Origin of the sequence: Mesorhizobium tianshanense (genome assembly GCF_007830515.1) — a bacterium.
GTDB lineage: Bacteria > Pseudomonadota > Alphaproteobacteria > Rhizobiales > Rhizobiaceae > Mesorhizobium > Mesorhizobium tianshanense.
Genome location: NZ_VLKT01000026.1, coordinates 1 through 55,878, shown reverse-complemented (window position 1 = coordinate 55,878; position 55,878 = coordinate 1). Strand labels below are relative to the sequence as shown.

Here is a 55,878-nt window from a genome sequence, read left to right as displayed (position 1 = left end):
AGCCCCTGTATAGATCACAAAAGCGGCTATAGCGGTAACCATCGGGTGGCGAGCGATGTATTCGTCCCACAGGATCTGCAGCGTCACATGCTTGCGCTTCAGCTCGCGATGCACGCAAGCCCAGTCCGGCTCCACGCTGCGACGGTGCCCTGTCTTACTCGGCGGGGTTCCACGGTAATTTGCCTTCTGCTGCGGCCTATCGAAAAGCGAGCGGACTGGTTTCTACCGATAACCGAACGTCAATCGATCAAGGGGCTCGGCGAGCCGGGCCACTGAACGTCCGCGCTTGCAAACCGGTCCACAATCGCCGGATGCGCTCTACCGGGATTGATGGACGGATTGTCGGCCATGAGAGTGGACACCACTCTTTCTCGTCGGACAGTTCGCCGGCGCTGACCCACCTCGGCGGATAAATGTCTGGTGAAAGGGTTGGCACGGCTGGCTCGATCTATGTGGCAGCGATCCGATTGAAAAGTTGATCCCTGGAACTTACCTGCGGCGTGCGTCGAGCGTTCTCCTCCCATTGCGTTCGACGCGTTCCCCTCTGGAGGTTTTCGACCTTCACATCTCGCCGGGCCTTTGGGTCCGGCCTTTTTTCTGAATGTGATGGCTCGAACGTGAAAACCGGCCGCGCTAGTCCGAAGCACGCCTGTGGCCGGCACCGGCCCGAAATATCGCGAGTCATGAAGCCACCCAGCAGATCGATCTTCAGGGGACCGATCGGACATGGAGGCCAGGCCGCCACGAACTTGCGCAGGACCCGTTCCAGTTCTTCGACGGAAGTGCCGTCTCTCAGCCGAAACGGCGCCTTCAGCGTGGCATGGAAGCCATAGCGGCGAGGTTCTGACGTGAGGGTAGGATCAGCTTTCCCCTCCGCAACGGCGCCACTACCAGGCGCGAAGGCATCCCGGCCCAGCCATGCGCTTGCCGCTACAGTCAGCGGGTGTTCCGCTGCCGGCGTGTAATAGATGTCGTAACGGGGCGAAGAAGAAGGGGCTGACATCGGGCGGCGGCCTCTGCCGCTGTGGCACTGAGCCGGGTCTTACGGAGCGGTTGCTTGCCGACCTCGAACAGCCGGTCGGCGACAGCCTCGCGCACTTCCTCGTCGTGGAAGATGCCGAAGATGGCAGTCCCTCGCGCCTTTGCCTCGTTTATCAGTTCGATGACTGTCTGTCGGTTGGCGGCGTCGAGGGAGGCTGTTGGCTCGTCGAGCAGCAGCACCGGATAATCAACGATGAAACCGCGGGCGATGTTGACGCGCTGCTGTTCGCCGCCCGAGAAGGTGGCGGGCGCCAGTGACCATAGCCGTTCTGGGATACGCAGTCGGGAAAGCAGGGTGCGGGCGGCGGCATGCGCTTCCCCTGAGGCAACGCCGTTCACGATCGCCGGTTCGGCCACGATATCCAGCGTCGGCACCCTTGGAATGACACGCAGGAACTGGCTGACATAGCCGATGGTGCGGCGCCGAATTTCCACCACCTCCCATGGTTCGACCATAAGCAGGTCGATCATGGTGCCGTCGTGCCGAACACGGATCTCGCCGGCGTCGGGCTTGTAGTTCGCATAGAGCGAGCGCAGCAGCGTCGACTTGCCAGCACCGGACGGTCCGTGCAGGCACACGCACTCGCCCGAGGCAACCTTGAGCTCGATGCCGTCGAAGACCGGGATATGAACGCCGCCCTGCGTGTGAAGGACAAAGGTCTTAGAAAGCCCTCTGGCGTGAAGCCGAATATCGCTGGTGTTCATTCTGGCTGGCATTCCTTTTCCGCCTCAGACCTGCAAGACCGACGAGGCGAGCAACTGGGTGTAGGGATGGTGCGGATCGTCGAGCACCTGATCGGTCAAGCCCTGCTCGATGACGCGGCCGCGCTGCATCACCATCAGCCGGTCGGCAAGCAGACGTACCACCGCAAGGTCATGCGTGACGATGATGGCGGCGATGCCGAGTTCGCGGACAAGCCCTCGCAGCAGGTCGAGCAGCCTGGCCTGCACGGAGACATCCAGTCCGCCGGTGGGCTCGTCCATGAAGACGAGACGGGGCTTGGTCACAAGGTTACGTGCAATCTGCAGACGCTGCTGCATGCCGCCCGAGAAGGTTCTCGGCTTGTCGTCGGTGCGGGCGAGATCGATCTCGACCTTTTCCAGCCAGTCCTGCGCCTCAGTCCGGAGGTTGCCGTAGTGACGGGCGCCAATCGCCATCGGCCGCTCGCCGATGTTGCCGCCGGCGCTGACATCCATGCGCAGCCCATCGCGCGGGTTCTGGTGGACGATGCCCCAGTCGGTGCGCGCCAGCCGCCGGCGCTCCGGTTCCGACAGCGACAGGATGTCGACCGGACCGCGGTCGTTCATATCGTAGACGATCGCGCCGGCGTCAGGCGCAAGCCGGCCCGAAAGGCAGGCCAGCAGCGTCGACTTGCCTGACCCACTCTCGCCGACAACGCCAAGCACTTCGCCGGGATAGATCGCGAACGACACATCCACACAACCGACCTGGCCGCCATACGACTTCGAGACGCCCGAAACCTCCAGAAGCGCCTGCCGAGGCGCAAGCTTGCGAAGCGCGGTCATGACGGGATCTCCGTCGCGGCGAGTGCCGTGGGAGGCGCGGAGTCGTCCGCCTCGCCGGCTTGCGCCTGCTCGCGCTGCCGCGTGTTGCAGAAATCCGTGTCGGAGCAGACGAACATGTGTCCGCCGTTATCGTCAGTGATCACCTCGTCGAGGTAGGACGTCGTCGAACCGCAGAGTGCGCAGCACTGCTCCCATTTCTGCACTTCGAAGGGATGATCGTCGAAGTCGAGGCTCCTCACGCTCGTATAGGGCGGCACGGCGTAGATCCGCTTCTCGCGGCCCGCACCGAACAACTGGATCGCCGGGCTGCTCTCCATCTTCGGATTGTCGAACTTCGGAATCGGCGACGGTGACATCAGGTGGCGGGCGTTAACCAGCGTAGGGTAATCGTATGTCTTCGCGATATACCCGAAGCGAGCAATGTCCTCGTAGAGCGCCACTTGCATGGCACCGTACTCGGCATAGCTGTGCATCTTGCGCGTTTCGGTTTCGCGCGGTTCGATCTTGCGCAGCGGTTCCGGTTGGGGAACCTGATACACTATGATCTGACCCTCCTGGAGAGGCGTTTCGGGAATGCGGTGGCGCGTCTGAATGATGTTAGCTTCTTCCGCGCGCTCAGTGGTGGCGACGCCAGTAACGATCTCGAAGAAGCGCCTGATTGAGACCGCGTTGGTCGTATCGTCCGCGCCTTGGTCGATGACCTTCAACGTATCCTCGGGGCCGATGATGCTTGCGGTCACCTGTATGCCGCCGGTTCCCCAACCATAGGCGAGCGGCATTTCGCGACCGCCGAAGGGGACCTGATGGCCGGGAATGGATAGCGCCTTCAGCAGCGTCCGGCGGATGATCCGCTTGGTCTGCTCGTCCAGGTACGCAAAGTTGTAGCCCTGTGCAGGTCGAGTGGAGGCGCGTTTCATTCTGCCGCCGCCCGCGAACAAGCAGCCTCGTATGCGGCGCGGAGCCGTCTTACGAGCTGCACTTCCGCGTGGAAGTCAACGTAGTGTGGAAGCTTGTAGTGGGTGACCATGCCGGTCGCTTCGACGCTGTCAGAATGTGACAACACGAATTCGTCGTCCTGAGCGACGTACCGAACATCCTCGCCAAGTTCACGCGCCCGCATTGCTCGGTCGACAAGAGCCATCGCCAGTGCCTTTCGTTCGCAATGGCCGAACGTCAACCCGTAGCCTCTTGTGAACTTTGGCCCAGCTTCCGTCGTGCCGCGAAACTGATTGATCATCTGGCACTCGGTAACGGTGATCTCACCAATTTCGATCGCGAAACCGAGGTCTTCTGGAACAATGGTGACCGACACCTCACCGAGCCGAAGTTCCCCGACGAAGGGATGAGTGGCCCCATATCCACGTATGGTCGAATAGGCTATTCCCAATAGGAAGCCTTCATCTCCGCGTGCAAGGTTTTGCAGGCGCTGATCGCGCCCGGCAGGTAGCCGCATGGGCGAGCGCGTGAGATCGAAAGCAGCCGTGTCCTCTCTTGACCGCGTCTCCTGTTCGATCAAACCCTCGCCGCCAAGCATTTCGATGACGCCTGGTGCATTGTCGTCCAGCGGCTCTTCAGCGACCGGCGCAACAAAATCGGGGTCGCTTTTCTCTGCGAGGGAAAAGTCAAGCAGGCGATGGGTATAGTCGTAGGTTGGCCCCAGAACTTGACCGCCTGGTATGTCTTTAAAGGTTGCCGAGATGCGCCGTCGGACGGCCATGGTTCCAGTGTCTATCGGTCTGGATATCGCGATGCGCGGCAGTGTGGTGCGAAAGGCGCGCAACAGGAAAATCGCTTCAACTGAATCGCCCTGAGCTTGTTTCAGGGCAAGCGCGGCAAGCTCCCTGTCGTATATGGAGCCTTCGGTCATCACGCGGTCGACCGCGAGCCCGAACTGCTCGCTGATCTGATCAATGTCGAGTTCGGGCACGGCCCGATTGCCGCGCCGTGTCTCCGCGATCAATCGGTGAGAATTGATGATGGCCTGCTCGCCACCCTTGACTGCAACATAGGCCATCTATGCCTCCACACGAACTGATCGTGGCAGTCCGACTATTGCTTCGCCGGAGGCGAAGATGACGTCGGCCCCCAGCGGGTAGAGCTCGGAGTTCATCGCCCATTCCGCCCAGAACCAACGAGGAAGAGTGCTAATTCGCGCGGTGGTCGTCCCGTTAATTCCAGGTCCTGTCCAACGAACCCCCTCCCTGCCAGATAGAGAAGCGACTTGCAGGATCAGCGTCGATGATCGTTCGGGATACTCAACCTCACCTGGATGAAGTTCGTCGAGATGAGGAACCTGGCTCCTACAATCTGCTAGGACGAACCGGGCGTCCTTTGGCGAGGTCACGATGGGGGCTCGGCAATGAAATTGCAGCCAGGCAAGGACATCAGTCGAAGCAAGGTGAGGATCGATCCAGAGCGGCGTCTCGAAATCAGCAAGCGTGAGGCATAGGGTAGCCGTCGCGGCATGCAGGGGCGGCGGTGCATCCCGGAGTCGATTCACCAACTCGATGCGGCCGGGATAGGCGATTGCGTTCATCAGCGCTCGAAACGCCGCCTGACTATCGCAAACGGGATCGTCGAAACAGGGTCTGAGACGCGTTTTAAGGTCTGAGAGTTCTGCCGTCATTTCTGGCTTCCTCGCGCGACCGTGAAGAACTCGACTTTGGTCGAGGCCGCCTTGCGGCTGCGCTGCTCCTGTCGGGCCTTCTGGATTGACCGCAGGGGCTCAATCACGCTGCTGAATAGGCGCCCTCGTCGTTCCGCCTGCTGCAAGAGGGCATCCAAAAGCGCGGCCCGTTCGGCATGATTGTGATCTCTTCCCTTGACGTAGGCATACCCAATCCAGCCGCCGGCGAGACGCAGTGTACAACGCGTCACCGTCATTTCGCCAAGGTTGAAGGCATCGCCGGTGCCGCCTGCTCGACCCTGCACCATGACCAGGCCAGTCTCGGGCTTGTGCAACCATTCGAAGGAGAGCGGCTTGTCTCGAGGCTCCCAAAGGTTGTCTATGTCTTGCGGCTCGGCTCGCGCCAGCACGCTCATCCAATCTGAGCGCTGGCGGTTGGAATCGTGGGGTGTATCGGCGTCCATTGCTTCGGGGCGGCTCTATTTGGCATTTCGCGGCGACGGCGTTGCCGCGTGAGACGCATCGATACGGAGCCCGACACGGTGCAGGTCACCTGGATTGCCGGATCGTGCGGACCTTTTTCGGGAAATCCGCCAACGAATACGGCACCGTTGAATAGAAATGGAATTCACGCAGTCACCAATGGGGTCAGTTTGAGAACACACGCCGCACTCTTTGCGTGGTCGCTGTGACCCGGGAATGACTCGATCTAGACGAATGGACGAGATGTCTGCGCTTTACGTCGGTTTTTCCGCATGCCGAACGGAAATGTAGCCAGCCAATCGCTTTCAGGGCGGAGCAGCGGGCAGGCATCAGAATTTCAGCTGGAGCTCGACCCAAAGGGTTGAAACGCGTGTATGCGAAAGTTGAATCGGCACGTTGTGCTCATCGACGTTGATGTTCGTGACGAAAACGACCGGACGCCCCCCGGGCTGCTCAAGTAGCTCGGCGTCACGCCGCGTTGGCATAATCGCTGAAAATCGACTTTCAGATCGCGTAAAGTCTGGGACACCCTCACACAGTGCCTGGATAGTCGACGAGAGCTTCTCGTATAAAACTCAATTCCATTGAATCGTGGAATGCAGTGAACCCCTCGGGCTGGACCACCAGGATCTGAAAACTGATACGTTCGATGGGCCTTGAACGGAGAAGGCTCATGAAGTCACGAGGTCCATACCGTCGGCACTCGACGCAATTCAAATTACAGCTTTGCCAAGACATCCGCGGCGGCGTCATCGGGCGCCGCGATGCCCAGCGCACGTATAGCGTCTCTGCCAACCTCATCCAGCTTTGGCTGACACAGTTCGATCGGGGCGAACTGAATGACGAGGAGGCTGAGGCCAGCGGTATCGCTGAATACGAGGCTCGGATCGCCGCTCTCGAGCGCAAGGTCGGCCAACTCACGATGGAACTGGACCTTGCCAAAAAAACGCCGCGCCAACCGATCGCCGGCGACAGCGAGAGATCCTTCATCGTCACCGGCCCGCGGCCTGTTCCATCAGACGGGGGTGTCAAGTGATCGATCTGCCGAGAAGCACCTTCTACTACCGCGCGTCGACCAAAACACCCAAACTCTCGGACGTGGACCTCGTCACCCTCATCGAGGATATCCAGGACGAACTGCCCTGCTATGGCTATCGGCGGGTGACCCACGAGTTGCGCAGGCGCGGTCATCTCGTCAACCACAAGCGCGTAGCTCGGGTGATGAGGGCGGCAGGCTTGGGAATCAAGCCGCGGAGGCGCTACGTGCGCACGACCGACAGCAGCCACGATTCGCCGATCTACCCGAACCTCTACCGCAATGTGATCCCGGATCGGCCCAACACGGTCTGGGTTGCCGATTTCACATACATCCGAATTGCCCACCGGCTTCTGCTATCTTGCTGTCATTCTCGATGCCTGCAGTCGCAAGGTCGTCGGCTACGCCTTGTCGCGACGGCTCGACACGCCATTGGCGCTCGCAGCCTTGCGCTCCGCTCTGACAAGCAGGAGACCGTCATCAGGCTGCATCCACCACACCGACCGCGGGTGCCAATATGCGTCCGAGACCTACCGAAGAGCACTCGAAGCGGCCGGCCTGCGCGGCTCCATGAGCGCGATCGGCAATCCCTACCACAATGCGCAGGCCGAGAGCTTCATGAAGACCTTGAAGGTCGAGGACGTCTATGTGGCTGGCTACGACAGCTTTGCCGATGTGGCCGAACGATTGCCGAGGTTCATCGAAGAGATCTACAATTCGAAGAGGCTGCACTCAGCCCTTGGCTATCGAACACCAGAGGAATTTGAAATCCAACTCGCCCAGAAGGCGGCTTAGTTCGATGGCTTGGTGGTCCAGCCCGAGGGGTTCACTGCAGAAGCGGGAAATAATTGGACGCGCGACTGATGCAGGCTTACCCGCGATTCGCGTGAGCGTCTCAATGTGCTGGACAGTCTGACCCGGAACGATCTGTAGCTTGTGGGCGATCGCGCGCGTCGCTTTGCGCTTTGAGGCACCCAGATAGTGTGTCGAGTGCCGCCATCCTGTACATCGCTCAGGGCGGCAGTGAAGCGCGTCCTTCGGCCAATGGGCAACGGCACGACGCGTTCGCGAACGAAACTGCCGCGTCCGTGCTCGATTCGAATTAGATCCCGCTCCCGAAGCGTGTGAAGGGCTCTTCGCACAGTATGGCGATGAACCCGATACTGTTCCGCCAGCTCGCTTTCAGTTGGGAGTTGCGATCCGAGCGGAAACCTACCTTTCAATATATCTTGTTCCAGTTCCAGATAGACTGACTTCCACAAAGTTGTGGCACCGCGCCGCTCTCGTGTGATGATACCGGTCGCGCCCGATGGACCTTTGGTGCTACCGCTCATTTGTCGCGTCAGAGTTGCCGCTTTCCCTTTGCCGTCGACCCCAGCCACGCGGATCGCTTTGTTGACGCGATCGCGCTGGCATGCTCGTAAAATTGGTCCCACATCAAAATTTTAGCTGGAGTTCGACCCAAAGCGTTGAAACACGCGTGTATGAAAGTTGAATCGGAACGCTGTGCTCGTCGACCGTAAGGTTCGTAACGAAGACGACCGGTCGTCCGCGCGGCTGCTCAAGCAGTTCAGCCTCCCGCCGTGTCGGCATGATTGCCGAGATCCGACTTTCGGCACGCGTAAAGTCGGAAACGCCCAATTCTCGCAATGACTGGGTCGCCGACCCTAGCCTCTCATACAGGGCGTCAATCCCACTAAAACGGGGTAGAGGAAAATACTTCGACGCAATCGACACGGGTCTGCCAGCAACGCGCGTGAGGGTCTCGATGTGCTGTACCGTCTGACCCGGAACGATTTGAAGTCTGGCCGCGATCGGGCGTGTCGCTTTGCGCTTTGAGGCACCAAGAAAGTGTCGAGAGCCGCCATCCTGCACATCGCTGAGAGCGGCAGTGAATCGCGTTCTGCGACCATAGGGCAGTGGTATGACTCGTTCTCGGACGAAGCTGCCACGACCGTGCTCAATGCGGATCAGATCCCGCTCTTGAAGCGCCTGCAGAGCCCTTCGCACCGTGTGCCGGTGGACCCGAAATCGGTTGGCGAACTCGCTTTCTGTAGGGAGCTGCGTGCCGGGCGCAAACTCGCCCTTCAATATATCCCTTTCCAGTCCTAGATACACGGACCTCCATAGAGTTGCTGCGGCGCGTCGCTGTCCAGTTTGGCTCAACATCGGTGGGGCGTTCTTGCTCATTTCTCGACCCAGTTCAACTTCCATTCTGGCAGGCAATGCGGCGTCAGTCGCCACGGCTTGGCTCGTCCTCACCCGGCTCATTTGAGCGAATTCCAACGGACTGTCATTCTGAGTGCTCCCGAGAAAAGTTGCGAACCGGCTTTTCGGCCCATCGGAGGTCAGCGGCTTCGTTCCGACAAAATCGCGACCGCGGGGTGGCCCGTCGGATCGTGTATTGGCGCACAGAGTTCTTCATTCGCCGGAAGTTGCACGTCTCGCGCGAGTTTGCCGTCCCTAAATCGCGGTCCCGGCTCGCATAGACCGAGCTTTAGAGTCCGCGCGGACCTCGTAGTCGGAAGGCAACACTAGGGCAATTGGCACGACAGATTCAATGCCAAAGCGTTGGCATGCAGTTTGTGTGAGTCTCACCCTTAACAGAGTGCAGCGAAAACGCTCCTCGAACGGATGAGTTCGCAGGTCATCTAAGGTTCTTCGCTCTGCTGTCACTCGCATAGTGCATTTCGTCGGTGCCTCAGGAAGGCGGCGGCGAGAAGGTCAATGCGCTGATGAGACCCTATAGATTGAGTTCTCAAGCCTTTGGCGCACAGAGCCCGCATCCAGTTGGGTCAGCGCATTTGGAAGGTCGCTCCGCAATCAGTGGTGTGGCATTGAGTGGCATCGTCAAATCCTTCGGCCCTGTCGGTCCTGCGCGACGTCTCACTGGACATTGGCGCCTGGACCAGGCGCCGGCTCGCGGCGCCAGCTCGCGGCGGCAGCCAGGCCGTTTGGACCCCAAGACCGAGCTCAAAGAAAATGAATGAACTTGCACATGCAGCGCTGGAGCGCATTTCGGGCCGCCCAGGCAGAGGCACCAATCTCATCCTGACAAACGCAATGATTGTTGGCGAGGATGATGTATTTCTCGGAACTGTTCACGTCGAGGATGGTCTGATCATAGGTGTAGAGCCGTCCGTATCACGATCGGACAATGCTGTTGACCTCAACGGCGACTTTTTGCTTCCGGGTCTTATTGACGTCCATACGGACAATCTCGAAAAACACACGGTTCCTCGACCAGGCGTCGTGTGGAACGCGATAGAGGCCGTGGTAAACTATGACCGCGGCCTTATCGCCTCAGGGATCACGACAGTCTTCGATTCAATCTGTGCTGGAAACGTCCACACCGACTATCGGCGCGCTCTGCTTGAGCACATGCTCGGCGGCATTCGGACCGCAGAGGCAAATGGCGCTCTGGCAGTCGATCATTTTCTTCATCTTCGATGTGATCTCGAAGATGGGGATCTCATAGGACTTGTGACACCCCACCTGGAAGGCGACAGGTTACGTTTCATCTCCTTCTTGGACGAGAGCGTTGAACGGGATCCCCAGCGATTCCGAAGCATGATGCTAAGGCGCGGCAGAAAAGAAGATGAGGTCGAAGCGCTGGTCATCAAAGGGTCATCGCTGGAGGTTGTCGGCCACAATCGCGAATGGCTTGCTCGCGAGTGCAAGGCACGGAAAATTCCTTTCTCGAGTCACGACGACACGACCAGGGCCCATATTGCCGAGGCTGTCGCGCTCGGCATGACGCTGAGCGAATTCCCCATCACGGAAGAGGCAATGGAGGCAGCCCGCGAGGAGGGCATGCTGGTGATTGCGGGAGCCCCCAACGTGGTGAACGGGCGTTCGCACGCGGGCTATATCTCAATGCGGGAGCGTTGCCTGTCAGGACACGTGCAGATTCTCTGCTCCGACTACGTTCCTTCAAGTCTCCTGTCAGCAGCATTCATCTTGCACAAGCAGGTAGGGTTGCCGCTCGCCACAGCAGTGTCGCTCGTCACTAGTCGCCCAGCCACGGTTTTCGGGTTTGATGACCGTGGCCGGATCGCTTCCGGACTTCGCGCCGACTTGATTCGTGTTGGGCTCGTAGCCAATTCGCCGCTTGTCAAAGCCGTGTGGCGAGCCGGCGTCCGCAAATTTTAACCAAGCTTCCATAGCAAGTTACGAGAGTGCCATATGTTAAAATCGAACCCAAAGGTTGTTCTTGTCGTATTCGACGGCTTAAGGCCAGACGCAATAAACGAGGGTGATACGCCAAATATTTATAGATTTCTTGGTGAAGGCCGCTGGTTCAGGAACGCTCGCTCTGTCTTTCCAAGCCTGACACGGGTCGCATCAGCTTCGATCGCGACTGGAGCATATCCGCGTCAGCACGGGATTGTGGGCAACACATTTCACCATCCGACGTTCGAGCCGCATCGTCCCTTCGATTCCGGCATTCTGGAAGACGTGGTTCGAATGGAAAATGAGGGAGAGCGCCTCGTCTCGGTTCCCACCTTCTCAGAACTCGTGGCCATGGCCGGAAAGCGGATGGCCATCGTGCACGGCGGCGGCATCGGGTCCACGGTCACACTCGCACCGAAGGCCCGCGACAACGGCCACTGGGTCTATTCCGCTCATGGCCGGAACGGCTCCCTTACACCCGAAGTCGTCGCCGAGATGGAGAGGAAATTTGGACCCGCCCCCGATCGCTCGCTGCCTCTTTTCGCAGTCATCGACCGGGTTGCCGGAGTGGCTACGGAGCATGTGCTCCCCGAGGTCAGGCCCGATGTTGCACTGTTCTGGTTTCCGGAACCAGACACTTCAAGCCACTACATCGGCATTTCGGCGCCCGAGACGCTGTCGGTCCTCAAGCGTTGCGACGCGCACTTTGGTCGAATTCTGGACACTCTCGACAGGCTGAAGATTGCGGATGAAACAACTGTGATTTTGCTGTCTGACCACGGCCACATTTCGGTTCCCAAGCAGATAGATCTGTTTGATGTTCTGGCTAAGGCGAATTTTCCCACCGCACTCGAAGCCAACGATGAGTCGTGTCTTCTCGGAATTCGCGGGCGCTATGGTGGTTTGCGGCTCGTTCATAGAGACAATAGGGTGCGATCAGAGGTCGTGCGGTGGCTACAGAACCAGCCATTTGTCGATCACCTCTTTACTGCGGATAGAAACGGTGTGGAGGGAGAGGTTCCTGGGACATTTTCCCTCAAACTCGTGGGATTGGATCACTATCGGTCGCCGGACATTGCCTTCGTACTCAAGTCCTTTTTGGAACCAGACTCTTCCAATAGGAATGGATGGGGTTATTCAGCCGGTGAGGTTCCTGTTTACGGAGGGACTCATGGTGGGCTGCATCCAAACGAGTTGAACATCGTACTAGCCGTGCGTGAGGGACGACGCAGGGACGGCCGGGACATTTCGACGCCAGCAGGCCTTATAGACGTGGCGCCGACCGTTCTCGATTGTCTTGGAATTTCTGCTGCGCCGTCGATGCTAGGCAGCAGCTTGCTTGGCGAATTCGATCGCGAAGCATCTGATGGCAATCGAACGCGGGACTTTGTCGTTGGAACTAAGAGTTTCGAACAAAGCGTTCGAATATGGGAAGAAGGAGGGCGCGTATATATCAAAGACGGGATAGCACAATAGAACGCGTTGGCCGAATGTCGAGCGCGGTGTGAATTCGCAGTTCGAGGCAAATCTAAGATCAGGTCGCAGCTCGACCTAGATCGTCGAGGTCAGAGCATGGGGCGACTTGCCTTCCTGCGTCTGGAACAAGGCGATCATCCACGAAGGTCAGGCCTCCGAATTGGTCGATGGATATGGTCTCCTAGCCGTTTCCCATCCCGGAGACGAAGGAGGCGAAAATGCTGGCGCGTTGACGATAGCGTTTGCACGCGCGGAAGAATGGTCATCGAAATGCCGATCATGTCACAGCTCCGCTAAATTCACCTTTCGTTCTTGTGACCGCTGCCGAGGATCTCGGATAGGTCGACGCGAATTCCCGCTTTGTTGGGATCCTCTGGGTCGGCCTGAGCCTCGCCCTGCGGTTCGGTATCGGTCGCATCACGCTTGGGATCATCCCCCTCTGCCGCGGGCACGGCTACGTTCACGTCGCCGGGATCCGGCTCGCCGAACACCGCCCTGCCCTCGAAGTAACCGCTATGATCGCGTCGTCGAAAGCCTCGTCGACCGCGTTGCCGTACCATTCGTGACGATGCGGTAGACCTTACCGAAGAGCTTCGTTCCGATGCGGATGTTGGCGCAGGCATTAACGAGGTCCGGACGCAGCTCGGACACGTCGGAAATTCCGAGTCCCGACGGGTACCGGGGTGACGCCGACGCGGACGACCGCTCTGCCGACATGCCGTCGGATGAGGGCCATGGCTTCAGCGGAAGTGCTAGGCCGTGGAACCAGCACGACCCGGTCGCCGGATCGCACCGTGACCGCCAGCGGATCAGGCGAACCCGCTTCCGCTATGAATCTCTCGACGATCGCCGGCTTCAGGCCGGGACGGCGCATTGCTGGATGAGGGCGGTGTCGATCATGGGCAGCTCCATGTTCATCGGTTGAAGGCGGTGACGAGCGGCAGCCCAAAGAGCCGAGCCCAGGCGTTCTGGATGGCGACGATGGAAGTTCCGGCGGTCCACCAGCCATTTCCGGGGGCGACAATCGCGTCGGGCGTGTGCAGCATAGACTGCAGGACGGGCCAGACCACGAGTTACTCGTAGCAGATGAGCGGCGCAATCCGCCGGCCGGCGAGTTCGACAACGGGATTGGCGAAGAGATACGCCCGCGCGCCGCCGCCCTGCCCCAGCCTGTGGCGCCAGGCTGCCACATCGAGACAGGGACCGGCATGCGCTCGCGATAGAGGACGTCGGCCTCATGTGCGGATATTTCGATCAGCACATTGTCGTAGCCCTGCGGGCCTACGACGGCTGCGCCCGCGATCACGGTGATGTCAGTGCCGATCAGGGGATCGCGCCAAAGGTGCCCGACGCTGGGCGTCCAGAACCCGAGCGAGCTTTCGGGAAGCACGACGATCCCGTCCCGCCCCGCGGTTCGCATGACCGTGGCGATCAGGTCACGCTGCCGCTCCAAGGTGCCGTCGCGGCCTAGGCTCTGCCCCATCTCTAGGACGGCTCGTCCAAAGCCAGCGTGTGGACGATGAGGAAGCAGAGCGATGCTGCGAGCCATAAAAGCAGGTCGGGCCAGAGATCCGAACTGTAGAAATTTGCCACGCCCTGCGGCAGGCCGCGTGAAGCGGCCAGGAAATTGGCCGCCGAGACGAGCGTCAGGAGGATGCGGCTCCGCGCCATGGCCCAAAAGGGCCGGGAACGTCATCGCCAGCGGCAGGGTCAGCGGATCGCCGCTCCAGGCAGCGGCGCCGACGAGCGCGGCGACCACGATCAGCACCGCTCCGCGCGCCATCTCATGGCTCGAATGTGACGAGCGGGCGGGCGCGGCCAACGACGCCGGAGGTGGGGATCGGCCCGAAATATCTCGAGTCATAGGAACCTGCGAAATCAGAGTGAAGAAAGAGGAAGCCAGCCGGGACCGGCCCGCCTGCGAAGCGCGTGAGCGCTCTGCCCGCGGCGTCCCTTGGCTGAACATCGGAATGGGCGAGCGGCCGGCCATCGATCGAGACATTGGAGCCGATCGCGATCGCCTGCCCTTCGGTCGCAACCACCGTCTTGATCAGCGGACTGAACCATCCCGCGCACAGACCGCGGCCGAGATAGCCGCGTTCCCGCGCCATCCGGAACGCCGGCGTATCCGGCGGGCAGATGAAGACAAGGTCGCCGGCCGCCGCGGGCCGTTCGAGCGGCTCGATGCGCCAAAGGCCGAGCGGATAGCTGCGCGTCAGATTGACACGAAGACCCCCGAGCCAGGCGACGCCTGCGAGCATGACAAGGCCTGCGGCTGCGATCGGGATGATAACTATGGCGCGAGGCCGCCTCATTGCTTGAGCACCGGCGTCTGCCGTTGCGTCTGACGCAGGCTCTCGGTCTGCTTCAGGGTCTCGGCGGTGCGTTCATGAGCAGCGAGCTGCTGCGCGGTCCGCATCACCGGCCAGGCGTCGGCGAGCTTCTGGCGCTCGCCTGCTGCCAGACCCTCGGCGGCCTTGTCGAACAGCCTTCCCGACGGTTCACGTGCGGCATTGGTGAGTAGCATGCGCTCGCCGAACCGTTCCGCGATCGCCTTGTTGAAGCCGTCGATCTCGGCCTTCGCCATCCTGTCGGCGAGGGCATAGCCGAGTGCTGCCGGAAGATCGTTGCGGTCAATCGCATCGCGAACGCGCTCAAGCACTTGGGTAGAGCTGGGCGACAGCGCCGGGATATCGATCGAGACCCGAAGGCGCATCGCCTGCTCCTCGGCTTCGAACTTCTGCACGGCGGTCTCACGCAGGCGCAGATAGCGCTCGATGTCGCGCTTCAGCGCCGGCACATTGAGCTCGGCGATGCGCCTGTCCTCCCGATCGGCCTTGCCGGCAAGAAGGCCCCTCTTGCCCTTGAGCGGTCCGAGCGTCGCCGGCTCCGAAACGAGGCGCTGGAACGCTTCCTTCGCCCTGGCCGGATCGGACAGCACCGCGTCGAAATTCATGGCGCGGAAGGCGGTCTCGGGATCTGCGAACACATAGCGGAAGCGGATCGAGACCTCGTCCCACCGCTTTGTCACGGCCGGATCGGCGCGCAGCTTCTCCTCAACCGCGTCCTGGATCGATTTCGGGAACAGGGTAACGCCGGCGACCATGGGTGCGGCCTCCTTCAGGGTCTGGCTTTGGCGGGTATCGAAAAGGCCGAGGCGTGCCCCGACCTTGCGCAGCCTCTCGGCAATATCCGCAAGGCGCTGCTTCTGCCCCAGTGTCCAGTCCAGCCGGTCGCGGACGAGCGTCCGGGCAACACGGACAATGTGCAGGCCGCGGCTGTTGGCGAAGCGCAGCGCATCGCGGTAGAGGCCACCACGCGCATAGTCGAGCGTGGTCTCCTTGGCGTTCTTGCGCGACAGGATCTTGATCAGGCCGCCATTGATGCCGAAGGAGCGCCGGCCGTAGTAGAGCGCGACGTCCTCCCGATGCCGGGTCATCGCGACATAGGTGAGATGCCGGTCGAGCGACAGCGTGGCCAGCACTTTCACGCGGTCAACGGTCGCGCCCTGCGCCTTATGGACGGTCGTCGCATAGCCGTGGTCGACATTGCGGTAGAAGCGCTGATCGACCGCGACACGATGAAGCTGATCGCCCTCCCCTAACGTGGCAACGAAGTGGCCGGACCGCGCTTCGATCACCTTGCCGATCATGCCGTTCTTCACACCGAGAGAGTTTTCATTACGGAGGAAGACGATCTGATCGCCGACGGCAAAGCGCCGGGCGCCGTCTTCCGTCAGGAAGGCATGTCCCGTTTCCAGAATGCCGCGTTCGATCAGTTTTCCGCGCGCAAGATCATTGAGAGAACGGACGTCGCGACGCAGATGCGCAAGGATCAGTGTCGACTTTCCCGGATCGTAGTCGCGGTTCCAATCATCGATCAGATTGGCGATTGCCTGCGATTTCAGCTCCGCGCCGAGCACCCTGCCCTGACTGCGATATGTGTTGATTGCCTCGGCGATGCGTCCGCGGGCAAGATCGAGCGATGCGTCCCGCATCCATTGCTCGCGCTGGCGATAGATGGTCTCGAGCTCGGCATAGCCTATGCGCTCGACAATCGCGCGGAACGCCGCACCCGCCTCGATCGGCTGCAGCTGATCGGGATCGCCGACAAGCACCAACTTGGCGCCGGCGCGCGACGCCGCCTCAACGAAATGCGCCATCTGTTTTGAGGCGACCATGCCCGCTTCGTCGATAACGAGGACCGTCCTGGCGTCGAGCCGCTCTCGGCCGTTCTTCCATGCGAGCTCCCACGACGCCAAAGTGCGCGAGACGATGCCGGCTTCCTTTTCAAGACCCTCTGCAGCCTTTCCGGCAAGTGCTGCGCCGAGAACACGATAGCCGGCACTTTCCCACACTTCCCGCGCCGCCTTCATCATGGTGGTCTTGCCGGCGCCGGCGCGCCCGACGATCGCAGCACACCTCTCTCCAGACGTCACATGCTCGATGGCGGTTTTCTGCTCTGGAGACAGACGTTCATGACGTGCGAACACCGTGTCCCGGATTTTCGTCCCCACCACGAACCCGGATGCCCTGTCCATACGGATGGCACGATTGGCCATCTCCGCTTCGATCCGGATCAACTCGCGCGTCGTGAACTTCGCCCGCAGAAGTTCGCCGGTTGCGAAGTCGACGCTCTCGTGTTCGAGGCGCAGGCATTCCGGGCTCTGCAGGATCCGCGCCATGAGATGCCGGAAGGTGCCTGCATCGTCGATATAGCGATGCAGGATCTTTGCGATATCGCGCTCGTCGAAGACGCTCTTCTCCGACGAAATTATATCGAGCACGGTGTCCGGCCGGCGCTGGATGCGCCGCGCGTTCTCAAGCCGCCGCTCCTCGAACAGCTCCAGCCGTTCCAGCTCCGGCGCCCTTCCCTCCCGGACGGACTTTCGTTCGATGGCTTTGGTTGCGACGCCAATATGGGCGGCGGGAACGATGTCGATGCCGCGCTCGGCATAAGAGCGTCCATCAACACGGATATCGAGACCTGCGAGCGTCAGATGCTGATTCTGCAGATCGAGCCAGCCCTGCCGCTGTTCGAGGAACTCCGCCTTCTCGCCTGACCACAGCCGGTAGACGATCTTGCCGGCCTTGTTGCGCAATCCCTCGCCGTCGTTGCCGCTGACCGCGACCTTCTTGGCCCCGAACCCGTCCTCGGTCAGCGGCCGCAGCGTCGTCATCAGATGGACATGCGGATTGCCCGGTTCGTCGTGATACACCCAATCCGCAACCTGCCCACGCGTCAGTATTTGTTCCGACACGAACTGCTGCATCAGCGCGATGTTCTGCTCGGCCGAGAGCTCGACCGGCAGGGCGATGATGAACTCTTTGGCAAGCTGGGCGTCCGCGCGCTTCTCGAAACCCTCGACCTTGTTCCAAAAGGCTTCCACAGCCCCCGCCACTGACCGATCGGCAATGAGATTCCGGACCCATTGCGGCGCATCCGGAGGTAGCAGGAATTCCTCATGGATCATGCCGCGCTTGTTCGAATAGTCGACCACGCGGGCCTCGGCCTCATGCTCCATGCGGGCGCAATGGCGGTAGGCGGCCGCCAGCACGGCGCTGCGGCCATCACCGCGTGAGATGAGCTGGGGCGTGAAATGCGTGATGGCCAAGGTTCAGGCGGTCCCAACGAATGAGAAACAGCATGTTCGTCAGCTCGGCCGGCCCAACCGGGGCCGGGAGCAGCACGTCGCGCCAGCGACGTATTACTGCGCCCTTGGAGCCGCTCCTTCGGAACGGCGGGATCATCCCTCAAAGCGTCGGCTTCGCCGACCCGTCATATTTGACGGGTCGCGCTGCGCGCAACCCCGGGCGATTCTCGTCCGATTGAACACGCGATTGGACAGGAAAGGATCAACCGGAATGAAGAAGCCGTCATCGAAGATACGTGAAGAAATCGCCCGCCTGCAGGACCAGCTCAAGCAAGCCGAGACGCGCGAGGCCGAACGCATTGGCCGGATCGCGCTGAAAGCCGGGCTTGGCGAGATCGAGATCGAAGAAACCGCGCTTCAGGCGGCGTTCGAGGAAATCGCCAGGCGCTTTCGCGGAGGCAAGGGCCAGGCGACCGGAAGAAAGAACGCCGGAGACGGCAGGACCGCCGGCGAAACGACCGCGACGGTCGCAACTGGCGCGGCTGCGGGCAGCGGTAGCGAGGCTTGAGAGGATGGTCCGGACCCTATCGACCGATGCCCGAAAGAAGGACACGCGCGAGAAGATCGAGCTCGGCGGCCTGATCGCGAAAGCCGGCTTGCGTTACGAGAAACGAGCCCTGCTGCTCGGCCTGCTGATCGACGCGAGCCACCGCATCAAAGGCGACGATGCGGAGCGCGCGCGCCTGATTGCAATCGGCGCGGAGGCCTTCGGCCGTGACGGCGAATAGAGTTCTCCTTGCCCTGATCCCGGCGACGATGATGGTCGGGGTGACCATCCTCATGCCGGGCATCGAGCACTGGCTCGCTGCCTTCGGGAAGACCGCGCAAGCAAAGCTGATGCTCGGGCGCACCGGCCTCGCATTGCCCTATGTGACGGCGGGCGCGATCGGCGTGATCTTCCTGTTCGCGGCCAACGGCGCCGCGAACATCAAGGCGGCGGGATGGGGCGTTGTTGCCGGCAGCGCCGCGACGATCCTGATCGCCGTGGCGCGCGAGACAGTCCGCCTTGCGGAAATTGCCGGCTATGTCCCAGCGGGCCAATCCGTCTTCGCATATGCGGACCCGGCGACGACGCTCGGCGCCTCCGCCGCGTTCCTCGCCGGCGCGTTTGCGCTGCGCGTTGCCGTGAAGGGCAATGCCGCCTTCGCGAGGCCTGCTCCGCGTCGCGTCCATGGCAAGCGCGCGGTCCATGGGGAGGCCGACTGGATGGGGATGACCGAGGCCGCAAGGATGTTTCCGGATGCGGGCGGCATCGTCATCGGCGAGCGCTATCGTGTCGACCGGGACAGCGTGATGGCTGTGTCGTTCCAGGCCGATGCGCAGGAGACATGGGGTGCTGGCGGCAAGGCTCCGCTGCTTTGCTTCGACGGCTCGTTCGGCTCGTCGCACGGCATCGTCTTCGCCGGATCCGGCGGTTTCAAGACGACGTCGGTGACAATCCCGACCGCGCTCAAATGGGGCGGCGGGCTCATCGTGCTCGATCCGTCGAGCGAGGTCGCGCCGATGGTCGTCGATCACCGGCGCAGGGCCGGCCGGAAGGTGATCGTGCTCGATCCTTCCAGCCCCGCGACCGGCTTCAACGCGCTCGACTGGATCGGCCGTTTCGGGGCTACGCGGGAAGAAGACATCGTCGCGGTCGCGACATGGATCATGACCGACAATGCGCGGGCTGCGTCCCCGCGCGACGACTTCTTCCGCGCCTCGGCCATGCAGCTCCTCACCGCGCTGATCGCCGACGTCTGCCTGTCAGGACATACGGACGAAAAGGACCAGACCCTGCGCCGTGTCCGCGCCAATCTCTCCGAGCCTGAGCCGAAGCTGCGCGAGCGGCTGACGCGGATCTACGAGCAATCGGAATCCACCTTCGTGCGCGAGAATGTCGCGGTCTTCGTCAACATGACGCCGGAGACGTTCAGCGGCGTCTACGCCAATGCGGTGAAGGAGACGCACTGGCTCTCCTATCCGAACTATGCCGCGCTCGTCTCGGGCGACAGCTTCTCGACCGACGAGCTTTCGGGCGGCGGCACGGACATCTTCATCGCCCTGGATCTGAAGGTGCTGGAGGCGCATCCGGGGCTGGCGCGGGTGGTGATCGGCTCCTTCCTCAATGCGATCTATAACCGCAATGGCGAGGTCGCGGCAAAGACCCTGTTCCTGCTCGATGAGGTGGCCCGTCTAGGGTATCTGCGCATCCTCGAAACCGCCCGTGACGCCGGGCGGAAATACGGCATCAGCCTGACGCTGATCTTCCAGTCGATCGGCCAGATGCGCGAGGCCTATGGCGGCCGCGACGCCAGCTCGAAATGGTTCGAGTCCGCATCCTGGATATCGTTTTCAGCGATCAACGATCCGGAAACGGCGGAGTATCTTTCGAAGCGTTGCGGCGACACGACGGTCGAGGTCGACCAGACAAGCCGCTCCTCCGGAATGAAGGGTTCGTCGCGGTCCCGGTCGAAGCAGCTCACGCGTCGTCCGCTGATCCTGCCGCATGAGGTCATGCGCATGCGGGCCGACGAGCAGATCGTGTTCACCGCGGGCAATCCGCCGCTGCGCTGCGGGCGCGCGATCTGGTTTCGCCGCGACGACATGAAGGCCTGCGTCGGAACCAACCGGTTCCATCGGAGCGAAGGCGGTGACAGTGGCTGATTTGCCCAACGCCGATCGGGCTTCCCTCGTCCCGGACCGTCATGCCTGCTGCGAAGAGGATCGTCACGCGAATGCGCCGAAACCGTTTTAATGGGTTCGGTGAGCGCCGCTTTTTCGGCGCGAGTAGAGCTGTCCGCCGTAGGCGGCTCGCCCAACCCTTCCTTCCGCAAGCAAGATCCTTCGCGATGCCTGGAAGCAAATCATAACCCTGACCTGGCTATAATCATGCTCATCCCATAGGGAGGCACACGACCGTTTGAACAACATCATTCGTTTCGGGAACAGCCCGAAGAAGAAGAAGAAGAATCCGGCACATGGGAAGAATTCTCCCGCGCCTATCGGCGGTTCGTTCCGCCGCCGCCGCAACCATCGGAACCGATCCGGCACGACCTGGGCGTGGGCGATCGTCGCCCTGATCGCGGCGAGTCTATATGCCGCCGATCATTATCAGCTCGCCGATCGGCTGACGCTGGCTGTGACCGCACCACGGACGGATACGCTAGGCGCGACATTCCCCTATTGCACGGAAGGCCGCCGCGTGACCTGCGTCGTGGATGGGGACACGTTCTGGCTTTCGGGCGAGAGGATCCGTATCGCCGACATCGACACGCCGGAACTGAGCCCGCCACGCTGCGAGGCGGAGCGGCTCAAGGGCGAGGCCGCCAAGCGCCGGTTGCGGGAGCTACTGAACGCCGGCCCGTTCTCGCTCACGGCCGGCTGGCGCGACGAAGATCAGCATGGACGCAAGCTGCGCACGGTGACACGTGACGGCCGCTCGATCGGCGACACGATGATCGAGGAGGGCTTGGCCCGCCGTTGGGACGGCAAGCGCCGAAGCTGGTGCGGCTGATCCATCAAGATGATGAATCGAGGGCGACAGACCGATTCATGAAAGTCGTTGGACGCCGCTTCCGAAGGAAGCGAAAATCCGGCCATGTCGAATGAGGAAGCAGGCCCGGTTCATCTTCACCGCATCGATCCGACGCAGAACATGCGCCGGTTCTACTCGCTCGCGATCCAGCCGACATTGTTCGGCGGAGCATCGGTCGTCCGCAACTGGGGGCGGATCGGCACTAACGGCCAGTCTATGATGGAAACCTTCGACCAGGCTGAAGAGGCGATGATCGCCATGGCGAGGCTGCAATGGACAAAGCGGCGACGCGGGTACAGGGAATGAGCCGGCGCAGGCCCGTTGGAGGCGATACAGTCCTGGAATCCGCGAATTCAGGGGTTTTCAGTGGATTCACGCAGATGTCAGAGCAGCCAACCCCTTTCAGAGGCAGGGTTTCGTTGTCATAGGTGATTGGGGCTTTCCAACAGAAGGTATTTTTAATGACAACGACCAACGAAATTGCCGACAAGATCGCATCCGAGCAGAGCCTGACCAAGGCTCAGGCCAAGACGATCGTCGAGAGCGTATTCAAGCAGATTGCCGACGCCGCCAAGATTGGCGCGGAGACGTCCATCCCGGGATTTGGAAAATTCAAGGTCAAGGCAACACCGGAACGTGAGGGCCGTAATCCCTCGACGGGCAAGACCATCACGATCGCGGCTTCGAAGAAGGTGAGTTTCACGCCGGCCAAGGCGATCAAGGATGCGCTCAACAGCTAAGCAGCGAGGGACCGATCATGTTCGGCCGCATCCGGCAGACCGAAAAGCACCGCATGCAGCCGATGCGGCACTGAAGAGACGCCTCCCTAGAAGGGAGGTTCGGCGCAAATCTCGCCACAGGCTTCCGCAAGCATCACCTCGCGCTCGGCAAGGGCCAGTTCCAGCTCCGCCTGGATCTCGCGGCGCTCGTCGCGATAGACGGCGTTCCGCAGCTCGGCGCGCAATTCCTCGATATGCTGATCGATCGACATTGGTCGTCTCCTTGATGTTGGTGAAAGACGACATCGGCTGTCATGGCGGATCGGAGGGGTCAGGGATCGCGGAACGCGACCGGCAGAGCCGGCGAGTGGGGGAGCCGAAATGCGCTAGCATTTTGGGGGAACCGCTCGTCCTTGAGGCCTTCGGGCCGACATGGCAGGCTTGGGCGTTCTGAGCAGACCCCCGCTCCACCCCGGTTGGCGCCAGAAAAGCCGGAACCAGGCTCGATGCCTGGTTCCGGCTTTCCGATACCCACGAGGAACCCCGCCTTGCGGCGGGGTCCTCTTCGGGGCGATCAGTCCCGGTTGGGGCGAGACCAGATCAGCTGCAGGCCTTCCTCGCCTTCCACCTCGATCAGAGTGGCGTAGATCGGAGCGGGGAAGCTCGGGTCGTCCAGCTTGACCGAGAGGTAGTCGCGCTCGGTTTCCCTGGAAACCTTCTGCCAGGCCGCACCTAGCTCGACTGCACCCGAGAAGATGCGGAAGTGGGGACCCTTGTCGGAGGGGTTGTCGATGCGGACCAGCTTGGCCTTGACGTTGAGGTTGAGCGTCTTGATCGTGCCCGTAAAACCGTTGCCCGAGGAAGTGAAGGTGCCGATAGTAGCCATGATGTCGTCTCCGTGAGTTTCTCGGACCGCGACCATCGCGACCTCGATGGCGGTCGACAGACCGGAGGCGATCGGCCCGCACCCCGTAGGGGCCGCAACGCAGTGAAGGGCAGCCAGGGCGGGATTTTCTTGCCTCGCGAGGAATGATGGCGAAGCCAGCAGGGGAAGAAAGTCACGACCGGCTGTTGCGGGTTTGAGAACGAGGCGGAGCGCAGCGAAGACGGCCTTCGGTCAGACCAGCCACATCGAGGACGCAGTTGGTTGCGCCCTTCCATGAAACCACCGGCCAGACGACAGGCGACTTCCCCTCGGCATGATGACCGCAACCATGGCAACGGTCAGGCAACATCAAGCCCTGCCGTCCCGTCACGAATCTTGCACTTCAACAGACAGCCTCAGCGGGAAAGAGACGCCCCGCCTCCTCATATCGGTCGAACGACGACGAGCCGACTGGCGAAATTCCAGGAGCCGGGCGGCTGCCACCCAAAGCAGGAACGGCGACTTCACGCTCAGGCCATGCCATTCTCGGGCTGGGTCGCCGGCATGGGCCGGCTGATCAGGCTTCGGCCCCGGGATTGCCCCCCGAACAGGGGCTGACCGGAAGGCGGGCCTTCCGCTGCTGCGCAGCGCCGGAGTGCTGAAGCCAATGATGCTTGCCAGGCCGGACAATCACACGCCGCACATCCCTTCGCATTCGTTTGGCCAGAGGTCGAGCTGGCCGTGGTCGACGGCCGTCGACAAGTCGACTTCGTCGAGGGGAACGCCGGCGCGATGCAGAAAGCCCTCGCCGCAGATACCGCGCAGGCCGAGCGGATCGCCCGGTCAACCTCGACGGCATCGGACCAGGCCTCGGCATCTTTGTCCCGCATGGATCGCCGAAGGCTGTCGGCGTGGAAGGGGCAACCGATGCAAGCGCTTTTGGGAGGATCAGGATAGCCGTGACTCCTGAGCCAATTGAGGCAATCCTGCCTGGTCATGCGTTTCTCGATGAGAGGAAATCGGTTGACCTGCCAGGCCTCGCGGCCCGGCATCATCCGCACGACCTCGTCCATGGAGATCCCGAGCCATTGAGTGACGACGGGATGCTTCGGCGAGCGCCGGCGAGCTCGCGCACCTTGCGCCGGATCAGTTCGATCTTGGCGGTGGTGGTGCACTGCCGTCGGATCATGTCGATCGAGACATTGCCGCGCCGGTCGACCGTGCGGGTAAAGGCGGGAATCGAGGCCCAACGCTTGCCATCGGCTGCGTTGAGCAGGTTTTCGCGCAGGTTTCCTGCCGAGACGACATGGACCGGAAACGGCGCAGGTGTCGGCGAATATGGCGCAATCCAGCGGCCCGAAATGACCATGTGCCGCCATCAGCGCGAGGGTGGTCGACTGGACGCCCGCGCCCAGACTGAGGACGCGATGGCGGATCGAGGAGGGCTCGGCGCCCTCCCCTGCAAAAGCGGAAGGTGCAGCATCAGGCCGCCCTCCCCAGTTCTTCCGCCTGCGGCTGGAGTTCGTGGAGATAATTGACCGCGCGTTGCGCATGGGCGGCCGCCTGGAAGATGGCCCGCTTGTCGCTGCCCAGCAGGCTGGCCCAGCCCTGGATATAGGCGGCATGATCGGGCCTTGGCTCGAGCTCGGGGACGATATCGAGGTCCGCACAGAGCATGGCGGCGCCGAGTTCCACAAGCAATTCTTCGCGCGCGCGGTCCGTGCGGTCCTTGTGGTAGCGGCTGAGATCCCTGTTCAGCCGGTGGGGAGCCGCCGTCCAATGCAGGGTTTCATGCGCTCGCGTGGCGACGAACGAAGCCATGTCCCGGAAAAATTCCGGGGACGGCAACTGGATATGGTCGGAAGAGGGAGAGTAATAGGCCTTGTCTCCGCCATATCGTACGACCGCTCCGGTATTGTCGAAAAAGCGGTCGGCGTGCTCGATGCGCTGGACAGGATCGGCGGCAGGTTCTGGCGCCGCATAATAGTGCGCCGGCAGACCTTCGATCTGGTCGGCGCAAAAGACCGTATACGCCTTCAGGAACGGGATGCCGCGCTCGACCTCATCGCCATGGGCATCGGTCTCGGTCCGAGTGAAGCGGCTGGCATAGACGACGGTGGTGCCCGTCTCGCCCTTGCGGACATGGGCTCCTAGCTCGGCCGACTGTTTGAACGTCATCCAGATCGGCGACGCAAAGCCATGGGCCACGGTTTCCGACCACAACAGCAGCGTATTGATGCCTTGGTACGGAAGGCCGTTATGGCGCAGTGGGCGCGTGATGCGGCCCGTCGCATTGCCCACGCTCCATGGCCTCACCCACGGGCGCACGCCTTTTTCCAGGTCCGCGACGATGCGGTCGGTGATCTTCGCGTAGATGTCGACGCGGGGCTTGCTGCTCTTCCTATCCATTTTTCCGAACCTCCATTCGAGGCCGCGCCAGTCGCGGCCGTCACGAGGTCCGAGAGCGCAGGACCGCAGGTCCGCGAACCCGGTCGGGGATGAATCGGAGCAAGCAGAGATGTCGCAGCCGGGCCGCAACGTGAGTGGAGGACGGCAAAGCCGTTTCGCGGGGCGAGGACCACAGCAGGACCAACATTCGTGACGGCCGCGATCGGGCGCGGCCAGACCAAAGGGATTTCCTTCTCCTTCAAAGGTCTGAAGTCGTATTAATTGCGACATGCAGACAGGCCGGCGCCCCGGAGGGAGCCGGCCTGTGAAATGGTAAAAAGGGCGGAACCGAAGTTCCGCCCGAAGGGCACTAGCCCAGAGCCGCCAACTGGAGATCGGCGGCCTGCCGGCTGACGCCCTGGCCGGGGTTCTCGACCTGACGCTCGTAAGGCTTCCAGCTCTCGCCGACGATGTGCTCGTAGGCGGCGACGGCGCCCTCGGCCGCCATGCGCAAGGCGTGCGACTGAAGGCCCATGTCGGCCGCGAATTCGCGCTTGCGCTGTGCATTGCTGTCGAAACCGACAGGACCATCGAGGTCCTCGTCGCGGGTGTCATTGGCGAGTTTGGCCGTGGCATCCTTGGCCTCGGTGACGGCCTTCGAGTAGAACTGGCCTGCTCCGTAGGCGGAACCGACATAGGAGCCGACGATCCTCTGCAGGTGGATCTGCATCGCCTTGTCGGACAGCCCTTCGGAGAGCGTATCGGCACCTTCGATCAGGCTGCGCTCGTGGAATTCGCGGATGCCGTCGCTGTCGAGCACGGGGAGGCCGAAGCTTTCGGAGATGAGGGAGGCCTGGTTGCCATCCGGGCAGCAGAGCCGGACCATTTCGAGGGTGGTGCCCTTGCGGAGCTGGACGACGCGAGCCTTGGTTTTGGTGGAGCGGGTTGAACTGGACATTGAGCTTACCTTCCTAGCGATGCCCTTCAGGTGATCCGGCCCTTGCCGGTCTTCCCTGCGGGTGCGGTCGAAAGGAACCGGCGGAAGCTGGGACGCTTCAGGGTCCGGATCCTGCCAGGCGAGCGAGGTTGGCTTGCGGACAAGCGGGGGCCAGTCCTTCACTGTTCCCTGCGCGGGACGCGGGCCTGCCTTGCCGAGATCGGCTGAGTTCCGGCCGCTCCGCGGCGCGTCAGCGGCCTTGAAGTGGCAAGCCGCCGGTTCAGACCGCAGCAAACCCGCCGGGAAGACCGGCAAGGGAATGGTCACGGCTTCCTGCATGCGGGAGGATAAGCGCCGGTTCAATTCGGGCACCCCACGATCTCCTTGGCCACGAAGCTGCGTGAGGGCGCCGGCGGTTTGAACTTCGGCTCCTGCCGGTATAGGTGGTGTGCGCCGGTCCGCCGCTGCGGATCAGATCTTTGGCCTGCTCCCACGTCGGACTGACAGCGCACTGTATTCAATCCCGAGGCGAGGGCAGCAATGACAGATCAGAACGACGACTACGTCTATGACGACGCGACAGGGGAATGGCGACCAGCGTCGGAGATGGCTGCCATTGCAGCTTCCGCCGGGAATGTCGAAGTCCGCGATGCCGCCGGCAACGTGCTCGCCGACGGCGACTCCGTCGTCCTCGTCAAGGACCTCAAGGTCAAGGGCGCGGCGCAGACACTGAAGCAGGGCACGGTGATCAAGTCGATCCGCCTCACCGACAATCCCGAAGAAATCGACTGCCGGCATGACGCGATCAAGGGGCTGGTGTTGCGAACCGAATTCGTCCGCAAGCGTTGAACAGGCAGCTGTATCAGGCGCGCAGTAGGTCCAGCGGCAGTCTGGCACGCAACGCCGCGATTGCCGCGTCCTGCCTTGCCAGCTTGCGTGACAGCGCATCGATCTCGTGCTGCCTTTCCAGTGTGATCGCAGCAAGGTTGGAGCGATACCGTTCGAGAAACGCGTTCGGATCCGGCGCCTTTCCGCGTCGGTAACCGGTACGCTGCGGCTTGAGCTGCGGAACAAGCGCGGTCATCCGCCGGATGATCTGCCGATCGATCACATCGAGCTGGCGCTGTGTCTGGCGCCGAGCCTCCTCCATGCGAAAGAGCTGTGCGCGGCGATCGGGGCACGACATTATGTGTCCCTCCCCTGCCAGCCGATGAAGCTCGATGGACCGTCGTAGACACGATGACGCGTAACATCGATTACGAAACCGAAACGGCCGCCGTTGATGCCGTACTCGTCGGAAGGAACCATATATCGGCGGGTACCCCGCGCTCCGGCTCGATCACCGCCGAGCGTGGCAACAACCTCGGTGAATCCGGACTCGTGGTCTGAACGGATCGCCGACACCACGATCCAGTCATCGGCATGGCGCTTGTAGAAATCCCGCTCGTCCTTCGTTGAGGACTGACCGGGTTCAAGCACCTGGCCGTGGATCGCTTCCCAGGCATCCGGGTACCAATCGCGTATCGTCCTTTCCGCACAGGCATTCTCGAAATTCGTGAAGAGTTCAGGAAAGGCCTGGGCGACGGCGGCCCAATGGGAGTCCTCTTCGTACCAACCGCCATTGGCGCGGAGCATGGAATGGACCTTGCGATTCCGTTCTGCCGCAAGATGAAAGCCGCCATGGCCTGCCGTCGAATGGCAGGTCACGCCATCGGCATAGACGGTCGCTCCCTGCGACGTCCCCCATGGCGTATGGGCGCGGGAGTGGATCTCGCGGCGTCCGAGAGCAGCGCGTTGCTGCTGGTGGCGGGCGTTCTCCTCGACATGCGCGTGGAAAGCCGCCTCGTCGGCAAGCTCGCCGGCATGGCCGTAGAAATCGCTGCGCGTCCATTCGGCCATGGGCCCGCGGATGCGCCAGCCGGTGGCGAGAAGATGCCAGCCGGCTCGGGCAGGCAACATGGCGAATGCCGTTTCACCGACAAGCGCGACTCGAAAGCCGTCGACGCTGCGACCAAAAGAAACCCCCGGATAACCGGGGGCTTCGTTGTCTGTTGTCAGGGCTGTTGCCGCGCTCATGCCGACGCCCTCCCCTCGACAACATCGGCCGCGACCTCGTCGGCCGTGACTTCCTCCAACAGCGCGGCACGGGGATAGCCATGTCGTGACAGCCATTCCTCCGCGGCGTGGTGGTTGGCAGCGAGGTGGACCAGTTCGGCGTCTTCGCCAGACCGATCGAACACGCGCACCGAGCCGGCGGCAGGACGTTCGAGAACGGTGAAGCGCAGGCTTGAACCGATCGAGAATGTGCGGTGGACACGGATGGCGATGACGCCGCCGGCGCCGTGATCGGCTTCATGCAGCGTGAAGTTCGCCGGCAGGGTGACGCTGCCGACGGCGCGTTCTTCCTGCTTGCGGATCAGGCGTCCGCTGCTGTTATTGGTTTCCCATGCAGAGCGCTTTCTGCGATGGCGCTCGGGCGGACGCTGCGTGCCATCCGACCAGGAGATGAGCGAACCGATGGATGCCTGAAAAACGAGATGCGCGGACATTTTGTCCTCCATGTGCTGTTGATGGAAACGAAACCGCCGCCGGTGAGGTAACCGGCGGCGGGAAGGCGATCGGAGGGAAGAAGAGACGCGTTGTTACTCGGCGGCCTCGCGGAAGCCGTCGGCGTAGTCGTCGTCGACGTCGTCATGCGCCGGCTCAACGATCGCATCGCCGTCGAGTTCGTCCTGGTCCGTCGGCGTGCCGTCGTGCTCGGGCTGCTCTTTGGCCTCGTTCTTCTTCAGCCAGGCGGTGAGCTTTGCCTGATCTGGGGCGAACAGCGCCGACGGATGGACGAAGTGGCCCTCCTTGAAGTGCTCGACCAGGGCCGCGCGAGTGTCCTTGACCTTCTGCCGGGGCAGAACCGACGTATCCGCGCAAGAGGCCTCGAGCGCCGGACGGGACAGGCACGACAGGAAGTCCTCCGTTCCCATGTTGGCTAAGAAGGTGTCGGCAGCGATAACGTTGCCTGCGACACGGGCGACAACGCCGCTCGCCGAGCGGTTTTCCCGGCACGACAAGACATCGATCAGCACGGACCGCGCCGCAATGCGCAGCGTGTCCATGTCGAAGTCGAGCTTGCCGTCCTGGTCGAACAGGCGCGTGGCGTGTTCGACAAGGCTTGCCGCCCCGTAATACGAGATGTCGCGGGCGCCGGACGCCACGGTCACGTTCTGGCCCGCGAATGCGAGAACAAGCAGCGCCATCAGCGTGTCGTCCTCGATCGGTGCGCGCGACAGCGCCTCGTGCAGAGCATCGGTACGCAGGTCGCCAATCATCTCCATGCCTTTGCGCGTGACGTCCGGTCGCGTGTTGACCACGATCGACGCATCGTCGCCCTCGGCCACGGGCTGCTCGCCCTTCTTGCCCTTGGGCTTCTTCACCTCCGGCATGCGGTACGCGACCGACTGCACCTTGCCGTCACGGTCGAGATACATGGCCGTGCAATCGGACTTGCCGGCCCTGCCATAGACGCGTTCGGCCTTGGGCGGCAGTTTCGGTTCGCCCCACTGACCAGCCTCGACGATCACGCCGCGCTTGGGCAGGCTGTTGGCCATCCACTCCTGTTGGGCGCCGAGATAGGCTTCGACGTCGGTGGTGTAGCGGCTGTCCTCATCGGCCGGTGCGAACAGGTCCTCGACCCAGGCGATGCCATAGGCCTGCGCGAGATCGTCGCCAAAGCTCGCATGCCTGGCGAACATGCGCGTCTTCTGCAGGCCCTGCGCGACTGCCCACCACGACACCTGCGGATCGGCCTTGGACGGCTTGTGCTTCTTCCAGACCTCCTTCTGGTCGTCGAGCGAAGCCGACGCGATGGTGCGCAGCTGCCGCTCATCGGGTATGTCGCCCTTGGCCATGTGGTCCAGCATCGCTGGCAGCACCTTGGCCAGAAGCCGAAGCTTGCGGATCTGGCGCACGGGCAAGGCCAAAGCGACGGCAATCGCTTCCTCGGTCCAGCTGAGAGCAACCAGGCGTTCGATCGCCCGCCACTGATCGACAGGATTGAGCTGTTCATGAGCCAGCGTTTCCGCCAGCGAACGCATGGCGCCGCCGTCCTCGGCCCGTTCGATCACCAGCACGGCGATCTCTTCCAGACCCGCGGCGATGGCCTGCTTCACACGACGATGGCCGGCGTCGATGACATAGCCATTACCGCCATCGGATTCCGGGGCAACCACGGGCGGCTGTACGATGCCGACGGCCTTGATCGTGGCCAGCAGCAGGGCGTCGGCCTGCGGGCTGGACTTCGAGCGCCGCGCCTTGTCGGGGTTATCCTTCAGCGCGCGCGGATCGACAAATTTCAGTTCCATGGAAATGCTCCTTCACGGGGTTTCCGGACACCGCCTATCGCAGCGTCCTTCCTCGTCTTCTTCCCGAAGACACCCCCCGGCCCGCGGAGCGGACGGGCCGGAGCAACTGCGGCCGAGCATCCCTGCCGGGCCGATCAAGCGGGGCTTACAGCCCTGCGCAGAGCGAACGGTCGGGATCGCGAGCGGCGCGGTTGAGCGTCAGCGCCGCCGGCTCGTCCGATCTGCGAGCGGGCATTTTCCTCCTTCCTCGTCCTTTCCTCCCTTCCCCTCTCTCCGACGTTGATCTAGAACCGGACCATCCGAGGCCGGCGCCGCCACGATTTGTATCGCGGCTTCCACACTGCTTTGACCGGATATCGGCGCGCCTCCTGCATCGCCTGCACCCGAGCCACCCTGAACCTTTCGGCGAGCGCATAGACTATTTTCCGGGAAGCGAGGATCTGCGGCCGATGGTACGCGGCGTGAACCAGATTCTGCCGCTGCAACGCAACAACGACTGCATGGCCATCGGCACGTCCCGGCAGCAATCCCCACAGATAGCGGCGCTCGACCGGAGTGTTCCGTCCTGGCGGTTCCGTACCTGCAAAATCGAAGAACACCGGAGCGCGGCATTCGAGCCAGTCGCGTGGGAAGCATTCCGCCGGGAACGGCGTCGTATATATTCCCTGCAAGGGCGAGCGGCGCAGTGAAGGATGGCCTTCCGAAAAGCGCGGCAAATCCCGCTTCAGCCGGGTTCCGTCCACGATCCAGATCATGTTGCCGTAGAAGCTTTCGCGTGCGGCACGTTCTTCAGAGCGCAGATGCGAATGCTGGAATTCGAGGGCGAGGCCGTGATCCGTCCTCACATCCGCAATATGCCGCTCGCCCCTGGCATCGTGCTGGATGACTTCCTGCCAGACGGGCGGGAACTGACCTTTCCAGTTCCGATGCCAGGGCGTTTCCGGCTCCCACCAGGGATCGCAGGTCCGTACGCCACGATTCGCCCAATGGTGGATGCGCTGGTCGCCGCACTTCGATGTCATGGGCTGTCCGCAACCAGGGCAAGCGCCAGTCAGACCGGATTCGGCTTCGCGCCGTTCATTGTTCACCAATGCGTACCGCATGGATTCTCCATATGGGTTGAGGCAGCCGCCTTCCGGGCAGCAGCCAGATTGTTCTTGTTGAATGGAAATCGCTGTGCAGCGCGGCCAGCATATGCTGGTGCTGTTTCTTCTTATCTTCGGCGTTACGGGATTCCCGCTCACCGGTTATCGGGATGGCTTGGTTGAATGCCTGGCGCCATCCTTTGCTCAGACACCTTCAACCTACCGAAACCTTGCCGCCGGTCAATGCCTGACGCAATGACCTGCAATGACCGGCAGCCTTCGTCGCTCCTGCTATGCAGCAGCGCGCTGATCCTGACAATCAACCGAAGAAGCAAGACCGGCCTCGATTCCCGCAAGCTGCCGACGCTTTTCGGTGATCTCGCCAGCGAAAGCGAACTCGCCGCCCTCACGCGAGCGATAGGAGGTGAGCCGGCGCTCGGTATCCCCAAGACGCTGGCGGTATCGTTCCTGCTCCCCCTCGAATCCGGCCAAGGCATGCTCGAGCCGGGCGATGGCGCCAAGCGGCGCGGTCGTGACAGGGAGCTCGATTTCATAGTCGGCGCCGCTCCGCATCAGCATGGTGGCATAGCGGTAGCTGTCCTTGCCGAAACGCTCGCCGGAATATTCGAAATCGAACCCGCCGATGGAGGCGATAGTGGTTCCGCCTTCCTGCTGAAGCTGCACGAGAGTCAGGATTTCCTTCATCAGCGCACGACCGGCGAGTTTGCGCTCCGTGAACGCGTCGCCCCCGACCACCATGCTGAACCCATCGCCGGTCGTGGGCACGAGGCGCTCGATATCCTGTCCGATCTCCTCGATGCGGCGCGTCGAGTATTCAATCTCACGCTCGGCATCGCGGATCTGCCGGCGAACCGCATGTTCGTCGTCGATATGCGCGGCACGAAGACGTTCCAGCCGGGCGATGTCCGCTTCGAGCCCTGCTTTTTGCATCAGGCGCGGATCACCCGAGGCGATCGCCTTGGCCATTGCGAACTGGTTGGCCTGCCCCTCGCCCATATCCTCCAACCGGCGGATCGAGGTGTCGCCAGATAGCGCGGCAGTGATGAACCTGGCCTTGCGCTCGTTGTTCTGCCACATCTGTGCGTCCATCGAGCCTTCCGTGGCGTAGGCGAAGATATCGATGACATCGTGCTGGTTGCCCTGCCGCAGGATACGACCTTCGCGCTGCTCGATCTGGGAGGGAAGCCACGGCACGTCGAGATGATGCAGCGCCTTGAGGCGGAGCTGCGCGTTGACGCCGGTGCCCATCGTGTCGGAGGAGCCGACCAGGAACCGGACCTTGCCGGCCCGCACATCACCGAACAGGCGCTGCTTGGCCTCGGACTTCTTGAAGTCCTGCATGAAGGCAATTTCCGATGCCGGAACGCCCCTGCGGATCAGTTCATCCCTGATCCAACGATAGGCCGAGAAGCCGCGGCTTTTCTCGACGCTGATCGTGCCGAGATCGGAGAAGATCATCTGCGCGGCGCCCGGAAGCTCGAATGGCTTGCCGTCGGCGCGGACATAGGTGTTCTCCGCCGTCTCCTGCCAGATGCGGAAGCCGTTCGAGATGAGGTCGTTGAGCTTGTTCTCCGGTTCATCGTCATTGTCCGGATCGACCAGGCGAAGATCGATAGCGGCATGGCGGCCGTCTGTAATAACCGAGAGCAAGATGTCGTCACCTGGTTCCGGCGGCCGTTCGCGCTCCTCGATGGCCTTGATGCGGGCGTCGAGTACCATCTGGTAGCGCTTGAAGGCGGCAGACGGCTTGGCCGTGATGATCTGGCGTGCGCCGGTCGAGAGCGTGGGAACCTTGACGTATTCCCGAAGATCCTCCGGCATCACCACATCCGCGAAGGAGCGGAACATAGCGATCAGCTCGGGCACGTTGACGAAGGTGGCGAAGCGCGTCACCGGCTTGTATTTGCCGTTAGGCTGGAGCTCGAGTTCCGTGGTGACGTCGCCGAAGGTCGAAGCCCAGGCGTCGAACTCGTGCAGGCCGCGCTGAAGCAGCGCCTCGTAACCGAAATAGCGCTGCACCGAGAACATCTCGCCAAGCGTATTGGTGATCGGCGTGCCGGAGGCCAGCACGAGCGCCCGGCCCGGATTCTTCGTCTCCACGAACCTGGATTTGACATAAAGGTCCCAAGCCCGCTGGGAGCCGTTCGGATCGACGCCCTTGAGCGTCGACATGTTGGTGGCGAAGCTGAGCTTGCGGAACTCCTGCGCCTCGTCCACGATGATCTGGTCGACGCCGATCTCGGAGATTGTGAGCAGATCGTCCTTGCGAGTTGAGAGCGCTTCCAGACGTTCCTGCAACCCCTCCTTCAACCGCTCGAGGCGCTTGCGCGAGACGCGGTCGTCGCTTTCGATTTTGGTCAGCAACGTCTCATAGAGCTCCAGCTCGTCATGGATCATCTGTTGCTCGAAGGCCGACGGCACGCCGATGAAGCGGAACGCGGAATGCGTGATGATGATCGCATCCCAGGTCGCGGTTGCCGCGCGCGACAGGAAACGATGGCGCTTGTCCTTGCTGAAGTTCGTCTCATCGGCCACGAGGATGCGCGCGGTTGGATAGAGCGCCAGGAACTCGCGCGCCGCCTGTGCAAGGCAATGGCCGGGAACGACCAACATGGCCTTGGCGATCAGGCCAAGCCGGCGCTGCTCCATGACGCCCGCGGCAATCGTCATGGTCTTGCCGGCGCCGACGGCATGGGCGAGGTAGGTCGAGCCGGCCGAGACGATGCGCCAGATGCCGCGCTTTTGGTGCCCATAAAGAGAAAAGGCGCCGGAGGCGCCTGGAAGTTGCAGGTGATCCCCGTTGAACCTTCGGGGAGCGATGTTGTTGAAGCGGTCATTATAGACCCGCGCCAGCCGGTCGGTCCGGTCGGGATCGGACCAGATCCAGTTCTGGAAAGCGGTCTTGATCTTCTGCAGCTTTTCCTTGGCGGCTTCCGTATCCACAACATTGAGCACGCGCTTTTCAGCATGGCCCTCCTTCATCGTATCGAAGATCTGCGGCACCCGGCTGTTCAGCGCGTCGGCTATGAGCTCGCCGGCATGACGGCGATCGGTGCCCCATTCGGACGTGCCGGCCGCCATCCATCCCAATTGCCGCGCCTCTACGGTCCACGATGCTAGCTCCGGCATATGATGGATCCTGATCTCGGCACCCATCGTCTCCTTGACGAAGGCGGCAACATCGGCAGCGGGAATCCATGGAGCGCCAAGACGGGCGGTAATATCGGAAGGCCGAAGATCGGCCGGCTGAACCTCGACCAGGGCACGGACATTGCGCTCGAAGACGGGGGCGAGTGCGGCAGCGGCTTCTGCGGCCTTGAGCTTGTCGCGGACCTGACCGGAGAGATAGGCGTCGGCCGTTTGCCAGGAACCGGTCTCGGGATCACGAAAGAGGGCGTCACCCAGCTCGCCAATGACGTCATCGACATCCTCATGCAGCAATTCGGCGATGTGATCGATGTCAACATGGCCGCGTTCGTTGAGCACGACGGCAAGCGCATCGGAGGCCGATGTGATGATCGGCGCGGAGGGCGGGGCGATGACGCGCTCGGTGAAAATCGGACCCGGCCGGGCGGTATTGGTTTCGAGATCGTAGTCCTCGATGGAGGCGACCAGCCAGCAATCGGGGTCGTCGAGGTAGGGCTGGAGATTGGGCCGGCGGTGCGTCTCGCGGACCTCGCCCGTTTCCGGGTCCTCCGTCGTGGAGACGATGGTGGTGTTGATCGGACCGAAGGCTCGGACGAAGTTCGACCAGGCGATGCGCAGCTTGACTTGGGCCGGCTTCCAGGGCCGGTCGAACTCCTGGGCCTTCAGGACTTCACGCACGGCATCACGGATGGGGATCAATTTGCGGATGATCCGCGCGTGCTTTTCCGGCACGCCTTCGCTCGCCCTGCCCTTGCGTACGGTGATGGTCACAGCAGCGCCATCGATCATCTGCACGAGGGCGGTATTTTTCGCGACGAAGAAACTGCCCTCGCGGGCGGCGGCGCCTTCCGGCAGGGCATCGACGACATCGGCACTGTCCTCGGCGTCATGATCAATCTCGTCCGGCTCGCCGTCATAAATGGCTTCCGGAAGGAGGGAGATCGCTGCACTGAGCGCCCGCTCCAGATCGACACCGGGATGGGGTAGGCAGGAATAGGCCTCGCCGTAAGGCCCCGAGATAGTGGCATGCGTGCCGAGCACGAAATCCGGGTGCTTCGCGAACCATCGGTTGACGCGGATGGCGCCCTCGTCCTCCGTCGCGGACCGGACTTCCTCGGTGTCGAGCCATGACAGGTCGCCCTCTGGCTCGCCGGTCTTGCGCTTGCGGAAGAAGAGGATGTCGACCACGACGTCCGTGCCGGCGTCGGCCCGAAAACTGCCCTCGGGCAAGCGGATCGCAGCGATCAGGTCGGCCGACTTCGCAATGTGCTTGCGCGCGGTGCTGTCTGCCTTGTCCATCGTGCCAGAGCTGGTGACGAAGGCGGCAAGGGCCCCCGGCTTTAGCAGATCGACCGACCGGGCAATGAAGTAGTCATGCAGCCGCAATCCCATCGACCGATACGCCCGATCGGAGCGCACGGTTCGATCCGAAAACGGCGGATTGCCGATCACAAGATCGAAACGTGCCGGCAGGTCGGTGCACGAGAAATCACCATTCACGATACGGGCACGAGGCTGCACTAGCCTGGCAATGCGCGCCGTGACGGGATCGATCTCGACACCGGTGACATGGCTCACGCCCCGTCGGTCTTCGGGCATCAGCGCCGGGAACAGGCCCGTGCCAATGCCGGGCTCGAGCACACGGCCCCCACGCCAGCCGAGACGCTGCAATCCCGCCCAGATTGCCCGAATGATGAACTCCGGCGTAAAATGCGCGTACTGCGTGCAGCGCGCGAGCGAGGCATATTCCTGGGCCGTCACCGCATCCTGCAGCTCCAATCCTATTTCATCCCAGCCCTTCCGGAACCCGTCCTCGCCCGGGCGGCGGAACACGGCATTGGCAAGGTCGGATGCAGCGAAGCCGGTGAACCGGATCAGCCGAGCCTGTTCTTCCACTGTCGCGGGACGATCCGCTGCCTCGATATCGGCAGCGAGACGGATCGCAGCGAGATTGTCGCGGGCGCGTTGTTTCCAGCCACGGGCCAGCCCACGATCGCCGGCAAGATGAAAGTTCAGTCCATGAACCTGTCGAGGCTTCGACGTCGGTTGCATGGCTGCACCCGCCGGCGTGACCGGCGAAGGCGCGGAAGGATCGGGATCATCGTCATCGTCCGGCCCGAAGTCAGCCGCGAAGGCCGTGACGCCAAGGCCAAGTCCGGACGAAATGGTCGTGCTGCCGAACAGGTCGATGGTAAAGGGGTCGTCATGCGCCATGTCAATTGTCTCCTTGTGATGAGGGCGCGCGACGTCGTTCCCGCGGGAAGTGGTCCGGCGAGTGAAGACGATCGCGATGTGGGAAATGAAGCGGGCGACGTTGCCCGCGATGTCAGCGGCGGTTCGGGATCAGCGAGAGGCTCGTCTCGGTCATCTCGACCCGGAGATGGGTGGCATCGGGCATGGCGTCGAGCAGACGCAAGACCTCGACAGCATCCAGAAACTCGATGCCGTCATCGCCCCCGAAATGCTGGCGCTTGTAATGCCAGTAGTCGGGATTGGTCGAAGGGTTGCATTCCTCGGCATAGCAAAGGAGGGCCTTCTGGCCCTCGGTGAGTTTGCCATTCGAGAGCAGATAGACCCCCTCGTCACCGACCAGCCAGAGGCCGGGTTTCTCGCCCTCGCCAGGCCGGAGACCGTAATAGGGATTACGGAAGCCGCCATTGGCGGCAGCATCGGATTGTCCGCGCGCGAAGATTTCGCGGACCTTTGCAACGGGAAAGGTGAACACAGCTCCACCTCAGGCCGCAATGCGTCCGGGCAGGTATCGAAGATGCACCGGCAGCTTCGCCGCGATCTCATCATCGGTGAGCTCGTCGAGCAGCTTCAGCATGGTGCCCTGCCGGCCGCCATAATAGAGCACCGTGCGCTTGCCGCGATGCTCCGGCAGCCAGCGGTCCCCGGCATAGCCACGGTATTCGTCGTGCGTGGCGCTCCAGATATGCTCCAGCCGCTCTTCGCGCGTCATCGCCTTCACCGGCCAGGACTCGCGCTCGACGATGGCATCGCGCATTTCGGCAGGCGATCGCGCGACATTCAGATCGCAATAGGCATGGAAGTAACGCGTTCTGGCGTCGATGCGCAGCGTGTAGAAGACGCTGGTGATGCTGTCGGTAAGGAACTCGCGCAGCGCGAACATCTCGCCTCGCATCCAGAGCGGTGGCAGGATCTCCAGCATGTAGTCGTGCTCGACGCGGCCGACTTCAAACCACTCCCCGCTATAAAGAGATCCGGCATCGACGTGCTCCCGGTTCGGGCGCTGCGCATGGCGGTCGAACAAACGGAACATCTGCCGGCGGTCGGCAATGCCCTGGTAGACTTTACGGATGGGAGAAAAGGGGTTCATCGGCGGGCTCCTTCAGCCTCGTCGGGCCGGAGCGCGGAGCACCCTCGTGGATGCCCATCATCTTCAGCCCTTCATGACCCCTCCCCTGCGGCCGCCTCTCCGTCCGGGCGGGTCAAGGGCCGGCGCAGCCGGGCGAAGCTTCACCCTTGCACGCGACCGGCGGGCATGCGGCAGCCGGGTTTCCTTTCCTTTTCTCCCTTCTTGCCCTCCCCAATTTGGCGGTGCGAACCGGCTGTCATGCCCGTGTGGGCGCACCCTTTCGAGTTGACATGACCATGGCAAAGCGCGGGCCGGCGATCTTCAATCCTGCGCCGGCAGTTGAGTGATCGGCGCCGTCAGGCGGATGCCGCGTCCTGCAGTATCGCGTTCCAGTCTTCGGCGAGCGGCTTCAGCCGCTCAAAGTCACAGGCGAGCGCGCCGGCAAGCTCACGCAGCCTCGACACGAATGCCTCGCCCTGCGGGTTGGCGTCGGTGGCCGCTACAAGCCGCGTGTTCGGCCTTCCTCCCAACAGGCGAAGAGCCGTGTCCGTCGCCGGCGACCAACCGCCGCCGGTGCTGGCATACAGCGTGTCGCGCCGGATCCGTTCGATCGCGGCCAGGCTCATGGCGTCGATCGCCGCTTCGGTGACGCAGATGCGGGTGGCTGCCACCGTCCCGAACCGGAACAACACCTTGCCGCCTCCGGCCGCAAAACCACGCCATTCCGGGCCGCGCTCCTCCCAGCCGGTAACGATACCGGCCGCGTCGCTGTGGGCGGCCCACATGCTGCCGCGCGGGCCTTCCCTCAGAACGTTCTGAGCGATCGCTGTCCGGATGACCTGTTCGGGAATGTGCCGCTCATCGCGCAGATAGCGCCAGGTCGCCGACCCGCGCCACGGCTTGCGTCGCGCCGCCCATCGTTCCGGGACGGACTGGTCGGGTTCGGTCTCCCGGGACTGCCGTTTCCATTCGGGCTCGCTCGGCACGAATCCCACAAGCGACGCTACCTGCACGAAGGCCTCCAGGAAATCGCCGCCGTCCAGATGCTGCACCAGCGAATAGACATCGCCCTTTGCATCCGACAACGGGTCGAACCATCCCTTGCCGTCATGGATGACGATGATGATATCATCGCCACGGCGGTATTTGACCGCTTTGCGGGTGCTTTCCTTGAGGTCGACCGCGAAGCCGCCGGTCTCCAGCACCGCCGCACAGCCGACCCGGCCGCGCAGCTCTTCTATATCCGCCTTTTCCATTCTTCTCTCCCGGCAGCCTTCCGGCCGGCCTTTCTCCAAGTCTATCTCTTCCACATAATTCGCGGAACACTCCGCGACCGCCGCGAAGAGCAAAGGGCGCAAGGGCGCGGCTTCCGCCGCGGCGCAGCCTCCCTTGCGGCCTGCCGCTCGCAAGCGGCACGCCGTGGCGAGGGGGCCGGTTCAATGAACCGGCCGACCTCCTGTGTATGGGCAGTATTCGAAGATCGCCTCGACCTCGTCGCCGTCGAGGTCTTCGGCAGGAAGAACGCCGAATTCGTTGTCATCGACCTTGAACAGGATGACCGGCGTCATCAGGGTGCGAGCGAGGTTCCAGGCGTGGCTCTGAGCGAGTTCGTGCGACATTTGTTTGGCTCCCGTGGTCGCGGGGACCATTCCCCGCTCGACAGGCGCCCGTCGGGTCCAGCCGGGACCGCGATCATCGCGATGGCGAAGCCATGAGCGACGGCACGCTTTGCGTAGTCCGACCCCGCAGCGGGTTGATCGGCAAGGTCCGGGCTGGAACAAGGGAATTAAGCCGAAAGAGCGGGAAATGGGCTCTGCACAGGAGCCACTTCACTCGGCACGAAACCTCGCGGATTCATGCCTGCAGCACTTGCGGCTGACTTATGCCGGCTTGATCAAGGTCTAGGCGAGGAACCGTTCTTCCTGTACCGACGATGCCGCCACGATAGTGGCGTCCGCACAAAGAACCCCATCCGGGCAACACCATGACCGTAGAGAATACGCAGGCAACATCGAGCCTGATCGGGCTGACCGCCGATGTCGTTGTCGCCTATGTGAGCAATAATCCCGTACCCACGAGCCAGCTCTCCAGCCTGATTGCCGAAACGCATACAGCGATCGCCACTCTTGCCGCTGGCGCCAAACCCGAACAACCGGAAGAAAAGCCGACCCCGGCAGTGACCATCCGCAAATCCGTGACGCGCGATTTCCTGATCTGCCTCGAGGACGGCAAGAAATTCAAGTCGCTGAAGCGCCACCTCGCCACGCATTACGATCTGACACCGGACCAGTATCGACAGAAGTGGAACCTGCCGGCCGACAATCCGATGGTGGCGCCGAACTATTCGGCGTCGCGCTCGGCGCTGGCGAAGACGATGGGGCTTGGTCGGAAAACCAGCGGCTGTCGAAGCTCCGCCGCCTCCCGCGGCCAACCGGAAGAAGATCGGGCTGAAGTTCAGCTGAAAGCAGGCGGAAGGGTGAAGGCAGGAAGCATTCAGAGACCCGCCGGATCGATTGACCAGTTCGCGACCTCGCGATCGATCACACGCCACTGTTCGGCCAGATCAGCGATGTCGGCCTTTTGTACAACCGGCTGATCGAGACCCTCGAACTGGTCTCCGATATATGTTGCAAGGCCCGTGCCGCCTTCATTTGCAAACCAGACCCCGGTCAGGTCGGCAACTTCCTTCAGCTGCTTAAGGGTCTTTCGCGCGTCGCGTATGTCAAAATCGTCGAGCAGCTTGTTAAGGCGGCTCTCCTTGTTGCCGGCATGGGCTACGTGTGTGCTGACATGCACCGCAATTCCATCCAGGGCCGCAAGGCGGGCCTCGATCCGGGTGAAGATCGCAGGATCGATGAGATCATCGGGACTACGCTCCAGGTGGGATACACCGCTTAGCGTATCGAAATGACGGTGCGCGGCTTCGCTCTTCATCAGTTCAGGATCGCCCCAGATGACCCCTCCCTTCGCCGCGGTGAGTTTCTCATGCTCTTCCCGGCGTAGTCGATCGAGATCGTATTGAGCATCCAGCACCTTCTCGACGTAGATCCTCCGGGTGATCCATCCGCGGCTTGTCTCGACGTCCTTTACGACGGAGCGGATCGAATACACGCCCTTCGGGCTGTTGAGGGGCGCTTTGTCCAGAAGCCGTCTTGTGCCTAGAAGCAGGCTCGACCAGTAACCTTCGGATATAAGGTTGAACAGCATTTGGTTGAGTGGCGGACGCGCCTCGCGCCTTTCGTTTGCGAGCCGCACGATCCTTACCGTCGTCCGGAAAGCAGCGTAGTTCCAGAGGAGATCCTGAACGGTTTTGTGGATGCCTGTCGTGTCGTCGCGAAATGCTTCACGCCAGCGGGATATGCGCTCGATCTGCTGTGCCGACCTCTGCATCGATTGACCTCGATCATGTCAATAAACTTCGCAGCATGTACTCTGAATCGCGCAATGCCGTGCAGGTTTTCGTGTATTTCACCATGCAATCACGCGACATTGTCCGGCGAGCTGCCGTTGCCGGCTCGCGGCGGCAATGGGACAGAAGCTGGCGATGAGCACGGAGCGTTGGACCAATCCCCCGATCACGACCGTCGATGATGGCGCGCTTCAATACGCTGGCGGACGAGCCGTTGGCTCACGTCGGATAAGGATATCACCGCTTCCGTCGATACGCGCTACGGTGATCTCAAGCAGGTCCTTGTACCGATGACCTCGGCGCAGGCGAATGCCAGGCTGGCTGTTCCTCTCGATCCGCAAGCTTGTCTGGCTGACCGCAAGGGCCGCCTTGCGGATGGACTGAAGCGGCTGGCGCGGGCCGCTCGCCATGGGACCATCCCCCATGGCAGCATTGAAGATGGAACGTTGCGGATCGACCGATTAACCGCAGACGTTCCCGAAAACGCAGAGGAGTTGGTCCTCGATCTTTATCGTCGAATGCCATCCGTGCGGATCACAGACACTTTGCTGGAAGTTGACGCCGCGGTCGGATTCACCGACGCCTTTTCCCATCTGAGAACCGGGGTGCCGTGCGGCGACCAGATCGGCTTGCTGAATGTCCTGCTTGCCGAAGGGCTGAACCTTGGGCTTCGGAAAATGGCGGGGGCCTCGAACACCCATGATTACTGGCAGCTCTCGCGTCTTGCCCGCTGGCATGTCGAAAGCGAGGCAATGAACCAGGCGCTGCCGACGGTGGTTGCAGCACAGGGAAAACTGCCGATGTCCCGGTTCTGGGGTATGGGAACAACCGCATCAAGCGATGGTCAGTTTTTCCCTTCAGCTCGGCAGGGCGAGGCCATGGACATCGTCAACGCCAAATATGGCACGGAACCCGGGCTCAAGGCTTACACGCACGTCAATGACCAGTTCGCACCGTTCGCCTCACAGACCATTCCCGCGACGGTCAGCGAAGCACCATACATCCTTGATGGCCTGCTGATGAATGAGGCCGGCCGGCAGGTTGGAGAGCGATATGCCGATACGGCTGGGTTTACCGATCACCTGTTCGGGACCAGTGCGATGCTCGGCTATCGGCTCGTCCTGCGCATCCGCGACTTACCCTCGAAGCGCCTCTACGTGTTCAATCCCGCAGGGACGCCCAAAAATTTGCGCCAGCTGGTCGGCGGCAAAATCCGCGAAGAACTGATCGTTGCGAACTGGCCTGATCTGTTCCGTTGTGCCGCCACCATGGCTGCCGGCAAGATCAGACCGAGCCAGTTGCTCCGAAAACTCGCATCCTAACCGCGGCAGAACGAACTGGCGGCCGCGCTTCGGGAAGTTGGCCGCGTGGAGCGCACTTTATTTATCATAGCATGGATTCTCCGTTACGCTCGCGCGGTTGCTGCGTGCGGGTGAACTGACGGCGATCTGGGTTCCGGATGAAGATCACGAGGCGATGCGCGATCTGGTCAGAGCGCGGCGTCAGGCGAAGGGCGATCTTGTCGCTGCCCGGCAGATGCTGCTGGGATTTCTGCTCCGACACGGACGCAAATTCCCCGGACGGACGAACTGGACACGGATGCATTGGCGATGGTTGGGCGAACAAGCTTTTGGTTCGCCTCATCAGCAGTTCGTCTTCGGTGAATGCATTCGCCGTATCGAGGAAGCACAGGCCAGGTGCGAACGCCTGGACCTTATGCTTCAGGAGGTGATGGAAGGCTGGTCGCTGGCGCCGCTCGTGAAGGCCCTGCAAGCGTTACGCGGCGTCGGCCTTGTGATCGCGGCTACGCTCGTCACCGAGATCGGCGACCTCGCTCGGTTCCAAACACCAAAGCATCTTATGGGCTGGCTCGGGCTTGCGCCAACGGAGGCATCGAGCGGATCGCGAACGCGGCGCGGGGCGATTACGAAAACCGGGAACGGAGAAGCGCGCGCCATGCTGGTCGAGGCGGCATGGTCCTATCGCCTGCCGGCACGCGAGGAACGACGGTACAGGATGCGGGTTGAAGGTCTTCCGGAAGAGAGCAGATCCATCGGGTGGAAGGCGCAGGCCAGGCTGTGTTAGCGATACCGTCGGCTCTCGGCGACCGGCAAGCCGCAACCGAAGATCATCACTGCGATTGCCCGTGAGCTGGCAGGTTTTGTGTGGGACGTGAGCCGACATATCCAACCAGCTCGATGAGGATATTGACTCACCGGAGTTCTGATAACCACATAACAACCTGACCGGCGTGCCGCGAAATCCAGGCATGATGGGAAATCCTCGAGACACGTTGGGGCGAGCTTCCAGCTTATGCCCGTGCTTAGAGAGAGGAAGGCCCGCGACGAACATGGGAAATGCGGTAATCAATCCGCGGGTGAGAGCGTGATCAATCGTCGACCGATCGGATCGCGGCACACCTGTCAGGTTGAAATTTAATAACGCCGATGTAAACTCGGTGCTGCAACTCTATGCTTCCTTACCCCCATGACGGTCATGAGAGGGTATCATTTGGCCCCCAGCCGGAATCGACCCGTAGAAGGGCAGCCGCAGGAGGTTTAGCATAGCGCCGTCCGACGGGCGGAAACCGGGATCGACTGCCCCCGGCAAGCGGTTCTGTGTAACTTTGCAGACTTGGCCCGAAGCACTGTTGCTGCTACCTCTATTTGCAATGAACTGGCGAAAATACTTTGAACAGCTAAAACCCCATCGATTTGACGATTGGACAAAAGGACTGATCCGAACCTTGCTTGAAGGGAAGGATCTCAATCGTCTTGATGCGCGCACACAACGGCAGCTCCGTTCGATTCTGGTGGAATTCGAGCGAAAGCAGGAATGGCTAAAGGATAAGGAACCATGCCCGGCCTGCCAGGCAGAAGGCCTAGAGACCGTCGCTAATCCAGATGATGCGCCGATCGTCAAGAACGGTCGGGGATATCTGCCGACGAAGTGCAGATATTGCCATGGCATGCGATATCTGACCAAAAAAGATCGCAACTCTGACCAGAAACGCGCATCGCTGCACTAGTATCCTGCTCGCTGCGATGGACGACAACGACGCAGAGCGCGCACGTTCGCTGATCAAGGACGTTGAGTTCTTCAACGTGGACTCCGGCCACGGCTTCCACGTTGAAAAACCTGGAGGCTTCAACCGCATCATGCTGCGAGTTGGCTCCGGCCTGTCCGGCCAGCAATCACGGAGGTAGGTAGCATCATAACCCAAGCTGTCGCCGACGTACTGAGCGTCTGCAGAAGCGTCCCGAGGCTGCTTGTAGAGCGATAGCCGAAGACTAGGAGGGCATAGGCTGGCGTCACATCAAGTTTACCGATCGCCACACCGCGGTGGATTATGCTCACGTTCTGAAGGAGCTGGCTGAACTGGCCGACATCCACTTCGCCAGTGCCAGCCATTCTCGGGGTCACCGAGACTTTGTTCCGGACCTATTCCGCACAACCATTCAAACTTACAATCCCCTCGCATACGGTAGGCCGCGTGTTTGCAGCAGTCGCAATGATCCAGGAGCCAGTTCACATCCTCGCGCTCGCTGCGTCCGACGCTGCGATCACGACCGTCGGCCTCCACAAGGTGGGCCGCTATCATCGCCGAATACACGATCGGTGTGGCAGTTATCGTGGGGGCATCCTGGTGCGCCGGAAAAGCGGAACAATTGAATTGCCCTAACGCGTTCAGCAGGCCAACACCCAGCAGATGGCGGGACAATGTCTTCGTCGAGCGACTCTGGCGGTCAATTAAATATGAGGAAGTCTATCTCCATGCCTACAAAACCGTGTCCGAGGCGAGAGCTGGCATCGGCCGCAATCTGACCTTTTACAATACCCGACGCCCACATTCATCCCTTGACCGGCAGACGCCAGATCAGGCTTACTTCAACGCGCTGACGCCAATGAGGGTAGCAGCATAATCGAGGCGAGAATCCACTTAGCGAAACGCCCGAAACTGTTCAGACAAACCGAGACAGCTCTATGTATGACAAAGACATTACGACAATAGAGGTTTTGCCATTAGCGATTTTGACTGAGCTACCACGTCATCGAACAAGTGAAGCCGTGCCAATTCTCGATGTTATTGAAGTGTGGTTGTGCCGCCAATATAGCGGCAATCAGATTCAGGACGCTATTGAGTTTCTCCGGAAAGAGGGCTTGCTGTGCACCGACGATGATAACAGTCCGCCTGTCTATCCACGCTGCAGCGTTCTTTTCTCAAGTTCTATCGGTGACACTCTAGTTAAGAGGCGAGGCGAAGAATTCCCAACAGTGCCCGATCGTTTCGTCGAGGGCCTCAAGCGGTTAAAAGCATTGCGGGGCTGGAAAAACAAAGACTTGGCCAAACATCTTGGTGTGTCGGAAGCTTATATGTCCGAGATGATGCGTGGCATTCGAGACGTGAAGCTGTCCATGTTGGATCGCTTGAAAAAGAGTCTTGGCGTAACCACGCTCGATCTGTTCGGACCCGAAACGCGGCCAGAAGTCCAGCAAAGGCAGGCCTATTAAAGGAGAGAAGACGTCAGATATAGCGACAAAACGGATCGATCAGGCGCCAAGAGTGGCGACCGAGGAAGAGTTTCAGAGGGCAATATCTGACGCCTGTGACTTTATCGTCCGTCTCAAGAAATGTGGCCTCAACATCGTTCTGCCCGAAGATGAGGGCCAGTGCCAAGAGCGGTTCGAGGCGCTGGTCAATTTCTTGGCGACAGAAAAAGGCTTCTCAGATGAGCGCCCGGAATGGCTGACAGACGAGATGATGGAGCGGGCGGCCAGAACCATCGGCTCGCGTATCTACAGCATGCAGCAGCATCTGCGTGAGCGTCCCGTGTAGGAACGCATGAAGGCGCTGCTAAACGGATTCCAATATACGATCGCGGTAGCGCCCCCTGCCCGTGATCTCGCGCAGGCCGAGCTCGCCAACGAGATTGAGCGCGCCTCTGGTTGTCACTTTCAGCTCCTTTTAGATCATCGCGCGCGAGACGAGCGGTCGCGACAAGGCGTAATCGATGAGCCGCGGCAGCCTCGAGTGAGCGCGCTGCCCCTTCAGGCGTCGCAGCATCCGTTCCCGCGCCAGGGCCAGGCGGTCGTGCTCCTTCAAGCCGAGCGCGGCGGCTTCCGAAACTGCATCGAGGCAGGCAGATAGCCGGGTTGTCCGGTTGTCCTATCACGATGGCGCCGGCGTTCGCGGCTGATGACGCGCATGCCTGCGTTGAGGCCTTCACCGCCAAACTCAGGCCAGCGACGTTCATATCGGGTCAGGCGAAGCTTCTCGAAGACGCGGCTCATCTTGTTGCCCTGGCCCGGTCAATCGCCCTCTCAGTCTCGCGATTGGCGGAGTTGCTCTTCAGGCGGGCGCTGGCGAGCTCTAGGAGCGCGTAGGCTATCTCGTCCTCGGTCCAGCCGGATTCCGCGGCGCGCTCACCTAATTCCTGGAGGGCTGGTTCCAAGGCGAGCTGGCATTGAAGGCCGCGGTCCGGATGGTCGACCGGGCAGCTTGGTTGCACGATCGCAACTTTCGATCGCTTCATTGCAGGCCATGGGCTCTCGCCCCTCTCCTTTTGCCACACGAGGCGCGCCAGCTCACGTGTTGTTGGTGCGCGACTCGGCAACCGCTTCATCTTTTCAACCAGCCGCTCCAGCGATCCGGCGCGTTCCAACTCTGCAAAGAAATGATGCGGTGTGACGCTACCGAGCCGGTGCATCTCGGCCAGGTTCCACACATACGGATAGTCGACCATGAAATCGGATCGAGGCGAGGCCTTGGACGGTTCAGCCTTGGTCAGGATGCCGCCGCCCACGAGCCGATCAGCCTTTTCGATGATTTGGCGCACCCTCGTTTTCGACAGGCTATGTTCCTGCGCCAGGTCGGCGAAACTCTTGCCCTTCAGAAAGCCCTCGACCAGGGCGACGTTTCTATCGACGGTCGGGCTAAATCCCCAACAGGCGCGCAGTTTTTCCAGCATCATTCCGTTCGTTCATCCGGTTGTTCGCCCCCCTGCAAACCCTACCCGGCCAAATCAGCGCTTGGAAGACCACAAGACTCACATCATGGCCCGGTATACGTCGCTGCGAAAACGGCCCATTGACTGACCGAACAATCAGCGAACTTCCGTTCTGACCTCGGCACCGATGCGGGCAATCACCAGGATCGTTGCTGATCGCCGACCTCGCGAATGTCGGCTTCGACGGAACACCGGTAGCTCTCGGCAATGTTGAACAATTCCGTTTGAAGATGGTTGATTTCGTCGTCGAGGCTCGATCCGTCAGGATCGGTGTCGTAGGCAATGGTGAGCTGATAGTCGCATTCGCCGAGTGGCATCATGGCGTAATCGCGTGTCAGCATCGCCTCGATCTGTTCGCGCGCAGGCTTTCTACCGCGGCCTCTTTTGCTGAGATTCTCTATCGTCAGATGCAGCGTGACCGTGACAGACGGCGGCTTGTCCGGCAGCTCCGTCGGTGCGGGGAAAGTGCCGAGAGCGCGATAGACGGTCATCCTGGAGATTTTCAGGTCGCGAGCGATGCCGGCCTTGCTCTCGCCAGAGGCGACGCGGCGGCGGATTTCATTGTCATCGACAGTTTTCGCGCGGCCCGTGTATACCCCTTGGATCTTGGCCGCCTCGATGCCGGCCTTCTGCCGGTCCTTGATGAACTTCAATTCCATGTCGGCGACCATACCGAGCACCGTGATCACCATGCGGCCCATGTCGCCGGCCGTCGTCACCTCAGGTTCGAGAACGCGCAGGGATGCTCCCCTGGCGTCGAGTTCGTGGACCAGGTTCAGGACGTCGCGGGTCGAGCGGCCGAGCCGGTCGAGCCGCAGCACGACGAGCTCATCACCGGCCCGCAGGAACTGCATGACGGTTTCCAGTTCACCGCGCGCCTCGCGCGAGGCGCCCGAAACAGTTTCCGAGCGAACGACCTCGCAACCAGCAGCCTTGAGCCGGGCGATCTGGATGTCGAGGTCCTGATCCGTCGTGCTGACGCGGGCATAACCAACGCGGGCCATTGGCAAAGTCCGTAACATTAGGGTGGCTTTCTTGCCATAGCGTAACATTTCTAGCTTTTCCACTCTTTTGTGACGGTCCGCGCCTGTCACTTCGAGCCGTCACGTCGGGTGCACTCAAATGTTATTCTGTCGCAAAACTCCCCCGCGAGCAGCGCTGTTTTGCGCCCGAGTTTTGCGCCAAGCGTATGGTGCTGGATTTCAGTGTGCGACGATGGACGTCGAAAAGTTGGGATTTTCGTGACTGTTAGAACTGTAAGGCCAGGGGGCAAAACCGCCCCACTGGCCGTTAAATGTCCCTCAGAATACGTTGCGGCCGTCGCTCCTTGGATCACTGTTTACCAGATGAGGTATGTAGAGATCGGAGCGAGCCGTTCGCCTCCAGGTGATGTCCCTGGACGTAGATGCTATGGGGCGGTGCGGTGCCAGATCGAGTGTCAAATTCAGAAGTGCAGTGTAGCGCGCAAAGCAAAGTGCTATGAGGCCCAGTGCGCCCTAGCAATTCTGCGCGGGAAGGTCGCAGTTGGGGGTGGATAGGCGACTTACGGGCGGGCCTCAAAAAGCAGCTCGCACTCTTTGAAATGGGGGGCGCTGGCCCGATCAATGCATAGGGCCTCAATGCTTCTTGCGTCCCAAGAACGTTTAAATCGCCTATGCACCTCGTCAACGGACAGCTCAGATTTTGCTGCTACCGCGCGCGAGGCGGCGATATCATCCACATCCATCACTCCGATTACAAATAGCGAGGAATCGTGGCCCATGAACCACATTTCGTGCCTGACGCCCTCGTTGCGCAGGGCTAGCGAAACCTCATCGCCGTGATCTCGCATATAGGATGTCCACTCGCGGACAGTCTTTTCATCACAGGTCAAACGAACCTTTATCGCTCGGTAATTCATGGCCAAACATTTTTTATTGATCAGCCGATACTTTTTAGCAATCGGGCACAGTCCGCAATGGGGTCGTTCTTCCGCGTTCAGCTAGGGCCCCGTGGACAAAGGGCTGAGTTGGTAGAGCCGCGCGATGCTGTCTTGCGAGGTCGAGACGGTCTCGCTACCACACAGAAGCTGCGGGAGAGGCCCTTGTTGCTTGTTGCTAACCTATCAAACCTTTGATGTCGTAACGCGAACGCGTTTCGGCGGCAATCCGCTGACGGTGGTGCTCGACGCGGACCACTCGACAACAGATCAGATGCAGGCAGTTGGCTGAGCTCGCCGCCTCGACATAGTCGCGGGCGCGATTGGCGAGCCGTTCGAGATGGGCCGGTATGCCAGCCGTTTCGGCCGAGAGAGGGGAGGAAAAGGAATTGCGCGCGTTGGCCTACGTCTCGAAGGAAAGATCGACATCTGGCGCCGGGCTCTCAGGCAAAGCTGAGCCCTCCGCCCTCCCCAGTTATCCCGAAATGGAGATATCTGGCTTATGATTTTGAACTACTATTATTTGAACTGCGCGCTTGTACGGCGTGAGGCATCAGAAATCCCGCTAAACTGGCCACGACGTCTTCAAGCGTTCCCGGATTTACAGCCACATCCCTGACGAAGGCTCTCCACTGTCGCTGCTTTTGTTCATCGTTGGCGAACGCCGGCGTTAGTGCATCGGGCAGGTCGACAGGGATCGGCGTCTCGCGCCGCGCGAACGTTGCGGCAATCGCACGCGCCAGCCTGTCGTCGGCGAAATCGAAGGACTTGCTGAGAATCCAGATGTCGTAGAAATCCTTCATGCGGCTGTTCGCGCGTCCGAGCGCCACCATCGCCTGGAACTTCTCGGCAATGACTGTCTCGCGCACATAAGCACGCAGGCGCGGCGCGGAAAACTCCAGCATGGAGGGATAGTCGAGCATTTCCGCCCCGGGCTCCATCGCATCGCCAAAGCCGATGTCGATCGTCAGACTGATCCGAGCGCCGCTGATCGATGCCGTGGTCCGCAGTCGCAGGCCGCCATATTCCAGTTCCTCACGGATACGATCGACCTGGAGTGCGTCGACGTCGAATTCCACCCCGTCAGCAGCTTCCTGCGCCAGGATTTCGCGGAATGTCGCCAGCATCGCCTCGGGTTCAGGATCCCCGAGGCCCAACAGATCGAGGTCCCGCGTGCCACGATGGGGGTCGTCGAACCAGCTCATCATCAGCATTGCGCCTTTCAGAACGAAGCGGTCCGCATGCGGTGATTGGCCAAGCCGGAAGAGTAGCCGTTCGAGGGCAAAGCGCGTCAGGACGAGATCGAAGCTCTGGCCGCTTGCCTTAGCGAGTTTCAGCAGGCGGGCGCGCACTGAAGCACCGATATTCTTTAGCTCCTTAGCCATTGGCGGTCAGCGCCTCGAGATAGGGTCGGATGACCGTCGCAACCGCTCCTCGCTCGGCCTGCCTGGCAATTTCGCCGGGGGTCGTCTTGCGTTGACGCAGCGCTTCCTGGAGGCCTTCTATCGCCACGGATAGGCCGATCTTGTTCCGATACCGGAAGCAGTCGGCGATCGTCTTGGCGACGCCAAAAACCTTTACCGGCACGCCCTCGACGGTATGGGATTCGACGCCCTCCGTGAGCAGGCGGTCCGTGAAGCGCACCAGCCGAACCGGCGCGCCATCAGCCTTGGGGGCCCAATCTTTTTGGCCGATGGCAATCCACACCTGCCTTGGAAGCTGATCGGTAAGCTGATGGAACGCGAGGGCCGAGACGAGGCAGACCACACCCTTGGGCACGCGTTTCGCTGCCTCTGCGAGACTGTGGTGGGCATCGAGCGGCGCATCGGAGAGCTGATAAAGCCCCCGCGCGAGCCGGAGCACCTCGCCATCTCGCTCCATGCGGCTTATGGTGGCCGCGGTCACCCCCTCCGCGCGCAGTTCCGCCAGGCGCGCGATGCCGCGCGCTTTCAGCACGGTGTGGGCAATTCGGCGCTGGGATGCGGGTTCGGGCAAGATACGTAGGCTCGGAGTATGGCGTCTATTCTCCGAGGATTTGTATCACTCTACTTTGCTCTGGGAAAGATACAACAAAAGTGCGCAATGACGAATTAGACGCGATTCGCGCGGGTTGCCGTAAAAGAGCCTGCGCGACGGCGACCTCGCGCAAGCGCTGATGGAACTGGTGCAGGAGCCCTGCCGGAGTCAGGAGGAAAATACAGGAAGGTCCGGCCCGGAACGGCCGTGTCCCAAGCGTCCGCCCCTGCCGCATCCACATTCCGGGCAATCGGCGTCGGCACGAGGCTTTGAAAACGACAAGGAACGTGACCGGCTGTCATAGCGGGCGAAATCCGGAGATGCGCGAGGAGTTGCGGTGAATGTACGACACCGGGGACTATTCCATCAGTGGTCTGGCTGAATTGTACGCAGTGTCGCGCCCTACCGTTCATCGGATCCCGGGGCGGCAACAGCAATCGCAACCATCCCAGAACACGATTTAGGAGGCGCCAAGACTGTGGACGACCCGTTCAAACATGCAACTATCGGTTCTGGAGTTTTCTATCGGCAGCCAACTGCGGCGCTGGATTGGCTGGAGAAAGCATTTGGCTTCCGACGCAGTGTAGTCGTTACCGATAAGGACGAGAATATAGTTCACTCAGAAATGCGATTTGGCGACGCCTATTTGATCGTTGATTCCGAGTGGTCGCAGGATATCGCCAGCCCGCTTTCGGTCGGCGGCAGAAACACGCAGTCGGTCTATGTGAAATTGCCGCATGGAATAGACCAACATTGCGAGACAGCGCGCTTGGCCGGAGCTGAAATTGTCCAAGAGCCGGAAGACCAGTTGTATGGGAATCGTATTTATCGAGCCCGGGACCCTGAAGGGCATATTTGGACATTTTCGCAAACGGTCGCTCATGTGATCCGTGAAACCGCCGAGCACCTGAGCGGATGCAGGATCGAGGGTTGGCACCAGGACTAGCCTCGATCTAAAAACATGATCAGGCAACAGCCCGATCGGCTCGCACATTGAACACGAGCTGGACCTGGCAGATTTCGTGGCAACCGCGAGGTTCTTCCCTTGAAATGCTCGAGGGTCCGAGGCGGGACATGCGCAGCAGTCGCCCGCAGTCGAAGCCGATCGGTTGTAGTTGTCTTCGACATGCATTGCGAATGGCACGATCGAGCCATTGCGGACCATCAGCGGATTTGATGCTTCTGCCATTCCGGCTCGACCGGCCGGAATAGCCAGAGGCCACCGCAGAGCGCCGTCAGATAGACAACCGCTGCTGCCCCGAATAGGCCCTGCGCGCCGAGCCCATTCATCATGCCGCCGGCGACGACGGGGCCGATGACGGCAGCCAGAGCATAGACGGAGGCAAGGGCGGCGGTGGCCGCCGTCAGCTTCTCACCCCGGAAGCGGTCGCCGATCAGCGCGAGCGCAGCGGTGTAGAGCCCGTAATTCGCGCCACCCCAGACCAGCATCAGCCCGGCTACGGGCCAGAACCCCATACCTGATCCGGAGACCAGCGGCAGGGTGCAGGCGAGCGAGAGGCCGCAGCAACCAAGCACCGTGCGGCGGCGACCAGCCCTGTCCAGTGCCAGCCCGATCAGCGGCTGCCCGATCACCAGGCCGACATGGAACACCGTGGCGAGCAGCACCGCCTGCGAGATGTCGAAACCGCGATCGAGCATGATGACTGGCATGAGGCTAATGGCGACGGCATCAATCATCGAGGCGATAAAGAGAAAGCCGAAGGCTAAGGGAAAGGCTGCGATCGCCGACAGGACGTGGCGCCCCGATCCCGGCACGACCAAGCGGCTCACCGGCCGTTCCACCGCGGCGAAAGGGATCAGCGCCATTAGCGCTATCGCGGCGCAACCGAGGAGAAGCGCGGCCGGGTGGTCGGGCATCAGCGCGATCATCGCGGGACCGAGTACGAAACCGAGCGCATTGGCGGCGGTATAGACGCCCATGATCCGGCCGCGCCGCTCTGGCGCTGCGGCGGCGTTCAGCGCCGTTTCGGCGACGATGAACATGAGACCTGCACCGCAGCCCAGAATCATGCGGGCCGCAAAGACCGGCCAGAAGTCCCGCAGGAAGGCCAGCGCAATGAGCGCCACCGCCATCAACCCCACACCTGCCAGCGCCGTTCGACCCGCGCCCAACCGGCGGCCGAGGCCCGGCACCAGCACCACGCCGGCCATGAGGCCGAGGCCGGTCGCAGCCGTATTCAGGCCATTGAGCGCGCCTGACACCTGATCCGATAGCAAGAGACCCAGAAGCGGATAGGTGGTGCCCATCGCGAAGCCGTAGATCGTCACGCCGAGGATCAGCGCGACGATCATCCGGGTTTGGGGTTTCTGCGGTCGGGTCATGGCATCCTCGCGGTGTTGGCATGTCTCAGGAAATGCCGTGCAATTGCCTTTTGCTCAAGGAAATTATTTTGCCCCAAGCGTACGTTTTTGTTATACTACTCTCATGCGCAAACTGCCGAACCTCAACGCCACCCGCGCCTTCGAGGCGGCCGCCCGGCATGGCAGCTTCGCTGCGGCGGCGGAGGAACTGAAAGTCAGCCATGCCGCCGTTAGCCGCCACGTGCGCAATCTGGAGATGGAATTGGGCGTCGAACTCTTCGAGCGCCACGCTCGCCATGTCGTTCTGACCGGCGAAGGCGGCCTCTTCGCCCGCACCGTCGCCCGGTCCTTCGCCGATCTGGCGCTTGGTGTCGGGCATCTGAAGCGCGGCACGGCCAAGGGAACAGTCGTTCTGGATGTGGAATCCGATCTGGCGGTCGTGTGGCTCATGCCGCGGCTGACGGCGGAGACGCTGGACGCGCTGCAGCTCAACGTCGATCTCCGCTGCCGCCCCGACCCACCGCGCAGCCTGCCCGGCGATGTCGATCTGGTGCTGACCTGGGGACCGGCGGCGCTGATCGGCTTCCGATCCGAACCCTTCCTTGACCTCAGCGCCTTCCCGGTCGCCTCGCCCGCATTGATCGCGAAAGGCCCCGATCCTGCCTCACCTGGCTTCTACGCTGCGCACAGGCTGATCCACGAGCGCGGGCTCTACTGGTGGCGGCGCTATTGCGAAGCGGCAGGCGTCATGCTGGACGATGTCGACAACCACCTGTTCTTCAACCGCACGCATCTGTGCATCGACGCGGCGCTGCGCGGTCTTGGCATTGCCATCGGCGACCATCTCTCCTGCGGCCAGCATCTGCGGTCGGGGCGTCTTGTTCAGCTTCCCGGCCCGGTGCTGCCGGGACGGGAACAGTATCATCTGCTGACCCCTGACACGACGCACCTGTCACGACCCGCGCGACAGATGCGCGACTGGTTGAGGAAGGGCAGCGCAGAAATGAAAGGGACAGGCTGAAAGAACTCAGCCAACGTCTTGCCGGGCGGAAGCCCGCCCTTCGGAACGACTGCCCAGGGTCAGAAGCGATCCCGCCACTGAAATTAATGTGGCCACGATGATAGCGTTGCCGAGCCGCCCGCTCGGGATGTCGTCACGAACCAGTTCGTCACGCTTTGTCACCAGAAGCGAAGGCTTACGCACAGCGACACTCGTGACGGCTCACGACCCGTCTCAGTGCTTCCTGGTCGACGAAATCGACGGCTCGATTTGACCGCTACGGTCATTCGCTGGTTACAAAGTTCGGGCATTGGGGACTTTTATCGTGAGCCCGGAAATGTCTGAACTCGATAATATCCTTGCGGCGGCAATCAGGCTTGCCGAGGCTTCATCCTCCTGCGCAAAAAATGCCTGGCTGGGAGACATAGCCGTAACCTACAAGGCTGACGGGTCTTCGTTGACCGAGGCCGACCTGTCCATTGAAGCCACATGGCGGGATCGAATACGGCAACAGTTTCCCGCACACGGAATACTTGGCGAAGAATATGGATCGGATACCGGGACCAGCGCTTTCACGTGGGTTCTCGACCCGATTGATGGCACGCGCCAGTTCGGAACCGGACTGCTGAATTTTGCATCACTGATCGGTGTTTGCCGGGACGGCAGCCCCATTGTCGGGATTATCGACTTGCCATTGATGGATGCGCGTTACATCGCGGCAGAAGGCAGGGGAACGATGTTTGACGGACGTTCGGTCCGCAGTAGCAGGCAACGGGAAATTCAGACCGCCAGGATCAGTCTTGCCAACCCCGAGAGCTTCACCGGCGATGCCGCCCA

At 61.6% G+C, this 55,878-nt stretch carries 53 protein-coding genes and 10 pseudogenes (1 of these 63 only partly in view); 24 read left to right on the top strand and 39 right to left on the bottom strand.

Annotation, left to right across the window (positions count from 1 at the left end; genetic code table 11):
- The 9 genes and pseudogenes from istA to IQ26_RS41515 all read right to left on the bottom strand — a co-directional run.
- A pseudogene (gene istA, locus IQ26_RS20700) lies at positions 1 to 159 on the bottom strand (IS21 family transposase) (its annotated part extends 373 nt beyond the left edge of the window); the annotation flags it as partial.
- Between the two features lie 289 nt (positions 160 to 448).
- On the bottom strand, positions 449 to 1,003 hold the full coding sequence (locus IQ26_RS41520) for a DUF1045 domain-containing protein (RefSeq protein WP_145720203.1): 555 nt from the start codon (positions 1,001 to 1,003) through the stop codon (positions 449 to 451).
- Entirely contained in the window at positions 937 to 1,758 is an 822-nt protein-coding gene (gene phnL / locus IQ26_RS20690; protein WP_145720202.1) for a phosphonate C-P lyase system protein PhnL, read from the bottom strand. The genes IQ26_RS41520 and phnL overlap by 67 nt, the downstream gene beginning before the upstream one ends.
- Positions 1,759 to 1,770: 12 nt before the next feature.
- Positions 1,771 to 2,568, bottom strand: a complete 798-nt coding sequence (gene phnK / locus IQ26_RS20685) for a phosphonate C-P lyase system protein PhnK (protein ID WP_145720201.1) — start codon at positions 2,566 to 2,568, stop codon at positions 1,771 to 1,773.
- Positions 2,565 to 3,485: an alpha-D-ribose 1-methylphosphonate 5-phosphate C-P-lyase PhnJ gene (locus IQ26_RS20680; RefSeq protein ID WP_145720200.1), complete on the bottom strand. Its 921-nt coding sequence runs from the start codon at positions 3,483 to 3,485 to the stop codon at positions 2,565 to 2,567. The genes phnK and IQ26_RS20680 overlap by 4 nt, the downstream gene beginning before the upstream one ends.
- The gene (locus tag IQ26_RS20675) at positions 3,482 to 4,582 is read right to left on the bottom strand and encodes a carbon-phosphorus lyase complex subunit (protein WP_145720199.1); all 1,101 of its coding nucleotides are present in this window, start codon (positions 4,580 to 4,582) and stop codon (positions 3,482 to 3,484) included. The genes IQ26_RS20680 and IQ26_RS20675 overlap by 4 nt, the downstream gene beginning before the upstream one ends.
- Positions 4,583 to 5,194 (bottom strand): phosphonate C-P lyase system protein PhnH, encoded by a 612-nt coding sequence (phnH, locus tag IQ26_RS20670; RefSeq protein ID WP_145720198.1) that lies wholly within the window; start codon positions 5,192 to 5,194, stop codon positions 4,583 to 4,585.
- Positions 5,191 to 5,658, bottom strand: a complete 468-nt coding sequence (gene phnG / locus IQ26_RS20665) for a phosphonate C-P lyase system protein PhnG (protein WP_145720197.1) — start codon at positions 5,656 to 5,658, stop codon at positions 5,191 to 5,193. Before phnG ends, phnH begins: the two co-directional genes overlap by 4 nt.
- A 348-nt stretch (positions 5,659 to 6,006) precedes the next feature.
- Complete coding sequence (locus IQ26_RS41515) at positions 6,007 to 6,216, bottom strand: UTRA domain-containing protein (RefSeq protein WP_420846404.1); 210 nt, start codon at positions 6,214 to 6,216, stop codon at positions 6,007 to 6,009.
- Between the two features lie 134 nt (positions 6,217 to 6,350).
- On the opposite strand from IQ26_RS41515, the gene IQ26_RS20655 reads away from it, so the two are divergent.
- The 3 genes and pseudogenes from IQ26_RS20655 to IQ26_RS20645 all read left to right on the top strand — a co-directional run bounded on the left by IQ26_RS20655 (position 6,351) and on the right by IQ26_RS20645 (position 7,508).
- Positions 6,351 to 6,713, top strand: coding sequence for a transposase (locus IQ26_RS20655; RefSeq protein ID WP_145720195.1), 363 nt, complete (start codon positions 6,351 to 6,353; stop codon positions 6,711 to 6,713).
- A pseudogene (locus IQ26_RS41510) lies at positions 6,710 to 6,928 on the top strand (IS3 family transposase); the annotation flags it as partial. The gene IQ26_RS20655 and the pseudogene IQ26_RS41510, both read left to right, overlap by 4 nt.
- A 100-nt stretch (positions 6,929 to 7,028) precedes the next feature.
- Positions 7,029 to 7,508, top strand: a complete 480-nt coding sequence (locus IQ26_RS20645; RefSeq protein ID WP_162458025.1) for an IS3 family transposase — start codon at positions 7,029 to 7,031, stop codon at positions 7,506 to 7,508.
- Here IQ26_RS20645 and IQ26_RS41505 read toward each other — a convergent pair.
- The 3 genes and pseudogenes from IQ26_RS41505 to phnF all read right to left on the bottom strand — a co-directional run.
- Positions 7,446 to 7,697 (bottom strand): annotated as a pseudogene (locus tag IQ26_RS41505) (hypothetical protein); the annotation flags it as partial. The gene IQ26_RS20645 and the pseudogene IQ26_RS41505 sit on opposite strands and share 63 nt — an antisense overlap.
- Positions 7,698 to 7,795: 98 nt before the next feature.
- Positions 7,796 to 8,047: pseudogene (locus tag IQ26_RS41500) on the bottom strand (winged helix-turn-helix domain-containing protein); the annotation flags it as partial.
- A gap of 103 nt (positions 8,048 to 8,150) precedes the next feature.
- A complete protein-coding gene (phnF, locus tag IQ26_RS41495; protein ID WP_420846403.1) occupies positions 8,151 to 8,882 on the bottom strand; it encodes a phosphonate metabolism transcriptional regulator PhnF in 732 nt (243 codons plus the stop codon).
- A gap of 813 nt (positions 8,883 to 9,695) precedes the next feature.
- On the opposite strand from phnF, the gene IQ26_RS20625 reads away from it, so the two are divergent.
- Positions 9,696 to 10,865 carry an alpha-D-ribose 1-methylphosphonate 5-triphosphate diphosphatase gene (locus tag IQ26_RS20625; RefSeq protein WP_145720192.1) on the top strand — a complete coding sequence of 390 codons (1,170 nt, stop codon included), beginning with the start codon at positions 9,696 to 9,698 and terminating at the stop codon, positions 10,863 to 10,865.
- Positions 10,866 to 10,898: 33 nt separating this feature from the next.
- Positions 10,899 to 12,362: an alkaline phosphatase family protein gene (locus IQ26_RS20620; protein WP_145720191.1), complete on the top strand. Its 1,464-nt coding sequence runs from the start codon at positions 10,899 to 10,901 to the stop codon at positions 12,360 to 12,362.
- A 299-nt stretch (positions 12,363 to 12,661) separates the two neighbouring features.
- Here IQ26_RS20620 and IQ26_RS20615 read toward each other — a convergent pair.
- The 4 genes and pseudogenes from IQ26_RS20615 to traA form a co-directional block, all read right to left on the bottom strand.
- Positions 12,662 to 13,262 (bottom strand): annotated as a pseudogene (locus tag IQ26_RS20615) (TraH family protein).
- A gap of 14 nt (positions 13,263 to 13,276) precedes the next feature.
- Positions 13,277 to 14,145: pseudogene (locus tag IQ26_RS20610) on the bottom strand (nitrilase-related carbon-nitrogen hydrolase).
- Between the two features lies 1 nt (position 14,146).
- Positions 14,147 to 14,623, bottom strand: a complete 477-nt coding sequence (gene traF, locus IQ26_RS20605) for a conjugative transfer signal peptidase TraF (RefSeq protein WP_240547182.1) — start codon at positions 14,621 to 14,623, stop codon at positions 14,147 to 14,149.
- A gap of 50 nt (positions 14,624 to 14,673) precedes the next feature.
- Complete coding sequence (gene traA / locus IQ26_RS20600) at positions 14,674 to 17,976, bottom strand: Ti-type conjugative transfer relaxase TraA (RefSeq protein WP_145720189.1); 3,303 nt, start codon at positions 17,974 to 17,976, stop codon at positions 14,674 to 14,676.
- Positions 17,977 to 18,226: 250 nt separating this feature from the next.
- Here traA and traC point away from each other — a divergent pair, with 250 nt between their 5' ends.
- From traC to IQ26_RS20570, 6 genes are all read left to right on the top strand, one after another.
- A complete protein-coding gene (traC, locus tag IQ26_RS20595; protein ID WP_145720188.1) occupies positions 18,227 to 18,523 on the top strand; it encodes a conjugal transfer protein TraC in 297 nt (98 codons plus the stop codon).
- Between the two features lie 4 nt (positions 18,524 to 18,527).
- A complete protein-coding gene (traD, locus tag IQ26_RS20590) occupies positions 18,528 to 18,743 on the top strand; it encodes a type IV conjugative transfer system coupling protein TraD (RefSeq protein WP_145720187.1) in 216 nt (71 codons plus the stop codon).
- Positions 18,730 to 20,661, top strand: coding sequence for a Ti-type conjugative transfer system protein TraG (gene traG / locus IQ26_RS20585; protein ID WP_145720186.1), 1,932 nt, complete (start codon positions 18,730 to 18,732; stop codon positions 20,659 to 20,661). The genes traD and traG overlap by 14 nt, the downstream gene beginning before the upstream one ends.
- Positions 20,662 to 21,124: 463 nt before the next feature.
- Positions 21,125 to 21,511, top strand: coding sequence for a thermonuclease family protein (locus tag IQ26_RS20580; protein WP_240547187.1), 387 nt, complete (start codon positions 21,125 to 21,127; stop codon positions 21,509 to 21,511).
- Between the two features lie 84 nt (positions 21,512 to 21,595).
- Positions 21,596 to 21,838, top strand: coding sequence for a WGR domain-containing protein (locus IQ26_RS20575; RefSeq protein ID WP_145720185.1), 243 nt, complete (start codon positions 21,596 to 21,598; stop codon positions 21,836 to 21,838).
- A 155-nt stretch (positions 21,839 to 21,993) separates the two neighbouring features.
- Positions 21,994 to 22,272, top strand: coding sequence for an HU family DNA-binding protein (locus tag IQ26_RS20570; RefSeq protein ID WP_145720184.1), 279 nt, complete (start codon positions 21,994 to 21,996; stop codon positions 22,270 to 22,272).
- An 86-nt stretch (positions 22,273 to 22,358) separates the two neighbouring features.
- Here IQ26_RS20570 and IQ26_RS39755 read toward each other — a convergent pair whose 3' ends face one another.
- From IQ26_RS39755 to IQ26_RS20550, 5 genes are all read right to left on the bottom strand, one after another.
- Complete coding sequence (locus tag IQ26_RS39755; RefSeq protein ID WP_167522702.1) at positions 22,359 to 22,523, bottom strand: hypothetical protein; 165 nt, start codon at positions 22,521 to 22,523, stop codon at positions 22,359 to 22,361.
- Between the two features lie 302 nt (positions 22,524 to 22,825).
- A complete protein-coding gene (locus tag IQ26_RS20565; protein ID WP_145720183.1) occupies positions 22,826 to 23,137 on the bottom strand; it encodes a DUF736 domain-containing protein in 312 nt (103 codons plus the stop codon).
- 1,030 nt (positions 23,138 to 24,167) lie between these two features.
- The gene (locus IQ26_RS41825) at positions 24,168 to 24,485 is read right to left on the bottom strand and encodes a hypothetical protein (protein WP_456085786.1); all 318 of its coding nucleotides are present in this window, start codon (positions 24,483 to 24,485) and stop codon (positions 24,168 to 24,170) included.
- 113 nt (positions 24,486 to 24,598) lie between these two features.
- Entirely contained in the window at positions 24,599 to 25,525 is a 927-nt protein-coding gene (locus IQ26_RS20555) for an ArdC family protein (protein ID WP_145720182.1), read from the bottom strand.
- Between the two features lie 349 nt (positions 25,526 to 25,874).
- A complete protein-coding gene (locus IQ26_RS20550) occupies positions 25,875 to 26,462 on the bottom strand; it encodes a hypothetical protein (RefSeq protein WP_145720181.1) in 588 nt (195 codons plus the stop codon).
- Between the two features lie 519 nt (positions 26,463 to 26,981).
- Here IQ26_RS20550 and IQ26_RS20545 point away from each other — a divergent pair.
- A complete protein-coding gene (locus IQ26_RS20545) occupies positions 26,982 to 27,290 on the top strand; it encodes an alkylphosphonate utilization protein (protein WP_145720180.1) in 309 nt (102 codons plus the stop codon).
- A gap of 13 nt (positions 27,291 to 27,303) precedes the next feature.
- On the opposite strand, the gene IQ26_RS20540 is transcribed toward IQ26_RS20545, so the two are convergent.
- From IQ26_RS20540 to IQ26_RS20515, 5 genes are all read right to left on the bottom strand, one after another.
- Positions 27,304 to 27,627 carry a hypothetical protein gene (locus IQ26_RS20540; RefSeq protein ID WP_145720179.1) on the bottom strand — a complete coding sequence of 108 codons (324 nt, stop codon included), beginning with the start codon at positions 27,625 to 27,627 and terminating at the stop codon, positions 27,304 to 27,306.
- Positions 27,627 to 28,517, bottom strand: a complete 891-nt coding sequence (locus IQ26_RS20535) for a DUF7007 domain-containing protein (protein WP_145720178.1) — start codon at positions 28,515 to 28,517, stop codon at positions 27,627 to 27,629. Before IQ26_RS20535 ends, IQ26_RS20540 begins: the two co-directional genes overlap by 1 nt.
- Positions 28,514 to 28,990 (bottom strand): hypothetical protein, encoded by a 477-nt coding sequence (locus IQ26_RS20530; protein ID WP_145720177.1) that lies wholly within the window; start codon positions 28,988 to 28,990, stop codon positions 28,514 to 28,516. Before IQ26_RS20530 ends, IQ26_RS20535 begins: the two co-directional genes overlap by 4 nt.
- Positions 28,991 to 29,083: 93 nt before the next feature.
- Positions 29,084 to 30,796, bottom strand: a complete 1,713-nt coding sequence (locus tag IQ26_RS20525; protein ID WP_145720176.1) for a ParB N-terminal domain-containing protein — start codon at positions 30,794 to 30,796, stop codon at positions 29,084 to 29,086.
- A gap of 284 nt (positions 30,797 to 31,080) precedes the next feature.
- Positions 31,081 to 31,818 (bottom strand): competence protein CoiA family protein, encoded by a 738-nt coding sequence (locus IQ26_RS20515; protein WP_145720175.1) that lies wholly within the window; start codon positions 31,816 to 31,818, stop codon positions 31,081 to 31,083.
- A gap of 142 nt (positions 31,819 to 31,960) precedes the next feature.
- Here IQ26_RS20515 and IQ26_RS20510 point away from each other — a divergent pair, with 142 nt between their 5' ends.
- Entirely contained in the window at positions 31,961 to 32,140 is a 180-nt protein-coding gene (locus tag IQ26_RS20510; RefSeq protein WP_145720174.1) for a hypothetical protein, read from the top strand.
- A 32-nt stretch (positions 32,141 to 32,172) separates the two neighbouring features.
- Here IQ26_RS20510 and IQ26_RS20505 read toward each other — a convergent pair whose 3' ends face one another.
- The 5 genes from IQ26_RS20505 to IQ26_RS20485 form a co-directional block, all read right to left on the bottom strand.
- Positions 32,173 to 37,263 (bottom strand): Eco57I restriction-modification methylase domain-containing protein, encoded by a 5,091-nt coding sequence (locus tag IQ26_RS20505; protein WP_145720173.1) that lies wholly within the window; start codon positions 37,261 to 37,263, stop codon positions 32,173 to 32,175.
- Positions 37,264 to 37,375: 112 nt separating this feature from the next.
- Positions 37,376 to 37,774, bottom strand: a complete 399-nt coding sequence (locus IQ26_RS20500) for a DUF3085 domain-containing protein (protein ID WP_145720172.1) — start codon at positions 37,772 to 37,774, stop codon at positions 37,376 to 37,378.
- A 9-nt stretch (positions 37,775 to 37,783) separates the two neighbouring features.
- Complete coding sequence (locus tag IQ26_RS20495; RefSeq protein WP_145720171.1) at positions 37,784 to 38,389, bottom strand: DUF1419 domain-containing protein; 606 nt, start codon at positions 38,387 to 38,389, stop codon at positions 37,784 to 37,786.
- A gap of 335 nt (positions 38,390 to 38,724) precedes the next feature.
- On the bottom strand, positions 38,725 to 39,624 hold the full coding sequence (locus IQ26_RS20490) for a DUF3991 and toprim domain-containing protein (RefSeq protein WP_145720170.1): 900 nt from the start codon (positions 39,622 to 39,624) through the stop codon (positions 38,725 to 38,727).
- A 180-nt stretch (positions 39,625 to 39,804) separates the two neighbouring features.
- Positions 39,805 to 39,987: a hypothetical protein gene (locus tag IQ26_RS20485; RefSeq protein ID WP_145720169.1), complete on the bottom strand. Its 183-nt coding sequence runs from the start codon at positions 39,985 to 39,987 to the stop codon at positions 39,805 to 39,807.
- A 365-nt stretch (positions 39,988 to 40,352) separates the two neighbouring features.
- Between IQ26_RS20485 and IQ26_RS20480 the strand changes: the two are divergent.
- Positions 40,353 to 40,830, top strand: a pseudogene (locus IQ26_RS20480) (Ros/MucR family transcriptional regulator).
- A gap of 31 nt (positions 40,831 to 40,861) precedes the next feature.
- Here IQ26_RS20480 and IQ26_RS20475 read toward each other — a convergent pair.
- Complete coding sequence (locus IQ26_RS20475) at positions 40,862 to 41,758, bottom strand: AbiU2 domain-containing protein (RefSeq protein WP_145720167.1); 897 nt, start codon at positions 41,756 to 41,758, stop codon at positions 40,862 to 40,864.
- A 273-nt stretch (positions 41,759 to 42,031) separates the two neighbouring features.
- On the opposite strand from IQ26_RS20475, the pseudogene IQ26_RS20470 reads away from it, so the two are divergent.
- From IQ26_RS20470 to IQ26_RS20445, 7 genes and pseudogenes are all read left to right on the top strand, one after another.
- Positions 42,032 to 43,180, top strand: a pseudogene (locus tag IQ26_RS20470) (Tn3 family transposase); the annotation flags it as partial.
- A gap of 16 nt (positions 43,181 to 43,196) precedes the next feature.
- Positions 43,197 to 43,862, top strand: coding sequence for an IS110 family RNA-guided transposase (locus tag IQ26_RS20465; RefSeq protein WP_145720166.1), 666 nt, complete (start codon positions 43,197 to 43,199; stop codon positions 43,860 to 43,862).
- Positions 43,863 to 44,427: 565 nt separating this feature from the next.
- Positions 44,428 to 44,805, top strand: a complete 378-nt coding sequence (locus IQ26_RS20460; RefSeq protein ID WP_145720165.1) for a hypothetical protein — start codon at positions 44,428 to 44,430, stop codon at positions 44,803 to 44,805.
- Positions 44,806 to 44,821: 16 nt separating this feature from the next.
- Complete coding sequence (locus tag IQ26_RS39165; protein ID WP_156090941.1) at positions 44,822 to 44,983, top strand: hypothetical protein; 162 nt, start codon at positions 44,822 to 44,824, stop codon at positions 44,981 to 44,983.
- Positions 44,984 to 45,484: 501 nt separating this feature from the next.
- Positions 45,485 to 45,700: pseudogene (locus IQ26_RS20455) on the top strand (integrase core domain-containing protein); the annotation flags it as partial.
- Between the two features lie 61 nt (positions 45,701 to 45,761).
- On the top strand, positions 45,762 to 46,289 hold the full coding sequence (locus tag IQ26_RS20450) for a helix-turn-helix domain-containing protein (protein ID WP_145720164.1): 528 nt from the start codon (positions 45,762 to 45,764) through the stop codon (positions 46,287 to 46,289).
- Positions 46,290 to 46,341: 52 nt separating this feature from the next.
- Positions 46,342 to 46,614 (top strand): hypothetical protein, encoded by a 273-nt coding sequence (locus IQ26_RS20445; protein ID WP_145720163.1) that lies wholly within the window; start codon positions 46,342 to 46,344, stop codon positions 46,612 to 46,614.
- Between the two features lie 18 nt (positions 46,615 to 46,632).
- On the opposite strand, the pseudogene IQ26_RS20440 reads toward IQ26_RS20445, so the two are convergent.
- From IQ26_RS20440 to IQ26_RS20410, 6 genes and pseudogenes are all read right to left on the bottom strand, one after another.
- Positions 46,633 to 46,988, bottom strand: a pseudogene (locus IQ26_RS20440) (helix-turn-helix domain-containing protein); the annotation flags it as partial.
- 77 nt (positions 46,989 to 47,065) lie between these two features.
- A complete protein-coding gene (locus tag IQ26_RS20435; RefSeq protein ID WP_145720162.1) occupies positions 47,066 to 47,749 on the bottom strand; it encodes a hypothetical protein in 684 nt (227 codons plus the stop codon).
- A gap of 173 nt (positions 47,750 to 47,922) precedes the next feature.
- The gene (locus tag IQ26_RS20430; RefSeq protein ID WP_145720161.1) at positions 47,923 to 48,789 is read right to left on the bottom strand and encodes a recombinase family protein; all 867 of its coding nucleotides are present in this window, start codon (positions 48,787 to 48,789) and stop codon (positions 47,923 to 47,925) included.
- 539 nt (positions 48,790 to 49,328) lie between these two features.
- Positions 49,329 to 49,685 (bottom strand): DUF6176 family protein, encoded by a 357-nt coding sequence (locus tag IQ26_RS20420; protein WP_145720160.1) that lies wholly within the window; start codon positions 49,683 to 49,685, stop codon positions 49,329 to 49,331.
- A 518-nt stretch (positions 49,686 to 50,203) separates the two neighbouring features.
- A complete protein-coding gene (locus IQ26_RS20415; RefSeq protein WP_145720159.1) occupies positions 50,204 to 51,088 on the bottom strand; it encodes a nucleotidyl transferase AbiEii/AbiGii toxin family protein in 885 nt (294 codons plus the stop codon).
- Positions 51,081 to 51,656: a type IV toxin-antitoxin system AbiEi family antitoxin domain-containing protein gene (locus IQ26_RS20410; protein WP_240547186.1), complete on the bottom strand. Its 576-nt coding sequence runs from the start codon at positions 51,654 to 51,656 to the stop codon at positions 51,081 to 51,083. The genes IQ26_RS20415 and IQ26_RS20410 overlap by 8 nt, the downstream gene beginning before the upstream one ends.
- 541 nt (positions 51,657 to 52,197) lie before the next feature.
- Between IQ26_RS20410 and IQ26_RS20400 the strand changes: the two genes are divergently transcribed.
- Positions 52,198 to 52,665 carry a VOC family protein gene (locus IQ26_RS20400; protein ID WP_145720157.1) on the top strand — a complete coding sequence of 156 codons (468 nt, stop codon included), beginning with the start codon at positions 52,198 to 52,200 and terminating at the stop codon, positions 52,663 to 52,665.
- A gap of 218 nt (positions 52,666 to 52,883) precedes the next feature.
- Here IQ26_RS20400 and IQ26_RS20395 read toward each other — a convergent pair whose 3' ends face one another.
- The gene (locus IQ26_RS20395; protein ID WP_145720156.1) at positions 52,884 to 54,062 is read right to left on the bottom strand and encodes an MFS transporter; all 1,179 of its coding nucleotides are present in this window, start codon (positions 54,060 to 54,062) and stop codon (positions 52,884 to 52,886) included.
- Positions 54,063 to 54,165: 103 nt separating this feature from the next.
- Between IQ26_RS20395 and IQ26_RS41110 the strand changes: the two genes are divergently transcribed.
- Positions 54,166 to 55,062, top strand: coding sequence for a LysR substrate-binding domain-containing protein (locus tag IQ26_RS41110; RefSeq protein WP_162458023.1), 897 nt, complete (start codon positions 54,166 to 54,168; stop codon positions 55,060 to 55,062).
- Between the two features lie 316 nt (positions 55,063 to 55,378).
- Positions 55,379 to 55,878, top strand: a 500-nt coding sequence (locus tag IQ26_RS20385) for an inositol monophosphatase family protein (RefSeq protein ID WP_276316437.1), incomplete at its 3' end; no start/stop codon positions are given.

What these genes read in the sequence shown, in the direction of transcription:
- IQ26_RS41520 (WP_145720203.1), bottom strand. Translation starts at nt 1,003, where the DNA reads ATGTCAGCCCCTTCTTCTTCGCCCCGTTACGACATCTATTACACGCCG.
- phnL (WP_145720202.1), bottom strand. Translation starts at nt 1,758, where the DNA reads ATGCCAGCCAGAATGAACACCAGCGATATTCGGCTTCACGCCAGAGGG.
- phnK (WP_145720201.1), bottom strand. Translation starts at nt 2,568, where the DNA reads ATGACCGCGCTTCGCAAGCTTGCGCCTCGGCAGGCGCTTCTGGAGGTT.
- IQ26_RS20680 (WP_145720200.1), bottom strand. Translation starts at nt 3,485, where the DNA reads ATGAAACGCGCCTCCACTCGACCTGCACAGGGCTACAACTTTGCGTAC.
- IQ26_RS20675 (WP_145720199.1), bottom strand. Translation starts at nt 4,582, where the DNA reads ATGGCCTATGTTGCAGTCAAGGGTGGCGAGCAGGCCATCATCAATTCT.
- phnH (WP_145720198.1), bottom strand. Translation starts at nt 5,194, where the DNA reads ATGACGGCAGAACTCTCAGACCTTAAAACGCGTCTCAGACCCTGTTTC.
- phnG (WP_145720197.1), bottom strand. Translation starts at nt 5,658, where the DNA reads ATGGACGCCGATACACCCCACGATTCCAACCGCCAGCGCTCAGATTGG.
- IQ26_RS20655 (WP_145720195.1), top strand. Translation starts at nt 6,351, where the DNA reads ATGAAGTCACGAGGTCCATACCGTCGGCACTCGACGCAATTCAAATTA.
- phnF (WP_420846403.1), bottom strand. Translation starts at nt 8,882, where the DNA reads ATGTTGAGCCAAACTGGACAGCGACGCGCCGCAGCAACTCTATGGAGG.
- IQ26_RS20625 (WP_145720192.1), top strand. Translation starts at nt 9,696, where the DNA reads ATGAATGAACTTGCACATGCAGCGCTGGAGCGCATTTCGGGCCGCCCA.
- IQ26_RS20620 (WP_145720191.1), top strand. Translation starts at nt 10,899, where the DNA reads ATGTTAAAATCGAACCCAAAGGTTGTTCTTGTCGTATTCGACGGCTTA.
- traF (WP_240547182.1), bottom strand. Translation starts at nt 14,623, where the DNA reads ATGCTCGCAGGCGTCGCCTGGCTCGGGGGTCTTCGTGTCAATCTGACG.
- traC (WP_145720188.1), top strand. Translation starts at nt 18,227, where the DNA reads ATGAAGAAGCCGTCATCGAAGATACGTGAAGAAATCGCCCGCCTGCAG.
- traD (WP_145720187.1), top strand. Translation starts at nt 18,528, where the DNA reads ATGGTCCGGACCCTATCGACCGATGCCCGAAAGAAGGACACGCGCGAG.
- IQ26_RS20575 (WP_145720185.1), top strand. Translation starts at nt 21,596, where the DNA reads ATGTCGAATGAGGAAGCAGGCCCGGTTCATCTTCACCGCATCGATCCG.
- IQ26_RS20570 (WP_145720184.1), top strand. Translation starts at nt 21,994, where the DNA reads ATGACAACGACCAACGAAATTGCCGACAAGATCGCATCCGAGCAGAGC.
- IQ26_RS39755 (WP_167522702.1), bottom strand. Translation starts at nt 22,523, where the DNA reads ATGTCGATCGATCAGCATATCGAGGAATTGCGCGCCGAGCTGCGGAAC.
- IQ26_RS20565 (WP_145720183.1), bottom strand. Translation starts at nt 23,137, where the DNA reads ATGGCTACTATCGGCACCTTCACTTCCTCGGGCAACGGTTTTACGGGC.
- IQ26_RS41825 (WP_456085786.1), bottom strand. Translation starts at nt 24,485, where the DNA reads ATGGTCATTTCGGGCCGCTGGATTGCGCCATATTCGCCGACACCTGCG.
- IQ26_RS20555 (WP_145720182.1), bottom strand. Translation starts at nt 25,525, where the DNA reads ATGGATAGGAAGAGCAGCAAGCCCCGCGTCGACATCTACGCGAAGATC.
- IQ26_RS20550 (WP_145720181.1), bottom strand. Translation starts at nt 26,462, where the DNA reads ATGTCCAGTTCAACCCGCTCCACCAAAACCAAGGCTCGCGTCGTCCAG.
- IQ26_RS20545 (WP_145720180.1), top strand. Translation starts at nt 26,982, where the DNA reads ATGACAGATCAGAACGACGACTACGTCTATGACGACGCGACAGGGGAA.
- IQ26_RS20540 (WP_145720179.1), bottom strand. Translation starts at nt 27,627, where the DNA reads ATGTCGTGCCCCGATCGCCGCGCACAGCTCTTTCGCATGGAGGAGGCT.
- IQ26_RS20535 (WP_145720178.1), bottom strand. Translation starts at nt 28,517, where the DNA reads ATGAGCGCGGCAACAGCCCTGACAACAGACAACGAAGCCCCCGGTTAT.
- IQ26_RS20530 (WP_145720177.1), bottom strand. Translation starts at nt 28,990, where the DNA reads ATGTCCGCGCATCTCGTTTTTCAGGCATCCATCGGTTCGCTCATCTCC.
- IQ26_RS20525 (WP_145720176.1), bottom strand. Translation starts at nt 30,796, where the DNA reads ATGGAACTGAAATTTGTCGATCCGCGCGCGCTGAAGGATAACCCCGAC.
- IQ26_RS20515 (WP_145720175.1), bottom strand. Translation starts at nt 31,818, where the DNA reads ATGACATCGAAGTGCGGCGACCAGCGCATCCACCATTGGGCGAATCGT.
- IQ26_RS20510 (WP_145720174.1), top strand. Translation starts at nt 31,961, where the DNA reads ATGGAAATCGCTGTGCAGCGCGGCCAGCATATGCTGGTGCTGTTTCTT.
- IQ26_RS20505 (WP_145720173.1), bottom strand. Translation starts at nt 37,263, where the DNA reads ATGGCGCATGACGACCCCTTTACCATCGACCTGTTCGGCAGCACGACC.
- IQ26_RS20495 (WP_145720171.1), bottom strand. Translation starts at nt 38,389, where the DNA reads ATGAACCCCTTTTCTCCCATCCGTAAAGTCTACCAGGGCATTGCCGAC.
- IQ26_RS20490 (WP_145720170.1), bottom strand. Translation starts at nt 39,624, where the DNA reads ATGGAAAAGGCGGATATAGAAGAGCTGCGCGGCCGGGTCGGCTGTGCG.
- IQ26_RS20485 (WP_145720169.1), bottom strand. Translation starts at nt 39,987, where the DNA reads ATGTCGCACGAACTCGCTCAGAGCCACGCCTGGAACCTCGCTCGCACC.
- IQ26_RS20475 (WP_145720167.1), bottom strand. Translation starts at nt 41,758, where the DNA reads ATGCAGAGGTCGGCACAGCAGATCGAGCGCATATCCCGCTGGCGTGAA.
- IQ26_RS39165 (WP_156090941.1), top strand. Translation starts at nt 44,822, where the DNA reads ATGGACGACAACGACGCAGAGCGCGCACGTTCGCTGATCAAGGACGTT.
- IQ26_RS20450 (WP_145720164.1), top strand. Translation starts at nt 45,762, where the DNA reads ATGTATGACAAAGACATTACGACAATAGAGGTTTTGCCATTAGCGATT.
- IQ26_RS20435 (WP_145720162.1), bottom strand. Translation starts at nt 47,749, where the DNA reads ATGATGCTGGAAAAACTGCGCGCCTGTTGGGGATTTAGCCCGACCGTC.
- IQ26_RS20430 (WP_145720161.1), bottom strand. Translation starts at nt 48,789, where the DNA reads ATGGCCCGCGTTGGTTATGCCCGCGTCAGCACGACGGATCAGGACCTC.
- IQ26_RS20420 (WP_145720160.1), bottom strand. Translation starts at nt 49,685, where the DNA reads ATGAATTACCGAGCGATAAAGGTTCGTTTGACCTGTGATGAAAAGACT.
- IQ26_RS20415 (WP_145720159.1), bottom strand. Translation starts at nt 51,088, where the DNA reads ATGGCTAAGGAGCTAAAGAATATCGGTGCTTCAGTGCGCGCCCGCCTG.
- IQ26_RS20395 (WP_145720156.1), bottom strand. Translation starts at nt 54,062, where the DNA reads ATGACCCGACCGCAGAAACCCCAAACCCGGATGATCGTCGCGCTGATC.
- IQ26_RS41110 (WP_162458023.1), top strand. Translation starts at nt 54,166, where the DNA reads ATGCGCAAACTGCCGAACCTCAACGCCACCCGCGCCTTCGAGGCGGCC.